This is a genomic window from Alcanivorax sp. 1008 (assembly GCF_020667895.1).
Classification (GTDB): domain Bacteria; phylum Pseudomonadota; class Gammaproteobacteria; order Pseudomonadales; family Alcanivoracaceae; genus PGZG01.
Genome location: NZ_JAFMPS010000015.1, coordinates 1 through 47,375, shown reverse-complemented (window position 1 = coordinate 47,375; position 47,375 = coordinate 1). Strand labels below are relative to the sequence as shown.

Genomic DNA, 47,375 nt, shown 5'->3' with positions numbered 1-47,375 from the left:
ACATCTGCGGTGCACCAGTAGATGTCACCGTCGTGATAATCGAACACATATTTGTGGGTCAGTGTGGCACCAAGCAGATATCCGGCGGTGGTGTGTAGTACGCCCTTTGGTTTGCCTGTAGAGCCTGAGGTATAAAGAATAAAAAGTGGGTCCTCGGCCGCCATGGGCTCCGCTGCACAGTTGCCATCGGCTTGCATCAGCGCCTCGTGATACCAGATGTCCCGGCCGTCCTGCCAGCCGATCTTGGCGGCGGTACGCTGCACCACCAGACAGGTGTGTACGGCGGGACAGTCTGCCAGAGCCTTGTCCGCATTGACTTTTAGCGGCACGGCTTTGCCGCCGCGCACACCTTCATCTGCGGTGATCAGTACGCCAGCCTCAGCGTCCTGCAGGCGGTCCTTAAGTGCCTCCGGAGAGAATCCCCCGAAAACCACTGAGTGGATTGCACCGATGCGGGCGCAGGCCAGCATGGCGTAGGCGGCTTCAGGAATCATAGGCATATAGATGCACACCCGATCGCCTTTTTTTACGCCGCGCGCCCTGAGTACATTGGCAAGCTTACAGACCTGCTCATGTAGCTCCCGGTAGCTGATGTTTTTGCTCTGATCCGGCTCGTCCCCCTCCCAGATGATTGCTGTTTGGTCGGCCCGTTGGGGTAGGTGGCGATCAATACAGTTGACGCTGACGTTGAGGGTAGCGCCATCAAACCAGCGTGCCTCGCCTTTGCCAAAGTCTCCACTGTGAACGGTATGCCAGGGCGTCATCCAGTCGAGCAGTTCGTTGGCTCGGGCGCTCCAGAAGGTGTCCGGACTGTTTATCGATTCGCGATACCAGGCATCGTAGGTTGCACGGTCGATTAAGGCGTCGCGTTTGGCAGTTTCCGGAACCGGATAAAGCTTGCTACCTGACATGGTCGCTCCTGTTATGATTTTTAGCGAAGGAATAACTATTGACCATCATATCCCGTGGGACAAGCGCTACCAGATAAGAGTTTGGCTTGGATGCGGGAGCGTTTGTCAGGGAAATAAAAAGCCGGCCCAAGGCCGGCTTTTCAAAGACTGTACAGGTTAGGCAACCTGTACAGGAATGGCGTTGCTTGCGCCTTTGACGGCGTTGCCCTCAGCCATATAGATCAGACGTGGCTTAAAGTTGATCAGCTCTGCGGCGCTGTAGTTAGCGTAGGCGCAGATGATCACCCTGTGGCCAACACTCGCCTTATGGGCGGCAGCCCCGTTCACGGAGATCATTCTTGAGCCCTCTTCTCCACGAATTGCATAGGTGGTAAAGCGCTCACCATTATCTATGTTGTAAATCTGGATTTGTTCATATTCCAGAATGCCGGCCATATCCAGCAGATTGCCATCAATGGCGCAGGAGCCCTCATACTCAAGCTCCGCATGGGTTACACGGGCCTGGTGCAGTTTGGCTTTCAGCATAGTGCACTGCATGGCTAATACCTCTCTCAGCTACCCCTGGTATACAGCAGGTTTCCTACCAACGTGGAGCATCCTACTACGGCATTGGTACTAAAAATGGGGCGTCAGTATCTATGAATCACTGGTCACACGCAATTGACAAGGTGACATTGTCTATCAATCGCGTGCCCCCCAGCTTGGCCGCTACGGCGATCACTAAATGGCTGTCGGGCGAACTGACCGGGATCAGTGTATCCGCGTTGCTTATATTCAGGTAATCGACGTCAAAGCCAGCTTGCCTCAATTTGTCAGTGCCCAGTTTGACCAGTGCCGGGAAATCCCGTTCCCCGCCTTGTATTCGTGCCTTCAGGTCCTGCAGGGTGGCATAGATTGCCGCGGCCCGATCCTTTTGCTCTGCACTCAGATAGCCGTTGCGCGAGCTAAGGGCAAGGCCATTGGCTTCACGGGCTGTGGCGACGCCAATGATCTCAACCGGGAAAAAAAGGTCCTGTACCATGCGGCGGATGACAGCCAGTTGCTGGAAGTCTTTCTCGCCGAAGCAGGCGATATCCGGCTGCACAATGTTGAGCAGTTTGCTGACTACGGTGCTGACGCCGCGAAAGTGTCCCGGTCGGCTGGCACCACACAGGTGGTCTCCCAGCTCATCAACATCAACCCAGGTGCGGTTTTTTTCCGGGTACATCTCTTCCACAGGAGGGGCAAACAGGAGATCGCAGTGGGCCATGCCCAGCTTTTCGCTGTCTGCCTCGAGCGTGCGTGGGTAGCTGTCGAAGTCTTCGCTGGGGCCAAACTGGGTTGGATTGACGAAAATGCTGGCAACAACTTTGTCAGCATGGCGCCGCGCTTCGTCGATCAGGCTGATATGGCCAGCGTGCAAATTACCCATGGTGGGCACGAAGCCAATTTTCAGACCGCCCTGACGCCAGTCATGGATCTGCTGACGCAGCTCAACTATGTTGTGCACGGTTTTCATTGGCGCTCTCTAGGTCGGCGTGATCAGAAGCAATGCTCGGAGGCAGGGAAGCTGCCGTCCTTAACCGCTTTGTCATAGGCGGCAAAGCTGGCCCGTATATCATGGCCTTCGCTGGCAAAATTACGCACAAAGCGCGCCGGCTTGCCGGGGGTGATACCGAGCATATCGTGCATCACCAGCACTTGGCCGTCGCATTCAGGGCCAGCGCCGATGCCTATTACGGGTACTTGAACGCTCTGGCAGAGTTGGGCGCTGACATCCCGTGGCACGCACTCTAAAAGCAGAATATCAGCGCCGGCCTGCTCAAGCAGTCTGGCATCTTCAATCAGTTGTTCGGCTTCTGTTTTTTCACGGCCTTGGACTCGATAGCCGCCAAGGGTGTTTACCGATTGCGGGGTCAGGCCGAGATGGGCGCAAACCGGTACCCCATTGCGTTTCAGCACACTGATAGTTTCGGCCAGCCAGCCAGCACCTTCCAGTTTGACCAGATTGGCGCCAGCCTGCATTAGGGTGTGGGCTGCCGTCAGTGCTCTGTCAACCGTTGCTCCGCTCATAAAGGGCATGTCCGCCATGATCAGGCTGCCCTGATTGCCGCGGGCCACAGCGGAAGTGTGGTAGGCAAGCTGCTCGGTGGTCACCGGCAGGGTGCTGTCATGACCCTGAAGAACCATGCCGAGGGAGTCGCCGACTAGCATGACATCAACCCCTGCCTCACTGATTAGCCGTGAGAAACAGGCGTCATAGGCCGTCAGTACGGAGAACTTTTCACCGTTCTGTTTGCGCTGTTGCAGGGTGCGAACCGTCACGGCCATGGTCTGGTCTCCGGTGAGTCAGCTGGCTGCTGGCAGGTCAGTCGGCCAGCGGGCGCGGGTTAAAGTAGTGCCGGCCGGAGCGGATGTCCAGCGCCCGGCGCAGTAACTGCGCATAGTCATCATCGCGGTGGATCGGGTCAATATCTGCGGCATTGACGATTAGCAGCGGCGCCTCATCGTAAAAGTGAAAAAAGCGGGCATAGGCTTCGTTAAGACGGTTCAGATAGTCAGCACTGATTGATTTCTCATGGCTGAGGCCGCGACGTTGGATGCGCTGCAGCAGCACCTGGCTGGGAGCCTGCAGGTAAATCACCAGATCAGGCTTGGGTGCCTGTGGGGCAAGATGCCGGTATACATTGTCGTAAAGTGCGAACTCATCCTGATCCAGGTTTAGTTCGGCAAACAACCGATCCTTTTGTAGCAGAAAATCACTCACACGGACCGGGCTGAATAACTCGTTCTGGGCCAATGCCCGTACCTGCTCCGTGCGCTGGAACAGAAAAAACAACTGGGTCTGCAGGGCGTACTGACTGGGGGATTGATAAAAACGTGCCAGAAACGGATTTTCTTCCGCCTGCTCCAGCAGCATTTCCACGTTAAAAGTCATCGCCAGTTTACGGGCCAGCGAGGTCTTGCCGACGCCAATAGGGCCTTCGACAACGATGTATCGAGGTGGCTGCGCATCCGGGGGTATCAGTTCGCTCACGGGGTGATGCTCCAGCGGCTATCGTGATGCAGGCAGATTGGCTGGTCCGCAGTGGCGGTGCAACAGGTTGTCAGCGATTGGCCATCAGGTAATGTTGTTTGGCGGGATATTTCCAGTAGCGGCTTTAGCACGAAGGCTCGCTCTGTCAGGCGCGGGTGGGGTATTTGCAGGTTGGCCTGACTGATGATTTGTTCGCCATACAGCAGAATATCCAGATCAAGTGTGCGCTCGCCCCAGTGCCGTATACGCACTCGCCCAGCCTGTTGCTCAAGATACTGCAAAGCAGTGAGCAGCTCCGATGCACTCAAGGATGTGTCGATGTGTAGCACCGCATTAAAATAGTCAGGCTGATCCTGAGGGCCGATCGGTGCGCTGCGATATAGAGAGGACGATGCAACAATGCGGCAGCCGGCTAGTTGGTCAATGGCGGCGCGCGCATCAATGAGCAACGCCACGCTGTCGCCAAGATTGCTGCCCATGCCAATAAAGGCGTCGGTCATTGGCTTCCGGTGCTGCCGGCGCCGGCCGGCTTGCGCCGCCGGCGCCGCTTTTTCTTTGCCGGGGCTGCAGTTTTGCCCAGCTGACGCACCATTTCCATGCGGCCGTGTTCGTCTTCTTCTTGATAGCGGGTCCACCAGTCACCCAGGCCCGGTTCAATCTCACCGGACTGTTCGCGCAGCAGTAAGAAGTCGTAGCCCGCTCTAAACCGGGTGTCGGCAACCAAAACCTCCGCATGGCGGCCATGCCGCTTGTCGAGGCGTAATTGCATATCCCAGATTTCTCGAATCACTTGAGCAAAGCGTTTGGGGATGGCAGTAATTTCATTCTGACTGTGTATTACCTGACCTGCTGCTTTCTGCCGTGCAGGTGCAAAAGGAACGCCATGTTCAAGATGTTTTTCGGTGCGCGCGACCACTGCAGGCCAGAGTAGCACCGCAAAAAGAAATGCCGGCGTGACCGGGCGATTCTCCGCAATTCGCTTGTCAGTATTGATGCAGGCTTGCTCGATCAGGTTGTTCCACACTGGTCCGATGCCTGTGTCGTGCAGGTGTTTGCCTGACTCCGGTATCAGAATCTCGAGCAGACCAAGCTGTTGCAGGGATTTCATCGATGCCAGAGCATGTCCGGTGAGAAACAGTTTTAACACTTCATCGAACATTCTCGGTGCGGGCACCTGATGCAGGCTCAGGCCAAGCTGATGGATCGGCTTTTCGGTTTCCGGCTCCAGCTCAAACTGCATTTTTGCGGCAAAGCGTGCAGCGCGCAGCATGCGAACCGGATCTTCACGATAGCGTCTCTCCGGATCACCGATGATGCGGATGCGCCTTTCACGAATATCGTCAAGGCTGCCCATGAAGTCGTACAGGGCAAAGTTATCAATATTGTAATACAGCGCGTTGAGGGTGAAGTCGCGCCGCAATGCGTCTTCTTCGATAGTGCCGTAAATGTTGTCGCGCAGGATCATGCCGTGCTCGGATTCTTCGCGCTCGTCAGGCTCTGATAGCGCACGGAAGGTGGCTACTTCGATAACGTCCTGACCAAAGTAGACATGCACGATCTTGAAGCGACGACCAATTACCCGGGCACGACGAAACAGTTTCTGTACTTCTTCGGGCGTCGCATTGGTGACCACGTCGAAGTCCTTAGGTGTAACACCATTGAGGATGTCGCGTAGGCAGCCACCAACCAGATAAGCCTCAAAGCCACCCTTGTTCAGGCCGTACAGTACATTCAAAGCGGCACGACTCATGTCGCGGCGAGATATGTCGTGATGCTCACGGGAGTGGATTTCCGGAACGGGCAGGGCGGCACTGGAACTTCGTCCCAGCAGCCTGGTCACAGAGTCCAGAGGTTGCGTCAGGTAACTGGCAATCTTGCGAAGCATGAAACGAAATGACCTTGCGGGTGTCAGGGGAACGGTGGATGTTAACACTGCCGTGGCACAGGCAGGTAATGACAATGACTCTGGGCTGGCGATTATTCAGGGACGGGGCCCGGAAATTAAAAAGGGACCACAGCTCCGCTGTGATCCCTATTGCGCTGATTCTATTGTTATTGTTTTTCGTTTTCTGGTTTTGCCTTCGGTCTGCCAGTTGGCTGACCATGCTGTATTGGCTCGTAGAACTGTTGTTTTTATTATTTCTGCCGGCTTTTTATTATTTGACCCGGGAGCCACATCGCCGTTTTTTATTGTTAGCCGGCTTGGAAGTTATGTTGCCGCCCTGCGGCTCTCTTTGCAATGAATGCATAAGTCTATAAAAAACAAATAGTTACGTGTTTTTTCTCAAACGGGAGCAATACCTGCCGATACGCACACTTACTTTCTGTGTAGGACGGTAACACTTCGGTTACGTCTGACGCTGGTCAGCTGCCTGCTGAGCTGTTGCGACTGCGCGGAATGCCAAGTCGCTGGCGGCGTTCCCACAGGCACTTGCGGCTGATACCCAGCTTGCGGGCTAGCTCTGTCTCTGTCATGTGGTCCTGATTCTCCATGACGAATCGAGCGAAGTAGTCCTCTAGTGAAAGGTCCTCGGCGGGGTCCTGGAAGGTGCGTGTTGGCACGACCGACAGGTCGATGCCCAGCAGGTCGGCGCCAATGGGCTGGCCATCTGCAAGAATCACCGCTCGCTCGATGGCATTCTCGAGCTCGCGGACATTGCCAGGCCAGGAGTAGTGGTTCATCGCGCGCCGGGCATCGCTGCTGAAACCGCCTGTCTTCAGGTTGAGGCGCAAGCTGATGCGCTCCAGCAGGTTGTCGGCTAGTAGCAGGATATCCTCACCACGCTCGCGCAGTGGTGGTAGCGCTAACTGGATAACCTGCAGGCGGTAGTAGAGGTCCTTGCGAAAGCGCCCTTCTGTTGCCAGGCGGGCCAGGTCGCGGTGGCTGGCACCAATCACCCGGGTATCTATGCGGCGCGCATCCGTTGCGCCGAGGCGCTGAACCATCTGGCTTTCCAGCAGCTGCAGCAGGCGTCCCTGGGCAGACCCGGACAGCTCGTCAATTTCATCAAGAAAAAGCGTGCCACCATCGGCGGTCTCAGCTAGCCCGCGGCGGCTCTGGTTGTTGCTATCATCGCGTTCGGTACCGAATAAATGCTGCTCCAGCTCATCGCTGGCCAGAGCTGCGCAATTAACTGACACCATGGGCCCGCGACTCCGCTCACTACGGTAATGCAGGGTGCGTGCCACCAGTTCCTTGCCAGTGCCTGATTCGCCACAGATCAGTACGCTGCTATCAGTGACAGCAATGCGTTCTACCTGTTGTATCAGCTGTTGCATAACCGGGCTTTCGCCAACCATATCGCTGACCGGGTAGCGCTGTTCCAGATCTGCTCGCAGGACATCGTGGCCCCGTCTAAGGACACGCTCCTTGAGGATGCGGCTAACCGCCATAACCATCTCGTCGTGGTCGAAAGGTTTGGCGATGTAATCTACCGCGCCCAGTTTCATGGCATCGACGGCGGACCGCAGGCTGGCATAACTGGTCATGATTAGCACCGGAGTTGGTTTGGCCTGCTGGATAAGATTGGTGCCGGGAGCGCCGGGCAGGCGCAGATCACTGATGATTAAATCGAAATCGTGGAGGTCATGATCGCTCGCCTGCTCGACAGATTCGGCTTCGACAACGCTGTGATCGTGGCGCTCCAGTAATTTGCGTAGTGCGCCCCGAATTACCGGCTCATCTTCAACAATCAGAACATGACTCATGCGGTGGTCCTGTTACTTGCCGCGCCCGCAGTGATGGCGGGCAGGCTGATAATGAAGCGGGTGCCATGGTCACCCTCAATCGGGCTCTCTGCCCGAATGCTGCCGCTATGATCCTCAATGATGCTGTACACCAGCGCCAATCCCAGCCCAGTACCGCGGCCAGGCGGCTTGCTGGTCACGAAGGGTTCAAACAGGGTATCAAGCAGGGCCGCCGGGATGCCATGGCCGCGGTCTTCAATATTGACGTCCACATGACCTTCCACAGCTCTGGCAGTAATGTGCACAGGCTCATTGTCTGGGCTGGCGTCCGCTGCGTTGGCAAACAGGTTAACAAATACCTGAAGTAATCGCTGCGGATCCCCGGACACCTTCAGGCCCGTGGGGCAGTCGTTGATAAAGCGCTGTTGGCGACGGTCCGGGTCCATGGCTAGCAGGGCGATGGCTTCGGCTGCACTATCATGAATATCCACTGGTAAGTGATGCTGTTGCGGCAGCTGACCGCTGTGGCTGAAGGTTACCAGCGATTCCACGATACGACTGATGCGGCGGGTTTGTTCCAGAATCTGCGCGGTACCTTGCTGTAGTTCCTCATCCGTTGCCCCAAGCGCCATGTTCTGGGTTAGGCAAGCAATAGCAGTTACCGGGTTGCCGATCTCGTGGGCTACCCCTGCCGCCAGTCGGCCAATGGAGGCGAGGCGTTCGTTATGCGCAGCACGTAGTTCCAGTGCGCGGATCTCGGTGATGTCCTCGACAACGATAACCTGGCCGGCGTCCCGTTCGCCGTGAATCGATTCATGCACTCGTGACTTGTGCAGGCTAAGCCAGCGGCTGACACCACGAATGGTAATTTCCTGTTGCGGCATATGCTGTACCGGCCCGGTAGCAAAGCGCAATAAAGGCTCGCGCCAGTTGCTGGGCAAATTTGCCAGGCGCGAGCCAGTCATGCGTTGGCCGGAGATGCCGGTAAGTTTTTCCATGGCCAGATTCCAGCCGATAATCTCGCCGTCGGCACCCAGTGAAACAACTCCCATGGGTAGTTCCAGCAGTGTCTGCCTGTGGAAGCGTCGCAGGCTGTCGAGTTCGGCGGCAAGGCCGGAAAGGCGACTGCGATACTGTTCCAGGCGCGACTCGATAAACTGAATGTCTTCGTTGCTCTCTTCGTCGCCCTGGGCCTTATACGGAAGGTGGTCGTCGACAAGCTGATGAGCAACTGAGGGGCCCAGCAGGCCGGACAGATTGGTCTCCAGTTGATCACGCAGGCGCCGCAGGGCGTAGGGGCGGGTTTCATTGCGGCTCAGGCCAAGATCGCGCAGGGCCAGCTCAATTTCCCGCTCGGCGGTGACAGGGCCGAGAGGGGCCGTCAGAGAGCCAATAAAATCGTCCACATTGCTGGACTCCAGCTTCCAGCGGTAAGGGCGGCGCAGGCTGTCAACCGCGCAGGTCTGGGCAGCATTCTGCTCGGCACTGCTGGCGCTAGTGAGCAGAGAAACAATTGCAAACGCGGCACCGTTGGCCCCCACAGACATCAATGCGATGGTATGCCATTGGTCAACAGGGCTGGCAAAACGCAGGCCAAGAAATTCGGAAAGTGCGGTCCAGTGCCAAACCGGTGATAGTGCTGGTAGCACCAGCATCAGCAGCCAGAGAGAGGAGCCGATCAGCAGACCCGCTAGCATTCCGCGGCGGTTGCCGCCGGGCCAGAACAAGGTGCCTACCAGTCCTGGAACAAACTGCAGGGTGGCGACGAACGACATTACGCCCAGTGTCGTCAGGCTGTGGCGGTGGCCAACCCAGGAGTAAAACAGGTAGGCCAGGCCAATAATTGCGACAATTAAAATGCGTCTGGCCCATAGCAGCCAGCGGTAAAGATCCTCACCAGGCTCTGGCCGCCGCAGCGGCAGAACCAGATGGTGCAGAGTCATTCCTGACAGCGCTAGTGTGGCAACAATGAGCATGCCGGTGGCGCCAGCCAGGCCGGCAATGTAAGCCAGTAGGGCGCCCTGCCCACCAAATCGGCTGCTCAGGCCCAGGGCAAAATAATCCGCCGGTGTGGCAACGTCTTTAGCCATGGCCGCCCACAGAATTACCGGCACACAGATAGCCATTACTAACAGCATGGTAGGCACTGCCCAGCTGGCGGTGACCAAGGCGCGGGGGTTAAGGTTCTCGGCAAACGCCATATGGAACATGTGGGGCATGACTACGGCAGAGACAAAGAATGCCAAAATCAGGCTGTGCCATGTGCCGTCTTGCAGGGGGAAGTACAGCCGGGCAAGCATTTCCGGATGCTGGTCAAGCCACTCGTTCAGGCCGCTGGGTCCGTCAAATACGCCGAACAGACCAATCAGCGCCACGCCAACAAAGGCGACCAGTTTAATCAGTGATTCCGTCGCCATCGCTACTACGAGGCCCTCATGCTTCTCCCGGGCTGTAGCGTGGCGGGCGCCAAACAAAATGGCGAAAAGCGTCAATAGCATGCAAAACCAGATGGCGACATCCAGCGGTTGTGAGTCTCCGCTCATAATCACCACTGACTCGGACACCGCTTTGATCTGCATGGCCAGCAGCGGCAGCATGCTGACCAGCATGATCAGGGTGGTTAGCGCACCGGCTGCGCGACTGCGATAGCGAAATGCAAACAGGTCGGCTAGCGAGCCGAGCTGATAGGTGGTGGTCAGGCGCAGAATGGGGGCCAGCAGGATAGGTGCCAGCAGAAACACGCCAGAGATGCCGAGAAAGTAGGCCAGATAGTTGTAGCCGTATTGATAGGCGTAGCCGACGCTGCCGTAGATCGCCCAGGCACTGCAGTACACCCCCAGAGAAAACACATACACCATGGGGTGACGCACCAGCCTGGCTGGCAGCCAGCCCCGGTCGGTGATCCATGCCACCAGAAACAGGAAAAACAGGTAGCCGGTAGCAAGGGCCAGCAGAAAGTAGAAATTAAAGTCCATCGAAGTCCCGGCTGCGGCCAATCCAGTAGCTCAATCCGATCAACAGCATCCATACCAGAAACGGGCGGAACCAGGCTCGCCCACCGTCACTCCACCACTCAATAATGGCCGGTGACAGCAGGTAGGTGCCGAGAATAAAAATGATCAGCAGGCGATCGGTATACATCGGGGTATCCGTAACAGGGTTCTGGCATGGTAAACGCACCGCTGGAGATTTTGTAGGCGCTGGATTACTCCGCCCATCGCTGAGACTAAAGGGCGGCCAGCAGCATCTGCTCCGGGCTGTCTATTTCCACGTCTATGCCCAGATGTGCGAGCGCTCGTTGCAGGGTCACAGGGGCCTGATCAGCTGTGATTGCTGCTGCACCAGAAGACTTGGAGAGTTTCTCGCCGCTTCTATCAAGTACCACCGGCAGATGGCCATAGCGCGGCTTTGGCCGTTGCAGACAGTTAAGTAGGTGGATCTGCCGCGGGGTGGACTCGATTAGGTCCATGCCGCGGATGACGTCTGTAATGGCCATATCCGCATCGTCTACTGCGCAGGCCAGCTGGTAGGCGAACAGGCCGTCCCGGCGACGAATAACGAAAGCGCCTTCCTGCTGGTCAAGCCGGAAGCACCGTCTGCCCTGAAAGCGGTCATCAAAGCACAGCGCTTCGGCAGGTACGGAGAGTCGCACGGCGGTATCTTCCGGTGAGCTAACCGAAAGATGTTTGCCCGGGTGCACATTGCCTAATGCCGCCAGGTCTTTACGCGACAGCCGACAGTAAAATGCATCGCCCTGCAGTAGTAGTTGCTGGACAGCCGCTTGATAGGCTTCGTGGTGCTGGCTTTGATAGTGCACCTGGCCATCCCAGTGCAGAGCAAAGGCCTCTAGCTGGCGCAAAATAGTATCCGCAGCGCCGGGCGTTTCTCGGGGCGGGTCAATATCGTCAATGCGTACTAGCCACTCACCCTGCTGTTGACGAGCATCCAGCCAGCTGGCCAGCGCCATAACCAGTGAACCAAGGTGCAGTGGGCCAGAGGGAGTGGGGGCAAACCGGCCTCTGTATCGGGGTGAGGTCATTGCTGACTCCGACAACGCAAAACGCCGGAGTTATCCGGCGTTTTGCGGGGCTTGAGGTGCAGCACGCCGGTCAGTTGGCCAGCTGCCGCTCCTTTATCTCGGCTAGTTCTTTGCAGTCAATGCAAAGTTCGGCGGTGGGCCGGGCTTCAAGGCGGCGAATGCCGATCTCAATGCCGCAGGCTTCGCACCAGCCATATTCATCCTTGTCGATCATATCGAGAGCCTTCTCGATCTTCTTCAGAAGCTTGCGTTCACGGTCGCGCGCGCGCAGTTCCAGAGCGAACTCTTCTTCTTGAGTGGCGCGATCATTCGGATCCGGCAGATTGGCAGCCTCATCCTGCAGGTGGTGCATGGTGCGGTCTGCTTCTTCCATCAGTTCCTGGCGCCAGGCCATCAAAATTTTGCGGAAGTGCTGATGTTGAGCCGGATTCATATACTCCTCATTTTTGCTCGGCTGGTACGGTGCCATGCCAAAAATGGGAGTGGTGGAAGCGGGCAAGGTGCTGCTATTGCTCTGGCGTTTCACGGGTGTCGATACCTGTACGGAGGACTGCGTTGCTCTCCCCACACTCGGTTTCGCCGGTAAAGCGGAAGCGGGCCGGGCGGGAATGGCCGACGCTTGGGTCGGCTTCTTCACCGCTGCCTTCCTGGCGGTTTTGGGTTTGGCGGTTTCCTGTTTTACCGGCGGTTTGCTGGCCGCGGGCTTGGCGGCGGCCGGCTTCGGTGCGGGCGCCTTGGGTGTTGCTTTTGCCGGAGTTGCTTTGGCCTTTGCCGGGGCAGCGGCCTTCGCTTTGGCGGGCGCTGCTTTTTTGTTCGAGGTGGCTTTTGCGGCTTTTGCCGGGGCTGCCTTCACCGCGCTGACTTTGGCTTTTGCTGCGGCTTTTGCCGGAGCTTTGGCCTTGCTGGCCGGTTTGGCGGCGGTCGGCTTTGCTGCAGCCTTTTTCGCTACTTTAGCCGCCGGTTTAGTGGCGGGCTTCTTGGTGGCTGGTTTAGCAGCTGCTTTCTTGGCGACGGGTTTGCTGGCTTTACTGCTACTGGTCTTTTTGGCCGCAGCAGGTTTTGCCGCCGCTTTTTTTGCAGGGGTGGCCTTTTTAGCTGCTTTGGCGATAGGTTTGGCCGCCGTCTTCTTGGCTGCTGCTGCCTTCGGGGTGGCTTTGGCTGCCGGTTTTTTGCTGTTGTTCTTGGTGCGGGTAGCCATTCTGATCAACTCCCTTAACATACTCACTGCTCGCTGTTAGTGTGCCACCGGCTCCGCCGGCTTGGGCCCCTCGGCCCAACTAAACGTCCGACAATACCCGTAGCACTGAGTCCTGTCACCTTTGATGCACCAGCCGGTAAAAGCGGGGCGCATTATAGCGGGACATTTGCAAACTGAAAGCCAACCAAAGGACTGATTTATCATGCTTCGTCAGGCCTCTCGTAATGACCGTATTGCACCGTTTCATGTAATGGCTCTGCTGGGCCGTGCTCAGGCGTTGCAGGCCGCCGGCCACGATGTCATTCACCTGGAGGTGGGGGAACCTGACTTTCCGACGCCGGCGCCGATTGTTGAGGCCGGGCAGCGGGCGTTGTCCGAGGCCCTGACCCGCTACACTCCAGCTATCGGGCTGCCAGCGCTGCGCCGTGCCATTGCCAACTATTACCATGAACGTTTTGCCGTTTCGCTGGAGCCTGAGCGGATTATTGTCACCCCCGGGGCTTCGGGTGCATTGCAGTTGGCTCTGGCCCTACTGGTCGATCCTGGTGATGGGGTGCTGCTGAGTGACCCCGGCTACCCGTGTAACCGTCACTTTGTCGAGCTGGTCAATGGCATTCCGCAGATACTGCCACTGGCAGGTGACGCCCGAGTGACGGCAGAGAAGGTTGGTCAGCACTGGCAGTCGAATACCGTGTGTACTTTGCTGGCATCTCCGGATAATCCCACTGGAGCGATTCTGCCGGCAACGGAGTGTGCGGCCATTGCAACCACCGTCGCCGAGCTGGGCGGTTCGCTGATTGTCGATGAAATCTATCAGGGTCTGGTCTATGACCAGCCTGAGCATACGGTGCTGAGCGAGGCGCCGGATGCCCTCGTGCTAAACAGCTTCAGTAAGTATTTTGGCATGACTGGCTGGCGGCTCGGCTGGATGGTGGCGCCGCCACAACATCTGGCCGCACTGGAACGGATGGCACAAAACTTTTTTATCGCTCCGCCAACCATATCCCAGCACGCCGCGCTGGCGGCTTTCTTGCCGGAGACCCGGCTTGAGCTGGATCGTCGTCGGGACGTGCTGAATGCTCGTCGCAAGCTACTGCTGGAAGCATTGCCAGGGTTGGGGTTGCACGTTATCGGTGAGCCGCAGGGTGCGTTCTATATCTATCTGGATGTCAGCTCTGTGACAGATAACAGCTTTGCCTTTTGTGAGCAGTTGCTAGAGCAGGAGTTTGTTGCCCTGACACCCGGCGCGGACTTTGGCAGCGTACACGGGCCTGAAAAGTGTCTGCGTATTGCCTACACCACCGATGAGGCGCGTTTGACCGAGGCGCTGGAAAGATTGCGTCGTTTTATTATCAGGAACGGCAAATGAAATTTGACCCGCCACTGCAACAGGGGAGATTACTTCGTCGCTATAAGCGCTTTATGGCCGATGTGGAGCTGGCTGACGGCAGCGTCATCACGCTGCACTGCCCGAATACAGGTTCAATGAAGAACTGTCAGCCGGTTGGTGCTGCCGTGCTGTACTCCGATAGCGGTAATCCGGCGCGTAAATATCGTCACACGCTGGAGGCTGTGCAGGTGGCCCATGGTCACTGGGCGGGGGTGAACACGGCGCGCACCAATCAGCTGGTAGCTGAAGCGATTCTGGAGAAGCGTGTGCCAGGGTTGAAGCGCTACACCGCGCTGCGTCGTGAAGTGACGTTTACCGATAGTCGGTTCGATATCGTGTTGGACCATGCGCACGGTGCTCACACCTATATTGAAGTCAAGAACGTGACATTGGGGCCGGCTGAAGATGAGCCGGACCATGGCGTGATTGCTTTTCCGGATTCAGTGACAGAGCGCGGTCAAAAGCATCTGTTGACGTTGATGGAGGCGGTGCGACAGGGACACAAAGCTGTACTGTTTTTTTGTGTGCAGCATACGGGTGCCAAAGCGATGCGGCCGGCAGATGAAGTCGACCGAAAATATGGCGAGTTATTGCGAAAGGCTGCCGCTGGCGGCGTTTCTATCGTGGCATGGAAAACTCAAATTTCTCCACGAGAGTTTTCTCTCAAGGAGGCGGTCACAGTGATCCTCTGATCCTGATGGCGAGATAAATCAGTAAATCAGCGCCGGTTCCTGCAATGCGGACATTTGCATGCGCAGGTCCAGAATGAACTCCCCCCAGTAACGTGGGCTATTAAACCAGGGAAATGCTCGCGGGAAGGCTGGATCATCCCAGCGCTGCCCGATCCACGCGGAGAACTGCAGCATCCGCAGGGTGCGTAGTGGTTCGATCAAGCGCAGCTCGGCGGTATCGAAATCACGAAACTCGTTGTAGCCGTCCAGTATCGCGCCAACCTGCTGCTGTTGCTGCTCCCGTTCACCCGACAGCAGCATCCATAGATCCTGGAGTGCTGGTGCCATGCGTGCGTCGTCCAAATCAATAAAGTGGGGGGCTTCATCGCGCCAAAGTACGTTGCCGGGGTGACAGTCGCCATGGGTGCGCAGCATGCCTATGCTGCGGCCACTGGCGAAGCGGTCTTCCACCATGGCCAGTAGGTCGCGACTGATACTTTGCCAAGCAGGTAGCAAGTCCTTTGGCACAAAGTGCTCACTGAGAAAGCTGACCGATTGATGGCCGAAGCTTTCGATGGTTAGTGCCGGTCGGGTACTGAATGAACGTACTGCGCCCACATTGTGAAAGCGGGCCAGCCAGCGCCCCATAGACTCCAGACAGTTGTCATCATCCAGTGGTGGCGCGTGGCCGCCACGACGAGGAAACAGGCTGAAGCGGAAATCACCGTGACGAAAAAGTGTCTGGCCGCTTGCGTCCTGCAATGGCGGCACCACAGGTAGTTCCTGATTGACTAGCTCTGCGGTAAAGGAGTGCTCTTCAAGAATTTGCAGGTCGCTCCAACGACCTGGACGATAAAATTTGGCGATGATCGGCGTGCCCTCTTCAATGCCGATCTGATAAACCCGATTCTCATAGCTGTTCAGAGCAAGAAAGTGGCCGCTTGTTTGCCAGCCTTGTTGTTCAACAGCGTCAAGAATGACATCCGGGGTCAATGCATCAAATGGGTGGCTGGACGGCAAGGATGTCATGCCGGCTCAGGGAGCTCGTCAATCCATAATTCGTCGCTACGTATGCTGTGCTTTACCGCCACCAGTTTGTCGCCGCTGCACGGCCCGGAAAGACAATGGCCACTATCGATTTCAAACAGCGCACCATGATTCGCGCACTGGATAAACTGGCTGTCAGAGTCAAGAAATACGTCCGGCTGGAAGTTCAGTTCAATGCCAAGGTGTGGGCACCAGTTTAGATAGGCATGTATCTGACCATCCCGGCGCACAATGACGATTGATTGATCGCCGGCAGTGAATTCACGGGCGCCATCTTCCGGTAGTTCATTAATATGGCAAAGCATATGCATGATCGAATCCTGTATTGGCAGTTCTATGCTGGCTTAGTGGCCAAGAATATCGCGACGAATGGCCAAGTGTTCCGCCGCAGGCAAGCGCGGCCCAAAATCGCTAACCACCCGTGCGGCTGCAGCGCTGGCCAGGCGGCCGGCAGTGGCAAAGTCGTGGCTCTGGCTCAGGGCGTAGAGAAAGGCACCGGCAAACATGTCGCCGGCACCGTTGCTGTCCACTGCCTTTACCGGGAATGGCTCGACATCAATAATTCTGTCGCCATCCCAAAGTCGTGCACCTTGCGCGCCGCGAGTAATTACCAGTGCGTTGGCGTGAGTCCTGAGGATGTCGATAGCGGCATCAATGTTATCAGTGCCAGAAAATCCCAAAGCTTCGGCTTCATTGCAGAACAAAATGTCTACGCCGTCGCCGATCATTTCCCGCAAACCATCGGCGAAGAACTGCACCATGGCCGGATCGGAGAAGGTCAGAGCCGTGCGCACGCCGGCCTTTTTCGCTGTTTCACGCAGGCGGATAGCCGCAGCGCGGGCGCTTGGTGAGGTAACCAGATAGCCTTCGATATAGGCAAATCGGGATGCTGCTACCTGATCTTCAATAACTGCTTCTTCGCCGACGGTTTCGGAAATGCCCAGAAAAGTGTTCATGGTCCGTTCGGCATCCGGGGTGATCATTACCAGGCACTTGCCACTGACGCCGGCGCTTTTGTCGCCGGCCATATTGGTATCGACGCCAGCGGCATGCAGGTCATCGACGAAAAAGTGACCGGTGTCGTCATCGGCGACCCGACAGGCATAGAAGGCTCGGGCGCCGAAATATTGAGCAGCTACCGCAGTGTTGCACGCGGAGCCACCGCTGGCGCGGCGGTGAACCCGGGTCTCGCTGTTCAGGGCTGACACCAGCTCCCGCTGACGGGCTTCGTCGACCAGCGTCATGATGCCCTTGCCGATGCCCATACGTTCGAGAAAGGCATCGCTAACCTCGACTTCAGTGTCGACGAGGGCGTTACCAATGGCGTAGATATCGTAGCGCTGGGTCATTTGTCGGCTTCCTCAAAGCAAAGAGCGAACATTATGGTGATGCCAGGGTCCATTGCCAAACGTGAAGGTGCTATATACTGCCGGCCCATGAGTAAAGCGAAGAAGTCCCCTTCTGGAAAAAGGTCTCCGGCCCGCAAGGCGCCGGGTCGTGCTGCTGCGTCCTCTGGCATACGCTGGCGCCGGCTTGTCTGGCAGCTGGCACTGGTGAGCCTGGTTATCGGCCTGCTTGGCTTGGCGTGGCTGGATGCCCGTGTGCGTCAGCGTTTCGATAACCATCAGTGGCAGTTGCCAGCGCGGGTCTATGCGCGGCCGGTGGAGCTCTTCAGCGGTCGGGAGATGACCGCCGAGAACCTTGATCAGTTGTTGTCGCTGCTCCGCTATCGCCGTGATGATGCGGCCCGAGAGCCGGGCACCTTTGCTCGCTTTAATGGCGGTGTATCCCTTTATACCCGAGGCTTTCGCGACAGTGACGGGGGAGAGCCGGCGCAGCAGATTCGTTTGCTTATCGACAGTCAGCGGATTGGCAAGTTGACCGATGCCGGTGGTCAACCATTGCCGGTTGCACGTTTGGAGCCGCTACAAATCGGCAGTATTCATCCCGGCCATAGTGAGGATCGGGTGCTGGTAAAGCTCGAGGATGTGCCGCCGCTATTGGTGCATATGCTGATGGCCACCGAGGATCGAAGCTTTCATGAGCACCATGGCATTTCTATTCGTGGCTTGATGCGCGCTGTGTTTGCCAACCTGCGTGCTGGCCAGATGGAGCAGGGAGGCAGCACCCTGACGCAGCAGCTGGTTAAGAATTTTTGGCTGACTCGTGAGCGCACTCTGTCGCGCAAGTTGACCGAGATTCCCATGGCGTTGTTGCTGGAGTTGCATTACAGCAAGGCGCAGATTCTGGAGACCTACCTGAATGAGGTGTATCTCGGGCAGGACGGTGGTCGTGCTATTCATGGTATGGGGCTGGCAGCACAGTTCTATTTTGGACGGCCGTTGGCAGAGCTGCAGCCGCACCAGTTCGCCATGCTGATCGGTCTGCTGAAAGGCCCCAGCTATTATGACCCGCGTCGCCATCCAGAGCGTGCACGGCAGCGCCGCGATACAGTGCTGCAGGCGGCCGCCAGTCAGGGCTTGCTGGATGACAAGCTGCTTGGTTACTTGCGCAACAAGCCGCTGGAAGTGGTGCCCAAGGGTGGTTCAGCGCTATATGCATTTCCTCATTTTATTGATCTGGTGCGGCGTCAGCTGGGGCGCGATTACCCAGCAGAAATCCTTGCCTCCGAAGGTCTGGTGATCCACTCAACCCTGGATGTTTTGGCGCAACTGGTTGCCGAGCAGAAACTGAGTGATTTTCTTGTTCCGCATAAGGAGCTCAATGGCGCGGTGATCATTACCGCGCCGGATCAGGGTGATGTGCTGGCATTGGTGGGTGACAAGTCGCCGCGTAGTGCCGGGTTTAATCGGGCTCTCGATGCGCAGCGTCCGATCGGCTCGCTGGCCAAGCCGGCGGTGGTGCTTGCCGCCCTGCAGCAGCCGACAAAATTTCACCTTGGCACGCGGGTCACGGATGGTCCGTTCGAAGTGCGCATGGAAGACGGACAGGTGTGGCAGCCGAAGAACTATGACAATCAGTCACTCGGCGCCATGTCGCTGACCGATGCGCTGGCCCAGTCACGCAATCAGGCGATTGCGCGTCTTGGTTTGGACGCCGGTTTGGGCGAGGTGATTCGTACCTTGCAAAAGCTTGGTGTGCAGAGCCGTATTCCTCCCTATCCAAGCATTTTTTTGGGCAGCCTGAATCTGAGCCCATTTGAAACAGCTGTGATGTATCAGACCATTGCCACCGGTGGCCAGCGCACCCCTTTGCGCTCAATTACTGATGTGCTGGACCGTCATGGCGCGCCGCTGGCGCGCTACCCGGTGCGCCCGGAACAAGTATTTGATCCACAACAGGGCTACTTGCTGCAATGGGCCTTGCGTCAGGCAATGATTCGCGGAACCGGGCGCTATGCGGTTGCCCAGTTGCCGGCAAATTTGCTGGTGGCCGGCAAGACCGGTACCAGCGATGGCCAGCGTGATGCCTGGTTTGCCGGCTTTAGTGGCAGCCATCTGGCACTGGTGTGGCTTGGCCGTGATGACAATGGGGATACCGGCTTTACCGGCAGCAGCGGCCCATTACGCATCTGGACCAGCATCATGGCTGCGTTGCCTCAGCGCCCCATGCGCCTGGTCCCGCCGGCCGGCGTCGAGATGGTATGGCTGGATGCGGATGGGGTGCGGCGCAGCGGTCAGGGCTGCGAGGGTGCTCGTGAATATCCATTGATGACGTCATCAATACCACAGCAGAGCAGTGCCTGTGGCAAAGTGCAGTCTGTACCCGGAGGCGTAAAAAGATGGTTCAAAGGGTTGTTCGACTGATTGTGATGATTGCTGTGATGTCGCTGGCGGCCTGCACGGTAACGCCGGGCGATATGTCCGTACCAATGGAGATGCCGCCGGGTGATCCATTAAAAGATAGCGCAGCAGAAAGCCTCTGGCAGATGGCAGTTGCCGCTCGGGAGCAGAACAATCTCGCCGCCGCTGGGCGTTACCTGGAGCGGGCTCTTTACATGCAGCCTGAGTCATCCTGGTTGTATCGCGAGTTGGCTGAGTTGCGCCTGCGTGAGGACGACCCGCAAAGCGCAGAGGTTATGATCCAGCGGGCATTGCGTCTGGCTCCTCCTCGCCCAGCCTATCAGGCCGCACTGTGGCAGCTATTGGCCACGGCACGGATGCGACAGGGAGATGAGCAGGGCGCCGAACGGGCCCGTCTTGAGGCTGAAATGCTAGTCCGGCGCCGTTAGTTTCAGAAAGTGTCAGTTCCAGGAATCAGGCCGACCTATCGCTGATACGGTATGCCCTTTCAATCATGCTTGTCATGCCTTGCTCGCGGAAGCCGGGATGGCGGTCAATGACCTGCTGTTCGCTGATTAGCTCAATGGAGCAGCCTTGAAAAAGTTGCTGCACCTCGCTGTCGGGGACGCTGAATGGTGGTCCTGGCCGCTGTTCCTGCGGATACTCGAAGGTCAGTAGCATCAGGCGCCAGCCGGCAGCCAATACGCTTCGCATATGAGCAACATAGAGCTGCCGCATAGCTGCTGGCAGGGCGACCAATGCTGCTCGGTCGTAAACCAGACGAATATCGGCAAGCTGTGCGGCGGTTACCGCAAAGTAGTCGCCGCAGTAGAGCGTGAACCCTGAGCTTTCAGCAACCTCCATGGCTCCGTCCTGATGCCAGTGCAAATCCAGACCTTGCTCTATGCCAAAGGATTGTAGTGCTTGCCTGGATAGCTCCACTCCGGTAACCGGGTGTCCCTGCTGGTGTAGCCAGATCATGTCGAGACTTTTGCCGCACAGTGGCACCCACACGGCATCTCCGTCGCCGGCGCCCAGGGAGGGCCACCAGCGTGTTAACAGCGGGTTGACTCTGGAAAGATGGAAGCCGATCTCGCCCTTTTCCCAGCGCTCGTGCCAAAAACTGATTTCCATCATTACCTCACTCGAATAAAACGATAACCTATTGATATCACAATCAAGCCAATACTGTTGGGAGCCTTATGCCGGCCAACACTGATCTTCGCACTATCCAGATGGTTCATGCTGTTCCTCGCAGTGCCTTTGTGTCTTCGTCAGATATCAGCGAGCTGATGTCTGGCCATAGCATCCCGTCGCAGGCGGCGGTGAGATCAATCCTCTCCCGTATTCCTCCTTTACGCGCTTCTGACAAGGTTCTGCTTATCGGTGCTGGGTCGGGGTACTTTGCCATGATTCTATCAAGGCTGGTGGCTGAGCTGGTGGTTGTTGAGCACAACCAGGTGATTGCCGATATTGCCGGGAAAAACCTGGCCGCCTTCAAGCCGGCCAACCTCACTGTCCGCGTCTCTGAGGGGGAGTCGGGGGCTGCGGACCTTGCCCCATTTGACCGGGTGATCGCGCTATGTGAGCTGACCAAAATAGACACACTGCTTGAGCAGCTGGTTACGGAGGGTTCATTGGTGATGCTTGGTCGCGGAGACGGGCATTGGACTTCTCTGGAGTTATGCGAGCGTGACGCTCAGGGTAATGTGCGTCGTCAGGATCTGGGGCCTGTGGACTTTTCCAGTGATATCGGTGCAGCACTGATGGATATGGGGCTGGTGGATGAGCATCTGATGGCCACTGCCAAGGAGGAAGCCGATCGGCTCAGCTTGCCACTGATGACAGTCGTGCAGCGGCACCTTGGCGCAGAGGATATATCTGTTTATCGGGCGGTGGCCAAACGGCTGGGAATTACTTTCGAAGAGGCGGACAAACTATTTCCTCAGATTGATCGGTCTCTTGTCCGTCAGTTTTCCAGAACTTTTCTTGATCATTATCGAATGATTCCAATTGCTCAAAAGGGCGACTGTCTTCAGGTGGCCTCTGATAATCCGGAAATACAAACCGTGTCACTTGAGGCGATGATGCCGGGCAGGGCGGTGCAGCGGATTTTGGTCACGCCGACGGATTATCGTCGACTCTGGTCTGCGATCAATATTAGCGACAAAGGTGCCCGTGCCATCGCGCAGGCAGCACCATCCGCACAGAGCGCTGCACACGAGGACTTTGCGGAGGAACTGGATAATCATATCAGTCCCTATCTGGTTGCTGTGTATGAGGCAATTTTGCTTGATGCTGTGAGTGAGAAAGCCAGTGACATTCATATAGAGCGCTATCACCAGCGTGTGCGTGTCCGTTTGCGGGTTGATGGTGAGCTCTCGGACCTTAATCACTATCAGCTCACTCCAGCGGAAATGGCAGGCGTTATCAATGTAATCAAGACCCGGGCCGAGCTGAATATTGCCGAGCGCCGTCTGCCTTAGGGAGGTCGCTCACGACTCAAGGTGGGTCAGATCACTTATGACCTGCGTATCCAGACACAGCCTTCACTGCATGGTGAGCATGTGGTTATTCGTCTGCTGCCACAAAGTGGTCGCGCCATGGGGCTTGATGAGCTTGGCCTGTCCCCGCGAATCGCCTCTCAGTACCGTCGGCTACTGGATAATCCAGCTGGTCTGGTATTGATTGTTGGGCCCACCGGATCGGGTAAGTCCACCACCCTGTCGGCAGGGCTGCAGGAGCTGGCTGATGATGGTCGTCGCAAGGTGATTACGGTAGAGGACCCGATCGAATATGCCATCGATAATATCCAGCAGACCAGAGTGAGAACCAAGATTGGCTTCGGTTTTGCTGATGCCATGCGATCTTTTGTTCGGCAGGATCCTGATGTGATTCTGGTAGGTGAGATTCGGGACTCCGAGACAGCCCTTGAAGCGGTGCGCGCTTCTCAAACGGGTCACCTGGTGTTGTCTACGCTGCATTGCAACGATGCTGTTGATGCGATTCAGCGATTGTACGATCTTGGCCTGCATCGCAACTCTATTGCCAGTGAGCTTCTCGCCGTTATTGCCCAGCGTTTGGCAAAACGTATCTGTACTCACTGCCGTGAGCCGGCGGAACCTGATGCGAAAGTCCTGCATGAGCTATTTCCTGATGAGGTGCCGGATAATTTCCGTTGCTTTGTTGGAAAGGGATGCGACCAATGCGGTCAACGTGGCACCCGTGGTCGGGTTTCAGTGGTTGAGTACATGCAGGTTAATGCGGATTTTCGCGACATCATCAGCCGCCAGCCTCCTCTTGGCGAGCTGCGCTGGCGCGCCCTGGATGCAGGCCTGGTAACTATGCGAGACAGTGCAGTGGATCTGGTTGTTCAAGGTGTGATTCCGATGTCTGAATTGCCCCGCATATTGCCGGCGGAAAGGATGGCGCCAGAAGCGCGTGGCGGAGTGAGAGAAGAATGATGAAAAAATCGGAACGAGTGCAGAGACTGCCAGCTGAAGTACGTTTCGCAGCAGAGCTTGAAAAACTTCGTCAACACGATGATTCACCTGTGCCACCCGGTTGGCAGATGTCTCCCATTGCGGTGGAGAAGTTTATCAGTGGAGATGCCGCTCTTGGTGTCGGCAGAAAGTTTGTCGCGGAAGAAGGGGTAGTGCGACGCATCGTTATTTCGCTTTGTACCAACCGGGGCTGCTTTCTGGTTGGCGAGCCAGGTACAGCCAAGTCCTGGGTTTCCGAACTGCTCGCTGCAGCGGTGTCTGGGGATTCCACACTGCTGATTCAGGGCAGTGCTGTCAGCTCGGTAAGTCAGCTTCTATATGACTGGGATCGTGCCGCCTTAGCTCGCTCTGGCCCTCACCGTCAGGCATTGATTCCCGGGCCTCTTTATCGTGGTATGCGAGATGGCAAGCTGGTTCGTTTCGAGGAGCTAAGCCGTTGCCCGCAAAGCCTTCAGGATGCGATTTTGTCAGTTTTGTCAGAGCGAATAATCAGCATTCCCGAGCTCGGAGATGAAGACGGAACTTTGTACGCGGCGCCCGGATTCAATATTGTCGGCACCAGCAATAGCGTTGATGAGGGTGTGAATAAGATGAGCGTGGCATTACGTCGCCGGCTCAACTTTGAAACCATTCGGCCGATCCGCCGCCTGCAGGATGAAATCGACGTGGTTCTGCAGGAGCTGGCCATGCTGAATGAAAACTCCGGCATACATCTGATCCCGGAGCCGACGGTGATTGAAGTGCTGGTAACCATGTTCCATGAGCTGCGTAGCGGCCAGTCGCTGGATGGCCGCAGCACCCACCGGCTGGCAGGCGCAGCACTGTCCACGGCGGAGGCAATCAACGTTGCCCACGCCCTCAGTGTTTACGCGTTTTACTACCATGAAGGAGTGATGCGAGTGGAGGACCTGGTCCACTTCATCATTGGTGCGGCGTTAAAGGATAAACCGGACGATCGCCGCCGGCTGAAATACTACTTTGAAAATGAAATCAGCCAGAAGCCGGGTAAAGCGTGGCAGGCAATCTATCAGCAGCGTGAACTGTTGTGATGGGCCAAAATAGTGCCGTGGGCTTTCTTGTGCGGCGCTGCTGTGGTTCCATCCTTGCACTATCGTACAAACTGCGAGGCCAGTCATGAGTGACAACCGAATCCATGCTTTCAGCGATGATCTGCTGGCGGACTTTGATGCAGTGGCATTGGCGGATATGGTCCGTCGTGGCGAAGTCAGCCCTCTGGAGCTGGCGGAAGCGGCCATCGCCCGGGTTGAAAAGGTCAACGGTGCTCTGAATGCGGTGCAGATTGCCGATTATGATCAGGCAAGACAGCACGCAGCCTCGGTGGAGCGTGGTTCGGGCGTATTTGCCGGCGTACCTACTTTTATTAAGGACAATACCGACATCGCGGGTATGCCGACTCGGCATGGTTCCCGAGCAGTCCCTGCGATCCCTGCGCTGAAGCATGGCGCCTTTGCCAAGCAGTATCTGGCTCAAGGTTTCACGTTGCTTGGCAAAACTACTCTGCCCGAGTTCGGTTTTAACGGCACCACCGAATATGAAGGCAACGCGCCGACCCGTAATCCATGGCACACGGATCACTCCTGTGGCGGAAGCTCTGGTGGCTCCGCGGCGTTAGTGGCGGCTGGAGCTGTGCCGATTGCCCATGCCAATGATGGCGGTGGATCTATTCGCATACCGGCAGCCTGCTGCGGCCTGATCGGGCTTAAGTCCACCCGGGGCCGTTTTGTGACCAATGAGATGTCAAAGACCTTGCCGGTCAACGTGGTCTGCGACGGTGTGGTGACCCGCTCGGTGCGGGATACCGCCCATTTCTTTGCCGGTGCTGAACAGTACTGGCAGAACCGCAAGCTACCGCAAGTGGGTCTGGTGGAAGGAGCGGGCAAGAAGCGCCTGAAAGTGGGTCTGGTCATGGATTCACTTACTGCACAGACCTGCCCGGAAACCCGAGTAACGGTGGAGCAAACCGTGGCTTTGCTCGAGAGTCTGGGCCACCGCGTTGAAATCATGCCGTTGCCGGTGAAGCCTTCATTCGTCGATGATTTCTCCGACTACTGGGGTTTTCTTGCTTTTATGGCTAGTCGCTTTGGCCAGCACAGTTTTGGCAAGGGCTTTGATGCCGAGCAGCTTGATGGTCTCAGCAAAGGTCTGGCGGAGCGTTTCCGTAAGCGCGGTTGGCGACTGCCGTTAGTGTTGGTGCGGTTGCAGCGGACGTGGCAGCAGTATGAAAAGGCCATGCAGAATTATGATGTGGTTTTGTCACCCGTACTCGCTCATGTTACCCCGGAGATTGGTTATATCAGCCCAGAAGTGCCGTTTGATGAGCTATTCGAGAGGCTGATGGGCTACGTAAGTTTTACGCCAATGAACAATGCCAGTGGCAGCCCGGCAATTTCTTTGCCAATGGGGCAGTCTGAGAAAGGTCTGCCGATTGCTGTACAGTTCTCGTCAGCCCATGGCGCAGAGCGTACATTGCTGGAATTGGCGTTTGAAATAGAGCAGGCCAAGCCATGGCAGCGCATCGTGTCAGTGTAAGATGGCGTCTGGCATAAAGTGATAATAAAAGTATCGGGGTGCAGGCATGCAGGGTGGTTTAGTTGATATAGGTCTACCGGCAGCGCTGTTTCTGATCATGATCGGCATGGGTCTGACACTGACGCCGAAAGATTTTCGTGAAGTTCTGATTGCCCCTAAGGCAACTTTTTTCGGTTTGTTGGCGCAGGTGCTTATCGTGCCGCTGGCAGCGTTCGGGTTGGCTTGGGTGATGCAGCTTGACCCGCTGCTGGCCGTGGGCCTGGTCATTATTGCCGCCTGTCCGGGGGGGACCACCTCAAATATCTTTACCTATCTTGGAGGTGGAGATGTGGCCCTGTCGGTGGTGCTTACTGTGCTTGCCAGTCTTGCCGCAATCGTCACCTTGCCGTTGTTTGCCGGCTTGGCCCTGGATCTGTTCCAGGATGCCAGCGTTGCCATCCAGTTACCGGTTGGGCGAACGATCGTCTCACTAATCGTGATCGTGATCGTTCCATTGATTATCGGCATGACATTGCGCAAATGGGCTCCGGTTTTTGCCGCCAGAGCAGAGCGCTTTGTCGGTGCGTTTGGGATGACCGTTCTGGTGCTGGTGATCGTGGCGATTCTGTTGTCACTCGGCGACCGCGTCGTGACGCTGGCGCGTGACGGGACTTATATTGCGGTGGCTCTTAACATTATCGGGATTGCTATTGGCCTTGGTGGTGGTCGCCTAATTGGCCTGGATCTGAAGCAGTCATTTACCATCGCCGTGGAGCTTGGTCTGAAGAACGCTACGCTTGGTCTTATGATTACCCTGACACTGTTGCATTCAAATGAGATGTCGGTGCCCAGTGCGGTATATGGTGTGGTGATGTTTTTTCTCGGCGGGCTGCTGGTTATGTTTAGCCGGAAAATGGGCTTGGTACGCCCCGCCATCGCCGACAGCTGAGTGCAGATAGATATCTGCCCCCTCGATATCTCCATATCGGATGAGATTACTTTGACAGCATTGTCTGAGTAAACGGATTGGTCGTACTCTGATTAACCCATTGTCGTCGAGACCAGCTGATGCGTTGTCCCTACATGGAGCGGTGCCAAAGCCCTAAGGAGCAGGGTACCGGACCAGTCTATCAGCGTCGTTTTTGCCTTCAGGATTGCACTGGCTGCGCCAGGTTCCGGCTTGCTGGCAGTTGGCCAGTGGAAGAGATTCCTCTTTGGCTCCGTCCAACCATGATGGTGCATGCAGACTGGCTTCTTGAGCAGTGGCACAAGGGCGCGCGCAAAATCCCGGCCAGCATGCCAAAGATGATTCCTCTGGTTCTGGTTTAGGTTTCGCCTGAGGTTAGTAGAAAAACGGCAAACAAGTCCTCGGCATCTCGCCAGCAATTTCGTACTTTGAGATCTGCTGCAGCAGCCAGTGCAGTGAAGCTCTCCTGCGAATACTTGCAGGAAATTTCCGTATGGATACGCTCCCCGGTGGAAAAATAAATCGCCTCTCCGGCCGCAGTCACAGTTTGCTCAGTCTGGCTTTCCAGATACATTTCGATGCGATGGCAATCGCTGTTGTAGAAGGCGACATGACTAAACTGCAACGGTTCAAAGTCGGCCGGCAGAATTCGGTTCAGATGGTGGAGTGTGTTGCGGTTAAAGCGCGCTGTCACACCGGCGCTGTCATTGTAAGCGCGATTCAGGGTGGCGCTGTCTTTGTGCAGATCAACGCCGATCAGCAGGGTGCCCCCGTCACCGACAAGCCGTTTAGCATGGCGCAGGAAGCTGGTGGCTTGCAGGGGAGAGAAATTACCCAGTGTAGAGCCCGGGTAAAAAAGCGTTCTTGGTCCAGCGGGCAGCCCCTGGGGCAGCGATGGCATGGCTGCAAAGTCGGCGCGTAGCGCGGCGATGTGCAGCCATGGAAACTGGCGTTGTAGTCCGGCGGCAGAGCGTTGTAGAAAATCGCCGGCGATATCCATTGGCACATAGGCGGTGGGCTTGAGTGCATCCAGTAGCAGCCGTACTTTTTCGCAGCTGCCTGCGCCTGGTTCCATTAGTACCGTGCCGGTACCAATGGCTGCGGCCATGTCCATTGCATGCTCAGTGAGAATGTGTCGTTCTGTGCGGGTCGGGTAATACTCGGGCTGACGCGTAATCTCTTCAAATAGTGTTGAGCCGGTATCGTCATAAAAATACTTTGGGCTAATCCGCTTTCGCTCTTCGCGCAGGCCAGCAAGAATTTCTGCCCGACTATTGCTACTTGCTGGGCCAAGATCCTGATATTGAAAAGTGGCCTGCTTGTGTTGGCTATGGCTCATATGCTGTCTCCATCCCTGGCCAGTCGCAGGCCGCTGAATTGCCAGCGATCCGGCGGGTAGAAAAAGTTGCGGTAGCTTGGTCTAAGCTGCTCGGGGTCACTGACGCAGGAACCGCCACGCAATACCAGCTGGTTACACATAAATTTGCCGTTGTACTCTCCCAGGGCGCCCGCCGCCGCTCGATAGCCCGGGTATGGCGCATAACTGGAGGCGGTCCACTCCCAGACGCTGCCGAACATCTGTGACAGTGGCGTGGCATCTGCCCTTCCCGGCTGCAGCAATCCGGTGCCGGACAGAAAATGACCCTGCACGGGCAATGACTGCGCTGCCAGCTCCCACTCTGCTTCATCAGGCAGGCGGGCCCCAAGCCAACGGGCTATGGCATCTGCCTCATAGGCACTGAGGTGCACGGCTGTGTCAGCCGGATTAAGCGGTGCTAGGCCATGCAGGGTGAACACCTTCCAGTGATCGTCATGTTGCTGCCAGTAAAGTGGGTGTTGCCACTGCTCTTGCTGAACCTTGGCCCAGCCATCAGCTAGCCAAAGTGATGGAGTGCGATAACCGCCGTCATGAATAAAGGCCAGTACTTCGGCGTTACACACTGGCCGTGAGGCGAGCTCAAATGGTGCAAGGAAGCGCTTGTGTACAGGGGTCTCATTATCAAAAACAAAGCCGTTATGAGCGTCGTTGCCCATGCTGATCAGTCCTGCGCTGAAAGTTTCCCAGCGAATGGCGTCAGCAGACTCTACAGAAGGCATCAACCCCTCATGGTGGCGGTATTGCGGTGCCAGTGGGTTGCACGCAAGGTTGTATTTAATGTCGGTAAAAAATAGCTCCTGATGCTGATATTCATGGTGCACGCCGAGCTCGGTGCGGCGAATAATGTCCTGACGTGCAGGGTGATCAACCTGTGACAGTAGCGTTGTCATCGACTGGTCTACATGCAAACGGTAGTGGAGGACTTCATCCAGCGTTGGCCGCGACAGGAGTCCACGCTGGGCGCGCGGATACTGGCTGCCGACGCCGTTGTAGTAGGAGTTAAACAGGTACTCGAAACGGTCATGAAAGGGCTGGTAATTGCGCAGATACGGCTTCAGCAGAAAAGTTTCGAAGAACCAGGCGGTATGAGCAAGATGCCATTTTGCCGGACTGGTCTCCGGCATGGCCTGAAGATTACAGTCTTCAGGATGCAGTGGCGCGCAGTAGTCCACAGAACGCTGCCGCACCGAGTTGAATCGCTGCAGCAGACTTTGACTGATATCAGGGGGCAGAGAGGTGGTCACGGCCGCGCTCTTTCCTTCCGTGGTGGAGGGTGCCGCCTCAGTGCTTCAGCGGCTGCCTTGTTATAGCGTCACCGTGCCGTTAATTAATGGTCAGGTCAACGTTGCTGGCGCCTCTTCTTCACAGGGCGCGAAATGCTTCCCGTGCTCGCTCCAGCGTATCATCAATTACCGCATCGGTATGGGTGATTGAGACAAAGCCGGCCTCAAATGCACTGGGTGCCAGATAGACACCACGATCAAGCATGGCATGGAAAAATTTCTTGAAACGTTCCTGATCACAGCCCATGACATCGTTGAGAGAGGCAATTCGGGTCTGGTCGGTAAAGAACAGTCCGAACATTCCGCCGACCTGATTGGTGGTCATGGCAATGCCTTTTTCCCGCGCCATGGTTTCCAGTCCTTGAGTCAGACGTGCGGTGAGGCGGCCAAGCTCGTCGAAGAAGCCCGGCGCACTGATCTGCTTCAGGGTAGCCATACCAGCGGCCATCGCTACCGGGTTGCCGGACAGGGTGCCGGCCTGATACACCGGGCCGAGCGGGGCAAGATGTTCCATAATCTCGCGCTTGCCGCCGAAAGCGCCAACCGGCATGCCGCCGCCAATGACCTTGCCAAGCGTGGTCAGATCGGGAGTGATGTTGTAGACCGACTGGGCTCCGCCCAGAGCGACACGGAATCCAGTCATAACTTCGTCAAAGATCAGCACCGCGCCATGCTCATCGCAGCATTTTCGCAGCGTGTGCAGAAAGTTATTCATAGGCGGCACGCAGTTCATGTTGCCAGCCACTGGCTCGACGATCACGCAGGCAATCTGGTCGCCCATCTTGGCAAAGGTTTCTTCCACCTGAGCCGCATTGTTGTATTCCAGTGTCAGGGTGTGTTCCGCCAGTGCCGCCGGCACCCCGGGGGAGCTCGGCACGCCGAGGGTCAGAGCGCCGGAGCCGGCTTTAACCAGTAGTGAGTCGGCGTGGCCATGGTAGCAGCCCTCGAACTTGATCAAGGTGTCGCGGCCGGTGTAACCGCGGGCCAGACGGATGGCGCTCATGGTCGCTTCGGTGCCTGAGCTGACCATGCGCACCATGTCCATTGACGGCAGTAGCTCGCAGACCAGATCGGCCATTTCCACCTCTGCAGCGGTGGGCGCGCCGAAGCTAAGGCCATTACGCGCGGCGTCAATCACAGCGGCCAATACCTGAGCATTGCCGTGGCCGAGAATCATGGGCCCCCATGAGCCGATATAGTCGATGTAGCGGTTATCGTCTTCATCAAACAGGTAAGGGCCTTCAGCGCGATGGAAAAATACCGGCTGACCGCCGACGCCGCGAAAGGCTCGCACTGGTGAGTTGACGCCGCCGGGGATGTGCAGCTGCGCCTTGCGAAACAGGTCTTCGGAATGAATGCGACTCATGGCTACTCCTTCACAGAAAACAGATTGGCGAACAGGCGGGCCTGGCCCTCGATGTCCGCCGCAGAAAACAGGCTGTGTATTACCGCCACGGCATCGGCGCCGGCAGCAATCAGGGCGGACGCATTATCCGGGGTGATGCCGCCAATGGCCACCTTGGGCAGGGGCAGGGGAGTGGAGAGTACAGCCGGATTTGCTGCCGGCGCTCCCGGTTTGCTGTGCGACGGATAGAAGCGGCCGAAGGCAACGTAGTCGGCGCCCGCTCGTGCTGCAGCTATGGCCAGATCAGGATCGTTATGGCAGGTAACGCCGATAATAGCATCCGGCCCCAGCAGTTGGCGGGCACGTTGGACGGCACCATCGGACTGGCCGATATGCACGCCGCTGGCGCCGATGTCAGCAGCCAGTTGAGGGTCATCATTGATCAACAGCAGGGCGTCATGGTCGCGGCACAGCTCGCGCAGGCTGATGGCTCGCTTTCGGCGCTCTGCATTGGTGGCCGGTTTGTCGCGGTATTGCAGCAGCCGGACGCCTCCATTCAGGGCGGCTTGGCAAGCCACCAGCAGACGCTCAGGTGGAATCAGCGCCGGGTCGGTAATGGCGTAAAGGCCGCGGATTTTAGCCACGACGGTCCGGGATCAGTTGCCCTCTGCCTGCTTGCCAGGCGTTCTGTAGGGCCCGGTATACGTAGCCTTGGGAGTCAGTGAGTGCTTGCTCTAATGGCAGGCCTCTGGCTATAAGCGCAGCGCAGGCGGACGCCAGAGTACAGCCAGAGCCGTGGAAGCTGCCGGCCAGTCTTGGCCAGGACCAGTCGCGCACCTGATTCTCGCTGAACAGATGATTAAGCACAGCGTCGGTATCGTCATGGGTGCCGGTAATCAGCACGTTCGGACAGCCGTGCCGAAGCAAAGTCTCGCCGGCGCCAACAACGCCGCTGGCCCCTGCCAGTCGCTCCGCTTCCGGCAGGTTGGGGGTGGCCAGCATGGCTCGAGGGAATAGCTCGCCGAGTAACGCTTCTGGTACCGACTGCTCGCCGAGACTGCCCCCTGCTTCCGCTGCCAGCACTGGATCGAGTATCACCGGCACGCCAGGCAGTTGGTCGAGTAGCCGGGCGATAAAGCGAATGATGGCTGGACTGCCAGTCATACCGATTTTGACGGCGCTGAACTGCATGTCCTCCAGCAGCGTTTCCGCCTGACGCTCAAGCAGGTTCAGGTCGACCAGCTCAAAGCCCCGCACATTCTGGCTGTTCTGTATGGTCAGCCCGGTAATTAGAGTGGCGGCCAGACCGCCAAGGCTATGGATCGCTTCAATATCTGCATGGATGCCAGCGCCTCCGGAAGGATCGTGCCCGGCAATGACGAGAATGTTCGGTTTCATGGTGTGATCCTGTAGCAGTGCCCTTAGAAGGGTTTCACCACGGCGAGGCAGACCACGGCAATCAGGATGACCACCGGAGCCTCATTGAACCAGCGGTAGAAAACATGACTCTTGGTGTTAGCATCTCGCTCGAACTTCTTCATATATGCCAGACACACGTGGTGATAACCGATTAGCAGGAACACCAGTGTCAGCTTGGCATGCATCCAGCCGCTCTTCATCAGGCCCGGATTTAAGTAGAGCAGCCAGAAGCCAAACACCAGTACCGCGATCATCGACGGTGTCATGATGCCGCGATAGAGCTTTCTCTCCATTATCTTGAAGCGGTCGCGGCTGATCTGATCCTCTGACAGCGCGTGGTACACAAACAGGCGCGGCAGGTAAAACAGGGCGGCAAACCAGGTCACCACAGAGATCAGGTGCAGGGCTTGGATCCACAGGTACATAAGATCTCTCCGTAAAAGGGGCGCCATCATAGCAAAGGCGCTGGGGCGCGGCGTGATCGCGCTGAAAAAAGGTCTATACCGGGCAACAGACATCACATCTGCGCTACTGCGCGGTTGCCCGGCAGGCGGCAGCTTCCTATTATGCCTGCCTTCATAATGTTTTCTGGAGAGCAGTAAATGACTTCGGCGTCGTCCCGGTTGCGGATCGGTATTGTAGGTGGCACTGGATATACCGGCGTTGAGTTGCTGCGTCTGCTTGCCGCACACCCTCAGGCGGAGGTGGTGGCAATTACTTCTCGCTCTGAAGACGGCGTGGCCGTAGCGGATATGTTCCCAAGCCTGCGTGGACACTACGACCTGCGCTTTTCCGTGCCGGATGTGAAGTTGCTGGCCAGCTGTGACGTGGTGTTCTTTGCTACCCCGCACAACGTGGCCATGCGCATGATGCCGGAACTGCTGGCTGAAAATGTCCGGGTGGTTGATCTGTCTGCGGATTTCCGCATTCGCGATGCGGCGCTGTGGAGTGACTGGTATGGCGAGCCACATACCTGCCCCGAGCTGCTGGCAGAGGCAGTCTATGGTCTACCAGAGATACACCGGGAGAAAATTCGCACGGCCCGGCTGGTTGCTTGTGCCGGTTGCTATCCGACCTCGGTACAGCTTGGTTTGCTGCCGCTATTGGAAAACGGCTGGACTGACAACACTCGGCTGATCTCGAATAGTGCTTCCGGAATCAGTGGCGCAGGGCGTCAGGCCAAGATCCCCATGCTCATGGCCGAGGCCAGCGACAACTTCAAGGCCTATGGTGTTGCTGGGCATCGTCATCTGCCAGAGATAGAGCAGGGCCTTGGTGATATCGCCGGTTCACCAGTGAATATTACTTTTGTGCCGCATCTGCTGCCGATGATTCGTGGGATTCATTCCACCCTATACGCTCCGGTGACGGATACAACGCCTTCGCTTGACGAGATACAGGCGGCCTATGAGTCCCGCTATGTGAACGAGCGCTTTGTAGATGTTATGCCAGCTGGCAGCCATCCGGAGACTCGTTTTGTTAAAGGGGCAAACCACTGCCGGATTGCCATACACCGGCCGCAAGGGCGCGATATGCTGGTGATTCTGTCGGTGATCGATAACCTGACCAAGGGCGCCGCAGGTCAGGCGGTGCAGAACATGAATATCATGTTCAACCTGCCGGAGACCGCCGGTCTCGACGGCGCTGCGTTGTTGCCCTGATCATGGCCAGAAAGCGCTCGGCAAGCCTGATGGAAGACATGGTGCTGGTACCGTTGGACCGCCGGCGTCGCCGTCGGGTGCGTGTCTACGGTTCCCTGTTCGTTATTCTGGTGATCATCGCTGCCTTTATTGCAGGTCAGATTACCGCCCGGGAAAACACCAGCCGTCTGGAGCGCGACCGCAGTCGTCTAACTGATCAGGTTCGCGTGCTGGACAGTGCTTTGCAGTCCGCTCGTAACGAGTTGGCGCTGCATCGTACCGGTACCGAGGTGTCGCAGCAGGCGCAGGAACAGGTGCGTAGCGAAATCCGCGATCTGCGTGGTCAATTGGCTGAACTTGAGGAGGCCGTGGCCTTCTATAAGAACGTTATGGCACCCGGCTCCGTTGAACAGGGGTTGCGCATCGAGAAATTTGACCTTGCTCCCGCTGCTACGGCGGGGGAGTTTGCCTTCAGGCTGGTGCTTACGCAGGTCGGGGATAACCGCAACAATGTGGCCGGTGATGTGTTGTTGAAGCTATCCGGCATGCAGGCTGAAGAGCAGGTGCAGCTCAGTGGTAGTGACATTCTTGTCGAAGGCAGTGAAACAAGGTTCCGTTTCCGCTACTTTCAAGAGCTGACTGGTAGATTGCGCTTGCCTGAGGGCTTGCAGCCGGAGCAGATTACCGTTGAGGCAATCAATGGTGCCCGACGTAACCAGAAAACCGAAAAAACCTATATGTGGCAGTTACAGGAGAGAAGCGGTGCTTGGGCGGGATAAAAAACAGTCAAAAGAGAATTACAGCAACCATACCCTGATTGCGCCAAGCGCCCGCATCTGCGGTGATGTGGAGTTTACCGGGGGCCTGCATGTGCTGGGTACTATTACCGGCAATATCAGCGTCGGAGCCGAAGGGGGCCGACTGGTAATTGGCGAAAGTGGCCGGGTGCAGGGTGAGATTCGAGTTCCCAAAATTGTCGTCAATGGTAAGGTCGAGGGAGATATACACGCTTCCGAGCACCTGGAGCTTGCCGAAAAGGCCGTGATTGAAGGCAATGTCTACTACAACATGATTGAAATGGTCATGGGTGCTCAGGTTGACGGCAAGTTGGTCAGGCAGAATGAGCGCAAGCATCTGCCTCACCCGGATCAGGTGGGTAATGGCGACAAGGGCAAAGAGGGTAAATAGGGCTAATACTTGACTGTTTTTGTCGGGTATTACACCATGTGCAGCCTGCCTCCAACTTGATTGTTGCCATGAGTGACTCTGCCGCCATTGCATTTACCGACCGTGCTGCCGCCAAGGTGCGCGAATTACGTGAAGAAGAGGGTAATCAAGCCCTCAAGCTTAGGGTGTATATAACCGGCGGCGGCTGCTCCGGCTTTTCCTACGGATTCACCTTCGACGAACGCGTTAACGAAGACGACACCATTGTAGATAATGGTGACGTCACGTTGTTGGTTGATGCCATGAGCATTCAATATCTGTCGGGCTCTGAAGTGGATTATGAGCAGGGCCTTATGGGCAGTCGTTTTGTGGTTCAGAACCCGAACGCTACATCCACCTGCGGCTGCGGCTCTTCCTTCTCTATCTGATTGATTTGTCAGTTGCACGGGCGCGTTGTGCCGGCCGTGCCATCGTGCTATCCATAGCGCTCCTTTTTTCCTGCGGAGCCAGCGGTGTCTGATAACAAAAAAATCCCTCGTCACGCTGATAATGATTACAGCGTTGAAATGGCTGCCAGTCGGCGCGTATTTATTACCGGCAAGACCGGTGCAAAACTCGATCATGTTGGCAGCTTTTCCTTTGACCCTGCATTACTGCCGGGGAATATTGAAAATTTTTCTGGCGTCGCCCAAGTCCCTCTCGGTTTTGCAGGGCCATTAAAAGTCTGCGGAGAGCACGCTAATGGGGAGTTCTATATTCCCATGGCAACCACCGAGGGCACCTTGCTGGCCAGCTACAATCGCGGCATGCGCATCGCCAGCGCTGCAGGTGGAATTACAGCCACAGTGATAGACGATTGCATGCAGCGAGCGCCGCTCTTTGTTTTTGATAATGCCCGCTCGGCGCGAGATTTCGGCCTATGGGTGGAGAGCGAATTCCCGGCCATTGCCGCGGTGGCGGAACAGACTACTAGTAGTGGAAAGCTGCGCGATATCCAGCAGTTCTCACAGAGTAAAATGCGCTGGTTGCGTTTTAATTTTACCACTGGAGATGCGGCCGGTCAGAACATGGTTAGTAAGGCGACTCACCACGCCTGTCAGTGGATATTGCAGCAGAAGCCCGCCGGGCTTGAGCATTTCACTTTGGCAGCCAACTTTGATACGGACAAGAAGCACTCTGCCGTCAACGCAATGCATAGTCGCGGCAAGCGTGTTGTGGCAGAGGTAACCCTTCCCGCTGAAATGGTAACAAGCGTGCTGCACACAAGCAGTCAGGCAATGCACTATCAGCGCCAGCTTTCGAATATGGGAGCGATGTTGGCGGGTTCGGTAAATAACGGTTCCCATTTCGCCAATGGCATTACTGCCATGTTTATCGCTTGCGGACAGGATGTGGCTAACGTGGCAGAGGCTTCTGCCGGGATGGTGTACAGCGAGTTGAAGGACAACGGAGATTATTACTTTTCCATCACCATTCCTGCGTTGATAGTAGCAACATATGGTGGTGGTACCGGGTTGCCGACTCAGCGTGAGAGCCTTGAAGTGCTTGGCTGTTATGGTTCCGGAAAGGTTAACAAATTGGCAGAAATTATCGCTGCAGTAGTGCTCTGCGGTGAGCTGTCGCTGGGTGCGGCGATTGTTGCCGATGAGTGGGTGTCAAGTCATGACAAGTATGGTCGCAACCGGCCATAAAGGAATGATCATCAGGGAGGGTGGCTATGAGTCAGGAGACACTGAATACAAATACCAGCCAGTGGTCGCTGGCAATCCATCGAGTCACACAAAGCACGGCGGAAATATGGGTGGGGACCCTGTTCCCGTTTATGAAGATGCCGGAGCACGCAAGAGTGGTGATCCGCGACACAGATGGTCAGGAGACCGAGTATTTTCTGAACCGTGGTGATTGGCAGCGGCCGTTTCGGCAAATGAATCAGCGTTTTTTTGCGCTAGTCACCGTGACTGACCTATTACCGGGAGTGCAGTATCAGGTGCGTTTTGAGAGGCGTATCGAAGCGCTTGCCGATATTCGGCCAGAACCCCTTTGGCAATGCCTGCGCGATGGCGAGTTCGGCACCTTGCCGGACTCACTTCCTGATAAGGAGGATGCGCCCTTCATTATCGGCCTTGGAAGCTGCTTCTATAATCACCGCGATGGAGGTCACGCAGCAGCGGCATACAAGGCCATTTATGAGGCTGGCGGCAATGCCAGCCCGGACATTACTTTCCTCAGCGGTGATCAGGTGTATCTGGATATCGGCTTTGACTCGCTGTCCCTGATTGCGAAGGAAATTCGAGAGCGTATCGCTATGGATTATGCCGTCCATTGGCAAGCACTAGGCAGCATCCTGACCCGTGGTGGCACCTGGATGCTGCCGGATGATCATGAGTACTGGAACGATTATCCATTTTACGATTCTCTGCTGCCCACCCTGCTGCCACTGAAGTTGTCGCCGGTGCGCCGAGCATGGTCTCGTGGCTCCCGTGATGGTGTCAGTAATATCCAGCGCAGCGCTATCGTTGAAACTTTTTCCATTGGCAATGAGCTATCATTCTGCGTTGCCGATCTGCGTTCATATCGGCGTGGCAAGCGGTTTCTGCCGGATCAGCCATTTGCTCGGCTATGCGACTGGGCACGAAACCTTCGGTGCCCGGGTGTACTGCTGGTTTCCCAGCCGTTGATTGTCGGTGACCAGTCGCTGGAACGTAATTTGCGTAGCTTTCCAGAGCAGTATGCAGCCTTGCTGGCGGCACTGGGCAGCAGTGGTCATGATGTGGTGCTGCTGAGTGGTGATGTGCACTTCGGCCGGATTGCTTCGGTGTCATTGGGTGCTCAAGGGGGTAAGCTGGTTGAGATTATCTCATCACCATTATCAAACCTGACCGGTTTAAATGGTGTTGCCACCGCCACCCCGGAGCTCAAACCGAAAGCCTTTCCCGACAAAGCCACTGCAGCACAGCTGGGGTGGCCGGTCACTGAGGTGGACTACCGGAATGGTGGCTGGACGGTGTCGACTCGTCCGGGGTTTCTGCTATCTGCCTATCCAAAGGCTCGTACGCGAGAGCATTTTATGACCGTTGGTTTTCGCCGCGATGGTCTGGGCGGTGTCAGTCTTGAGGCGAACGCCTGGAGGGTGCGCGAGCGGTCAGGGCCCAACAATATGCCGGTGGCAGATTTTCCTCAGCCGTTTATTACCGGTTTGCACTGAGCCGGTCTGGAATGCAGCCATGAGACTTGATTTCTATATTGCCCATGCTACGGGCCTGTCACGCCGCGAGGTAAAGGTACTAATCGGCCGTGGCGAGGTCAGCGTCGATGGTGATCTTAGACCGAGAGCAAGTCTGCAGCTTCACAGTGGTCAACAGGTGCGTTGTCGTGGTGAGCTGCTGAGCTTGCCGGGGCACCGTTACCTGATGCTGCACAAGCCGGCCGGTATGGTTAGTTCAACTTCCGACCGAGATGGGGCATCGGTACTACAATTGCTGCCTGCCGAGTTGCGTCGGGATCTGCATATTGTCGGCCGCCTTGATGTCGACACAACCGGCTTGCTATTGCTGAGCTCGGACGGTCAGTGGTCGCATCGAATCACTGCTCCCAAATCCTCATGCAGCAAGGTTTATCATGTCCGCACAGCACGGCCGCTCACCGGGCAGATGATTGAGCAGTTATGCAATGGCGTTGTGCTGCGAGGAGAGGCTCGGCCGACGCTGCCGGCACAGGTGGAAAGGCTTGATGCCTGCTCCCTGCGGCTAACCATTGATGAAGGTCGTTACCACCAGATTAAGCGGATGCTGGCCGCAGTGGGTAATCATGTCGAGGCTCTTCATCGTGAAAGAATCGGGCCATTGCCGCTTGATCCAGCGCTGCTGGCGGGTGATTACCGGGCTCTCACGGACCAGGAGGTAGCGCTGTTTTGACCGGCCCGTAACAAATCCCCTTGTCAGGCATCAACTAGACAGTAGGTCAGGCTTGATGGGTTCCTCACAGCCTGTGCGGTTCACTGCAATGCATGTTAAGGAGACAAGCCATGCAGCGACGTCGTTTTCTTCAAAGTGCCCTGTTGCTAGGCGTAACCAGTGGCCTTCCTGCCATGCTAGCCCATGGTGCCTCGCCAGTACGAAAGCTTGATGCTCCTGCCGACAGCTGGCGCGGCAAGGTTTCTGATGAAGCCTGGCAGGTACTGTTTCGTGAGGCTACAGAACGCGCTGGCAGCAGTCCCCTGAATGATGAAAAGCGGGAGGGCACTTTTGTATGTGCGGCCTGTTATTTGCCGTTGTTCTCTAGCGAGCACAAGTATGAAAGCGGTACCGGCTGGCCAAGCTTCACTCGACCGATTGAGGATGGAAACATCGGCACCAAGCGTGATTTCAAGTTGATTATTCCGCGCACCGAATATCACTGCGCCCGCTGCGGCGGCCATCAGGGGCACGTGTTTAACGATGGTCCGCCGCCGCGGGGCGAGCGATGGTGTAACAATGGTGTGGCACTGCGCTTTGTTTTCAAGGGTGAGGCTTTGCCCGCGCTGAGAGGATAAATCGATGAAATATTTCCTTGCTGTGCTGATGTTGCTACCAACATGGCTGGTGGCTGCGGAGCCCGCTGTCAAGGAGGGCGTGGCTATATTCGCTGGTGGCTGCTTCTGGTGCACGGAGGCTGATTTCGACAAGGTTTCGGGCGTCATTTCAACGACGTCGGGCTATATCGGCGGAGATATTGAGCGCCCGACCTATGAGCAAGTGTCTCGCGGTGGAACAGGCCATCTGGAAGCGGTTAAGGTCGTTTTTGATCCCGATAAAATCGACTATTCCGGGTTGCTGGACGCGTACTGGCCAACCGTAGACCCGGTCGATGCCGGGGGGCAATTTTGCGATCGAGGCTATCATTATCGCAGCGCAATTTTTTATGTGGATGATAATCAGCGTCAGCTGGCCGAGGAGTCCAAAAAGGCGCTGGCTTCGTCGGGTAGGTTGGCGGGAGAGATAGCGACGCTTATTCTCCCGGGTGCGAGTTTCTGGCCAGCGGAGGAGTATCATCAGAATTACGCCAAACGTAATCCGTTGCGCTACAACTACTATCGCTCCCGGTGTGGGCGTGATCAGCGTCTGGAGGAGGTCTGGAATCAACAGGCTCCCTGAGCACTGTAATCATATTGTCGTGTTGCCGTCATATTTCTTTCCCTCTGTGGGGCCAGTATGTCGGTATGAATACACAACGAGAGAAAGCATTCGATCGACTGACGGGCTATGACTTACGCGCCATGCGGTGGCTTCTGGGCCGCCCTTCCGCCGCCCGAATAGCCCGTATTGCGAGGCAGGTTTCAAGGCTTGGTGATGGTCCTTTTTATGCTGTTGTGGCCGCAATGCTATGGTACCTGGCGGTGCCCGGTGTGGCTGCATTCACGCAGTTGCTATTGTCAGCGTTCCTGATTGAGCTGCCGCTGTATCTGCTGCTGAAGAACCTGATCCGGCGGTCACGCCCGGCGGATGCGGTAGAAAGCCTGTCGGCATTTATACGCCCCTCTGATCGTTTCAGCTTTCCTTCCGGGCATACTGCTGCGGCGTTCGTTTTTGCGGTGGCAGTGACCGCATTTTTCCCAGTATGGGCGTCCTTGGTTTTTGCTCTGGCCATTGCCATCGGTCTTTCGCGAGTTCTTCTCGGGGTGCACTTCCCCAGCGACATTCTGGCCGGCGCTGTTCTTGGTAGTGGCAGCGCACTATTGGCCTTTGTGCTGATATAAAAAAGGCAGCGAAAGCTGCCTTTTAATTTATTTTCCACGGGCGTTAGGCAGGCACGGTCTGCGCTTTAGCTGCCGTGGTTGTTTGCTTGCAGCGTACGACGTTGTAGGCGCCAGGTTGCAGGCTGCGTGTTTCTACCCAGAAGCGCCAGGTAGAAGCAGGCCAGATGGTAAAGTTCTTACCGTCGGCCTGTTGGTACCAGCTCTGGCAGCCTGAAGACCAAACCGTGCCCTTGAGCTTTTCTTGTATTCTCGCGTTGAACTTTTTCTGCACTTCCGGGCGTACATCAATGTAATCGCCGCCTTTTTCCTTGAGCAGGTTGATGCAGTTAAGAATGTGTTGAACCTGACATTCAATCATAAAAATAATCGAGTTATGTCCCAGCGCGGTATTCGGGCCAACCAGTTGGTACATGTTCGGGTAGCCACTGACGGTGGTGCCGTAGTAGGCCTCTGCGCCATCCTTCCAGTCCTGACTAAGTGAGCGACCACCAAGGCCAGTGAGCTCGAAGTCCTTCATATAGATTCGTGGGTCAACGATAAACCCGGTGCCAAGAATGATGCAGTCTGCAGGACGCTCAACGCCATCACTTGTGACAATGCTATTTTCACGCACCTCCAGGATGCCATCGGTTACCAGTTCAACGTTGTCCCGATTAAAGGCCGGGTAGTATTTATTGGAAATCAGGATGCGCTTGCAGCCCAGAGTATAGTCTGGTGTTAACTTTCGGGCGGTCTCCTTGTCTTTGACCTGGAAACGAATAAAGGCCTCTGCCAGTTTTTGCAAAGTCCGTGCAATGGCAGGGTTGAAAATTGGCCAAACGCGAGACTCATTGCTCCAGTAAAGGCGTGCCCGGTGTAATTTGCGCAGTGCGGGGAATGAGGAAAAGAGCTTCTTGCTTAGTGACGAGTAAAGTCGTTCATCACGTGGAATCACCCAAGCTGGCGAGCGCTGGAAGACATACAGGTTGTTAACGTCCGGAGCGATCTCGGGGATGTACTGAACGGCGGAACCTCCGGTGCCGATGGAAACTACGTTCTTGCCTTTCAGGTTGTAATCATGATCCCAGCGAGCGGAATGAAATACTTTGCCCTGAAATTTTTCCAGCCCCCTGATCTTCGGGTACTGCGGTTCATGCAGTGGGCCTGAAGCTAATACCCAGTGGCGGGCAATTAGTGTGTCGCCAGTGGCAGTGCGGATTGTCCACTGGCCCGTACTTTCATCAAAGTTGGCGCCTACCACCTCTTGGCCAAAGCGGATATGCGGGCGCAGGCCGTATTTGTCTGTTGTGTCCAGAATGTACTTCTGGATCTCGTTCCACGGCGCATATCGCTTCGTCCAGTCCGGTTTGCCAGCGAAAGAAAACGAATACATATGTGACTGCACGTCACAGGCACAGCCCGGGTAGCTATTGTCCCGCCAAGTACCGCCGACCTCGTTGTCTTTCTCCAGAATAACGAAATTGTGGTTGCCAGACTCTTTCAGTTTTATAGCCATGCCGAGGCCGCCAAAGCCGCTGCCGACAATAACGATATCGACGATTTCGGTGGTTGTTTCCGGGATGCGGGCTTTGCTGGTCATATTCTTCTCCAATGGCATTGTTCTTGTCGGACCACTTGTTGATGGGGCCATTTTGCGGGCTTTACTGAGACGACGTATATGCTACGCTTGCGTTGGAAATTGATATTTTCGGCCACAATAGCCGGGCTATGCAGGTGGTGCCATAAGGTGAGTAAGCACTCGATTCTGGGAATGGTCTATATGCTTCAGGGCTTTCGAGCGCTAGGCGAGGATATGGACTCAGTGTTGGCCCGGTTTGGCATGGATCTCGACAGTATCGATCCAGCGGCGGAGATCGATCGCGGTCTGGAGATGCGTATTCTCACTGAGGCTGCTTTACGGATTCGTGACCCGCTGGCGGGCCTCAAAGTGGGTCAGCATTTTGCTTTGGCCGGCTATGGGCCCTTCATTATGCTGTTGATGACCTGTGACAATGCCTATCAGGCAGTCCAGGTTGGCATTCGTTATCAGGATCTGACCTTCCTTTTTGGCCGCCTCAGCTTTGAGCCTGGCGAGCACTGCAGTGCCTTGGTGCTGACTCCGCCAGCCCTGCCGGCTGCGGTGCGCCGGGTGAGAATTGATGGAGAGGTGTCGGGGACCGTTAAGTTACTGCGCGACATGCAGGCCGGGCTTGGCACCAATATCGGGCCTGAGCGGTTGGAGATGCCATATCCGATGCCGCTGGAGGCCGCAGCCTATGAGGAGCACTTTGCGTGTCCGGTGAGCTTTGCAGCGGATCAGGCGCGTATCTGGATAGCCAACGAATATCTTGCTATTCGCATGCCCACCGCTGACCCGGTTGCTCATCGTATGTATCTGGCGCAGTGCGATGCGCTGTTACAGAGCCGTAGTCAAAACGGTGATGGTTTGGCTGAGCGAGTGCGCGCTCACCTTTCGCTGTTCAGTGATTACTTCCCCGTGGCACACGAAGTGGCCGCAACATTGGGCATCTCTGAGCGTACGCTACGTCGCCAGTTGAGTGTGGATCAGACTTCCTTCCGTCAGTTATTAGACGAAGTGCTGGCAGAAAAAGCGAAGAAGCTTCTTGGCGGCGGGTCGCTGTCTGTGGACGCCGTGGCGCGCCGGCTTGGCTATGCAGAGCCGGCATCGTTTATTCGTGCCTTTCAACGCTGGACTGGCACCACGCCGGCTGCCTATAGACGCGCAACCGGCGCTGATCAGGGTAGGTAAACTGCGCCGAGAATCGCCGGGCGGCTGGCGCCGGTGACTTCTATAGCGTTGCCGGTAACGCCGTTTAATCTGGCCCAGGCCAACCAGGCAAAAGCGGCCGCTTCAACCCAATCTGCGGGCATTCCTGCGTCATCTGTCGTTGTGACCGGAACGCTCTCCATCAGGGCCTGCAGCCTGTGCATGAGTGCGCTGTTATGTGCGCCGCCCCCACACACCAGTACCTGTGCAGGACTGAAGGCGGCCAGTGCTCTGGCAATAGAAGTTGCAGTCAGTTCAAGTAGCGTGGCCTGAATATCATTATCGCGTTGCCCGTCAAGATGTTGTTCCAGCCAGGCTCCATTAAACAGCTCTCTGCCGGTACTTTTCGGAGGAGGTGCGGAGAAATAAGGCTCATCCAGCAAGCGCGCAAGTAGTTCATGCTGCACTTGCCCGCTGGTGGCCCAGGCGCCGTCACGGTCGAAAGGCATGTGTTGCCGCTTCTGTGCCCAGTAATCCATCAGCACATTGCCGGGCCCTGTGTCGAAACCATTGACGATACCGCCCATATCCAAGCAGGTGATATTTGCCATGCCACCGATATTGACGATTGCGCAGCGAGGATGTTGTCCCCACATGGCCTTATGAAAGGCTGGAACCAGAGGTGCGCCTTGACCTCCGAGAGCCATATCACGATTGCGGAAGTCGCTCACTACCGATATGCCGGTACGCACTGCTAACACGTCTGCGCTACCAATCTGTACGGTAAAACCAGCTTTTCCCGGTCGGTGGCGAATGGTCTGGCCATGGCAGCCAATGGCATGGATGTCTGCGGCGGCGACGTCTGCACCCTCAAGCAGGGCAAGAGTGGCATCTGCAAATAGACTGCCAAGAGCGATGTGAGCAGGGCCGGCCCGGTCAACTTCATTTTCGCCGGGCTGGCACAGCGCGAGAATCTCAGCGCGCAAATCTGATGGTATCGAATGGCTGTGGCTTGCCAGGAGCCGAATATCTTTTCCGCAGCGAACTAGCACGGCATCAATAGCGTCCAGACTCGTGCCGGACATCAGTCCGACATAGAGTCCATTAGCGGCTTTCGTTTGCGGCGAGAGTGTTGGCATCAGAATAGAGTGCAAGTTGGTTGCGCAGTCGGTTGGCGTGAACCAGAAAGGCCTTCCGCTCTCCTTCCGGAATGCCCTGTGCTTTGGGTAGCTTTACGGTGAGGGGGTCGCGGTGAACGCCGTTGACGAGAAACTCGTAATGCAAATGCGGTCCGCTGGCGAGCCCGGTCATCCCGACGTAGCCGATGGTTTGCCCCTGTTTGACGCGGGTTCCATTGCGCATGCCCCGGGTGAAACTGCGCATATGTGCATACAGAGTGCTGTAGGCTTGGCCGTGACGAATAATGATCACGTTGCCATATCCGCCTTTTTTGCCCACGAACTCTACCCTGCCGTCGCCTGCTGCACGGATGGGAGTGCCGCTTGGAGCTGCATAATCAACTCCGCGATGTGCGCGAATGGTATTCAGTACCGGGTGCCGCCGGTTGGGGTTGAAGCGCGAGCTGATACGTGCAAACTCCACCGGAGTGCGGATGAATTCGCGGCGCATGGAGTTGCCCAGAGCATCAAGATACTCGGTTTGGCCGTCTGCTGTTTCAAAGCGAAATGCAGTTACTTTCCGATCGCGGTTCCAGAACTCTGCCATTAGAATGTCGCCATCAGCGACTTTTTCCCCGTCCAGCAGTAGCTCTTCGTAAAGCACTCGAAAATGATCGCCGCGACGGATGTCTAGAATGAAGTCGATATCCCACGCAAAGATGTTGGCAAGCTGCATGATCAGGTTGTCGGTCATGCCGGCTTGTTGTCCGGCAAGAAACAGCGAGTCCTCAATCACTGCTTCGGCGTAACTCATTTGCCGCTGGTAATCTCGCTTGATGTGTTCTGCCTGCCACTCGCCGTTCTGCAGGACTCCTCGACGGGTTTCTACTCGGCTAATCTCTTGCTCAATGGCTTGGAGTGTACCGTATTGGTCAATATCGATACGTAAGGTCTGGCCGACGCGCAGGTTGGCAAGCTCCTTGAGGGTGGGGTCGGTAGACACCAGGGTGTGAACTTGTGCCGCTGATACGCCATTATTGCGCAGCAGATTGCCAAGGGTATCACCGCTGCGGATGGTGATTTCACGCCACTGTCGCTCGGCTGCCGTGCTGATATTGGTGTCGGAGTCCATTTCCGAGCCACCTCTTTCGGGAAGTGCCAGTTCAAAGGACTCCATCTGACTGGGTACCGAGGAGCCCGTTTCTGGTACGAGCATGGCTGCGCCCAGCAGAGCGGCAAGGGCTAGCGTCGCAGCCACATGGGCGCGAGGAAAACGGCCTAGCAAAAATATGAATGATGACAGTCGCTTAGTCATGATCCTGCAGGTTCTATTGAATTTTTCCGGATAACTGACCGAAATATATAGGAAGAACACCCGATTGGGCTAATCTTGCAGCCTTCTGTGAGCCGATGCAGATGTTACAATCGGCAACCTTTCGACCTAACCTAACAGCTGACGGGAGTATACATGTCCACGCTGGAAGATGCGCTCGCCTTGATTCGGCGTGGCACCTCAGAAATCATTCAGGAGGAAGATCTGGTCCGCAAAATGGAGAGTGGCCGGCCGCTACGTATAAAGGCAGGCTTTGATCCTACTGCGCCGGATCTCCATCTTGGCCACACGGTGTTGATCAACAAGCTGCGTCAGTTTCAGGAGCTTGGCCATGAGGTGATGTTCCTGATCGGGGACTTCACCGGCATGATCGGCGACCCTACCGGCAAGAGCGTGACGCGGCCGCCGCTCACGCGGGAAGACGTACTGGCCAACGCGGCCTCTTATCAGGAGCAGGTCTTTAAGATTCTGGATCCGTCCCGGACCCGGGTGGTGTTCAATTCTGAGTGGATGGACAAGCTGGGCGCCTCCGACATGATACGACTGGCTGGCCAGTACACCGTTGCCCGGATGTTGGAGCGAGACGACTTCAGCAAGCGCTTCCGGGGTGAGCAGCCGATTGCGATCCATGAGTTTCTCTATCCACTAGTGCAGGGCTATGACTCGGTGGCCCTGCAAGCGGATGTCGAGCTGGGCGGTACTGACCAGAAGTTCAACCTGCTCATGGGACGAACTCTGCAGAAGCATTACGGGCAGGACCCTCAGGTTTGTATAACCATGCCGATCCTTGAGGGCTTGGACGGTGTGCAGAAGATGTCAAAGTCACTGGGTAACTATATAGGTGTCAGTGATCAGCCTGGGGAAATGTACAGGAAGCTGGTTTCAATGCCGGACCAGCTGGTTTGGCGCTACTTTGAGTTGCTCAGCGCCCTTCCCATGACCGAAATCAATGAGTGGCGCCAGCGAGCGGAGCAAACTGGCGATCCCCGTGAGGCCAAGCGTCTGTTGGCGGTGGAGATGGTGACCCGCTTCCATGGGGCTGCTGCCGCAGCCCAGGCGCCAAATGCAGCGGGCAACCAGATTGCCCTTGGCGAAATTCCGGACCAGATGCCTGAGCTAGAGGTGGTGCTGGAGTCCGGGGTGGATGACCTTCCAGTGGCAGCGGTTTTGCGCATGGCCGGACTGGTAAAGAATAGCGCAGCCGCTCGGGATCTGCTGGAGCGCGGTGCTGTCTATTTGGACGGTCAGCAATGCGCCAGCGATCGGCGTCTGGCCAGAGGGCAGAGCGCAGTGCTCCAGGCGGGCAAGAAGCAGATCGCCCGAGTGCGACTGGCGTAGTGCTGACTAACTAAAAGTTTTTTAAAAAACGTTTGACAGGGAGAGTCGTCTGAGTAGAATGGCGCCTCTCTCGACGGGGGTGACCCCGCAGCTCTTTAACAATCAGGCAGACAAACGTGTGAGCTCTGATGGGGCGATATCTTCAAAAAAGATATCAGCACTATCGAGTCATTCATTGAGTGATATTGGTTTTGCTGAGCATGATTTAAGCG

The 47,375-nt window shown here is 56.5% G+C and carries 46 protein-coding genes and 1 pseudogene; 22 read left to right on the top strand and 25 right to left on the bottom strand.

Annotated features, from left to right (window positions below):
• The 7 genes from J1C54_RS13765 to pcnB all read right to left on the bottom strand — a co-directional run.
• Positions 1-911 (bottom strand): AMP-binding protein (locus tag J1C54_RS13765; RefSeq protein WP_229148914.1); only part of this gene is annotated, 911 nt, incomplete at its 3' end.
• Positions 912-1,067: 156 nt separating this feature from the next.
• Positions 1,068-1,448: an aspartate 1-decarboxylase gene (gene panD, locus J1C54_RS13760; protein ID WP_229148912.1), complete on the bottom strand. Its 381-nt coding sequence runs from the start codon at positions 1,446-1,448 to the stop codon at positions 1,068-1,070.
• Positions 1,449-1,554: 106 nt separating this feature from the next.
• On the bottom strand, positions 1,555-2,409 hold the full coding sequence (gene panC, locus J1C54_RS13755) for a pantoate--beta-alanine ligase (protein ID WP_229148910.1): 855 nt from the start codon (positions 2,407-2,409) through the stop codon (positions 1,555-1,557).
• 23 nt (positions 2,410-2,432) lie between these two features.
• The gene (gene panB / locus J1C54_RS13750) at positions 2,433-3,221 is read right to left on the bottom strand and encodes a 3-methyl-2-oxobutanoate hydroxymethyltransferase (protein ID WP_229148908.1); all 789 of its coding nucleotides are present in this window, start codon (positions 3,219-3,221) and stop codon (positions 2,433-2,435) included.
• A gap of 37 nt (positions 3,222-3,258) precedes the next feature.
• Positions 3,259-3,927, bottom strand: coding sequence for a deoxynucleoside kinase (locus tag J1C54_RS13745; protein WP_229148904.1), 669 nt, complete (start codon positions 3,925-3,927; stop codon positions 3,259-3,261).
• Entirely contained in the window at positions 3,924-4,427 is a 504-nt protein-coding gene (gene folK / locus J1C54_RS13740; protein ID WP_229148902.1) for a 2-amino-4-hydroxy-6-hydroxymethyldihydropteridine diphosphokinase, read from the bottom strand. Before folK ends, J1C54_RS13745 begins: the two co-directional genes overlap by 4 nt.
• A complete protein-coding gene (pcnB, locus tag J1C54_RS13735; RefSeq protein WP_229148899.1) occupies positions 4,424-5,812 on the bottom strand; it encodes a polynucleotide adenylyltransferase PcnB in 1,389 nt (462 codons plus the stop codon). The genes folK and pcnB overlap by 4 nt, the downstream gene beginning before the upstream one ends.
• Here pcnB and J1C54_RS13730 point away from each other — a divergent pair.
• The gene (locus J1C54_RS13730) at positions 5,811-6,170 is read left to right on the top strand and encodes a hypothetical protein (protein ID WP_229148898.1); all 360 of its coding nucleotides are present in this window, start codon (positions 5,811-5,813) and stop codon (positions 6,168-6,170) included. The two genes, pcnB and J1C54_RS13730, sit on opposite strands and share 2 nt — an antisense overlap.
• A 121-nt stretch (positions 6,171-6,291) precedes the next feature.
• Here the strand turns inward: J1C54_RS13730 and J1C54_RS13725 are convergent, their stop codons facing one another.
• The 5 genes from J1C54_RS13725 to dksA all read right to left on the bottom strand — a co-directional run bounded on the left by J1C54_RS13725 (position 6,292) and on the right by dksA (position 12,122).
• Positions 6,292-7,635 carry a sigma-54 dependent transcriptional regulator gene (locus J1C54_RS13725; protein ID WP_229148897.1) on the bottom strand — a complete coding sequence of 448 codons (1,344 nt, stop codon included), beginning with the start codon at positions 7,633-7,635 and terminating at the stop codon, positions 6,292-6,294.
• The gene (locus tag J1C54_RS13720; protein ID WP_229148896.1) at positions 7,632-10,589 is read right to left on the bottom strand and encodes a sensor histidine kinase; all 2,958 of its coding nucleotides are present in this window, start codon (positions 10,587-10,589) and stop codon (positions 7,632-7,634) included. The genes J1C54_RS13725 and J1C54_RS13720 overlap by 4 nt, the downstream gene beginning before the upstream one ends.
• Positions 10,579-10,755 carry a hypothetical protein gene (locus tag J1C54_RS13715; RefSeq protein ID WP_229148895.1) on the bottom strand — a complete coding sequence of 59 codons (177 nt, stop codon included), beginning with the start codon at positions 10,753-10,755 and terminating at the stop codon, positions 10,579-10,581. The genes J1C54_RS13720 and J1C54_RS13715 overlap by 11 nt, the downstream gene beginning before the upstream one ends.
• A gap of 85 nt (positions 10,756-10,840) precedes the next feature.
• On the bottom strand, positions 10,841-11,653 hold the full coding sequence (gene gluQRS / locus J1C54_RS13710) for a tRNA glutamyl-Q(34) synthetase GluQRS (RefSeq protein ID WP_229148894.1): 813 nt from the start codon (positions 11,651-11,653) through the stop codon (positions 10,841-10,843).
• Positions 11,654-11,723: 70 nt separating this feature from the next.
• Positions 11,724-12,122 (bottom strand): RNA polymerase-binding protein DksA, encoded by a 399-nt coding sequence (gene dksA, locus J1C54_RS13705; RefSeq protein WP_229148916.1) that lies wholly within the window; start codon positions 12,120-12,122, stop codon positions 11,724-11,726.
• Positions 12,123-13,053: 931 nt separating this feature from the next.
• Here dksA and J1C54_RS13700 point away from each other — a divergent pair.
• Together J1C54_RS13700 and sfsA are read left to right on the top strand one after the other, a co-directional pair.
• On the top strand, positions 13,054-14,220 hold the full coding sequence (locus J1C54_RS13700; protein ID WP_229148893.1) for an aminotransferase class I/II-fold pyridoxal phosphate-dependent enzyme: 1,167 nt from the start codon (positions 13,054-13,056) through the stop codon (positions 14,218-14,220).
• Positions 14,217-14,933 (top strand): DNA/RNA nuclease SfsA, encoded by a 717-nt coding sequence (gene sfsA, locus J1C54_RS13695; RefSeq protein WP_229148890.1) that lies wholly within the window; start codon positions 14,217-14,219, stop codon positions 14,931-14,933. Before J1C54_RS13700 ends, sfsA begins: the two co-directional genes overlap by 4 nt.
• A gap of 18 nt (positions 14,934-14,951) precedes the next feature.
• Here sfsA and J1C54_RS13690 read toward each other — a convergent pair whose 3' ends face one another.
• Genes J1C54_RS13690 through J1C54_RS13680 form a run of 3 tightly spaced genes read right to left on the bottom strand, consistent with a single transcriptional unit; the run spans position 14,952 to position 17,308 of the window.
• Entirely contained in the window at positions 14,952-15,941 is a 990-nt protein-coding gene (locus J1C54_RS13690) for a serine/threonine protein kinase (protein ID WP_229148887.1), read from the bottom strand.
• The gene (locus J1C54_RS13685; protein ID WP_229148885.1) at positions 15,938-16,270 is read right to left on the bottom strand and encodes a Rieske (2Fe-2S) protein; all 333 of its coding nucleotides are present in this window, start codon (positions 16,268-16,270) and stop codon (positions 15,938-15,940) included. The genes J1C54_RS13690 and J1C54_RS13685 overlap by 4 nt, the downstream gene beginning before the upstream one ends.
• A gap of 33 nt (positions 16,271-16,303) precedes the next feature.
• Positions 16,304-17,308 (bottom strand): adenosine kinase, encoded by a 1,005-nt coding sequence (locus J1C54_RS13680; protein WP_229148882.1) that lies wholly within the window; start codon positions 17,306-17,308, stop codon positions 16,304-16,306.
• 87 nt (positions 17,309-17,395) lie between these two features.
• On the opposite strand from J1C54_RS13680, the gene mrcB reads away from it, so the two are divergent.
• Together mrcB and J1C54_RS13670 are read left to right on the top strand one after the other, a co-directional pair.
• Positions 17,396-19,726, top strand: coding sequence for a penicillin-binding protein 1B (gene mrcB, locus J1C54_RS13675; protein WP_229148881.1), 2,331 nt, complete (start codon positions 17,396-17,398; stop codon positions 19,724-19,726).
• Positions 19,702-20,151 carry a tetratricopeptide repeat protein gene (locus J1C54_RS13670; RefSeq protein ID WP_229148880.1) on the top strand — a complete coding sequence of 150 codons (450 nt, stop codon included), beginning with the start codon at positions 19,702-19,704 and terminating at the stop codon, positions 20,149-20,151. Before mrcB ends, J1C54_RS13670 begins: the two co-directional genes overlap by 25 nt.
• 25 nt (positions 20,152-20,176) lie before the next feature.
• Here the strand turns inward: J1C54_RS13670 and J1C54_RS13665 are convergent, their stop codons facing one another.
• Positions 20,177-20,836: a thiopurine S-methyltransferase gene (locus tag J1C54_RS13665; RefSeq protein WP_229148879.1), complete on the bottom strand. Its 660-nt coding sequence runs from the start codon at positions 20,834-20,836 to the stop codon at positions 20,177-20,179.
• Positions 20,837-20,904: 68 nt separating this feature from the next.
• Between J1C54_RS13665 and J1C54_RS13660 the strand changes: the two are divergent.
• From J1C54_RS13660 to J1C54_RS13640, 5 genes and pseudogenes are all read left to right on the top strand, one after another.
• Positions 20,905-23,166: pseudogene (locus J1C54_RS13660) on the top strand (ATPase, T2SS/T4P/T4SS family).
• Complete coding sequence (locus J1C54_RS13655) at positions 23,163-24,254, top strand: AAA family ATPase (RefSeq protein ID WP_229148878.1); 1,092 nt, start codon at positions 23,163-23,165, stop codon at positions 24,252-24,254. The pseudogene J1C54_RS13660 and the gene J1C54_RS13655 overlap by 4 nt, the downstream one beginning before the upstream one ends.
• An 85-nt stretch (positions 24,255-24,339) precedes the next feature.
• On the top strand, positions 24,340-25,755 hold the full coding sequence (locus J1C54_RS13650; RefSeq protein WP_229148876.1) for an amidase: 1,416 nt from the start codon (positions 24,340-24,342) through the stop codon (positions 25,753-25,755).
• A gap of 46 nt (positions 25,756-25,801) precedes the next feature.
• Complete coding sequence (locus J1C54_RS13645) at positions 25,802-26,683, top strand: bile acid:sodium symporter family protein (RefSeq protein WP_229148874.1); 882 nt, start codon at positions 25,802-25,804, stop codon at positions 26,681-26,683.
• A gap of 119 nt (positions 26,684-26,802) precedes the next feature.
• The gene (locus tag J1C54_RS13640; protein ID WP_229148872.1) at positions 26,803-27,063 is read left to right on the top strand and encodes a hypothetical protein; all 261 of its coding nucleotides are present in this window, start codon (positions 26,803-26,805) and stop codon (positions 27,061-27,063) included.
• Here the strand turns inward: J1C54_RS13640 and egtD are convergent.
• The 6 genes from egtD to hemJ all read right to left on the bottom strand — a co-directional run bounded on the left by egtD (position 27,060) and on the right by hemJ (position 32,551).
• On the bottom strand, positions 27,060-28,040 hold the full coding sequence (gene egtD, locus J1C54_RS13635; RefSeq protein WP_229148869.1) for an L-histidine N(alpha)-methyltransferase: 981 nt from the start codon (positions 28,038-28,040) through the stop codon (positions 27,060-27,062). The genes J1C54_RS13640 and egtD overlap by 4 nt on opposite strands.
• Positions 28,037-29,323, bottom strand: coding sequence for an ergothioneine biosynthesis protein EgtB (egtB, locus tag J1C54_RS13630; protein ID WP_229148867.1), 1,287 nt, complete (start codon positions 29,321-29,323; stop codon positions 28,037-28,039). The genes egtD and egtB overlap by 4 nt, the downstream gene beginning before the upstream one ends.
• A gap of 118 nt (positions 29,324-29,441) precedes the next feature.
• Positions 29,442-30,728 carry a glutamate-1-semialdehyde 2,1-aminomutase gene (gene hemL / locus J1C54_RS13625; RefSeq protein ID WP_229148864.1) on the bottom strand — a complete coding sequence of 429 codons (1,287 nt, stop codon included), beginning with the start codon at positions 30,726-30,728 and terminating at the stop codon, positions 29,442-29,444.
• Between the two features lie 2 nt (positions 30,729-30,730).
• Positions 30,731-31,351, bottom strand: coding sequence for a thiamine phosphate synthase (gene thiE / locus J1C54_RS13620; RefSeq protein ID WP_229148861.1), 621 nt, complete (start codon positions 31,349-31,351; stop codon positions 30,731-30,733).
• Entirely contained in the window at positions 31,344-32,105 is a 762-nt protein-coding gene (locus tag J1C54_RS13615) for a hydroxymethylpyrimidine/phosphomethylpyrimidine kinase (protein WP_229148859.1), read from the bottom strand. Before J1C54_RS13615 ends, thiE begins: the two co-directional genes overlap by 8 nt.
• A 23-nt stretch (positions 32,106-32,128) precedes the next feature.
• Positions 32,129-32,551, bottom strand: coding sequence for a protoporphyrinogen oxidase HemJ (hemJ, locus tag J1C54_RS13610; RefSeq protein ID WP_229148856.1), 423 nt, complete (start codon positions 32,549-32,551; stop codon positions 32,129-32,131).
• Positions 32,552-32,728: 177 nt separating this feature from the next.
• On the opposite strand from hemJ, the gene argC reads away from it, so the two are divergent.
• The 10 genes from argC to J1C54_RS13560 all read left to right on the top strand — a co-directional run bounded on the left by argC (position 32,729) and on the right by J1C54_RS13560 (position 40,667).
• Positions 32,729-33,787, top strand: a complete 1,059-nt coding sequence (gene argC / locus J1C54_RS13605) for an N-acetyl-gamma-glutamyl-phosphate reductase (protein ID WP_229148853.1) — start codon at positions 32,729-32,731, stop codon at positions 33,785-33,787.
• Positions 33,788-33,789: 2 nt separating this feature from the next.
• The gene (locus J1C54_RS13600) at positions 33,790-34,545 is read left to right on the top strand and encodes a DUF6776 family protein (protein WP_229148850.1); all 756 of its coding nucleotides are present in this window, start codon (positions 33,790-33,792) and stop codon (positions 34,543-34,545) included.
• Positions 34,529-34,954 carry a polymer-forming cytoskeletal protein gene (locus tag J1C54_RS13595; RefSeq protein WP_229148848.1) on the top strand — a complete coding sequence of 142 codons (426 nt, stop codon included), beginning with the start codon at positions 34,529-34,531 and terminating at the stop codon, positions 34,952-34,954. The genes J1C54_RS13600 and J1C54_RS13595 overlap by 17 nt, the downstream gene beginning before the upstream one ends.
• 68 nt (positions 34,955-35,022) lie before the next feature.
• Entirely contained in the window at positions 35,023-35,361 is a 339-nt protein-coding gene (gene erpA, locus J1C54_RS13590; protein ID WP_229148846.1) for an iron-sulfur cluster insertion protein ErpA, read from the top strand.
• An 84-nt stretch (positions 35,362-35,445) separates the two neighbouring features.
• Complete coding sequence (locus J1C54_RS13585) at positions 35,446-36,624, top strand: hydroxymethylglutaryl-CoA reductase (RefSeq protein ID WP_229148843.1); 1,179 nt, start codon at positions 35,446-35,448, stop codon at positions 36,622-36,624.
• A gap of 26 nt (positions 36,625-36,650) precedes the next feature.
• A complete protein-coding gene (locus J1C54_RS13580; RefSeq protein WP_229148841.1) occupies positions 36,651-38,138 on the top strand; it encodes a hypothetical protein in 1,488 nt (495 codons plus the stop codon).
• 19 nt (positions 38,139-38,157) lie between these two features.
• On the top strand, positions 38,158-38,847 hold the full coding sequence (locus J1C54_RS13575) for a pseudouridine synthase (RefSeq protein WP_229148839.1): 690 nt from the start codon (positions 38,158-38,160) through the stop codon (positions 38,845-38,847).
• Between the two features lie 110 nt (positions 38,848-38,957).
• Positions 38,958-39,464 carry a peptide-methionine (R)-S-oxide reductase MsrB gene (msrB, locus tag J1C54_RS13570; RefSeq protein WP_370635666.1) on the top strand — a complete coding sequence of 169 codons (507 nt, stop codon included), beginning with the start codon at positions 38,958-38,960 and terminating at the stop codon, positions 39,462-39,464.
• A 4-nt stretch (positions 39,465-39,468) separates the two neighbouring features.
• Positions 39,469-40,065 carry a peptide-methionine (S)-S-oxide reductase MsrA gene (msrA, locus tag J1C54_RS13565; RefSeq protein ID WP_229148836.1) on the top strand — a complete coding sequence of 199 codons (597 nt, stop codon included), beginning with the start codon at positions 39,469-39,471 and terminating at the stop codon, positions 40,063-40,065.
• Between the two features lie 65 nt (positions 40,066-40,130).
• The gene (locus J1C54_RS13560; protein WP_229148834.1) at positions 40,131-40,667 is read left to right on the top strand and encodes a phosphatase PAP2 family protein; all 537 of its coding nucleotides are present in this window, start codon (positions 40,131-40,133) and stop codon (positions 40,665-40,667) included.
• Between the two features lie 43 nt (positions 40,668-40,710).
• On the opposite strand, the gene J1C54_RS13555 is transcribed toward J1C54_RS13560, so the two are convergent.
• The gene (locus J1C54_RS13555) at positions 40,711-42,246 is read right to left on the bottom strand and encodes an NAD(P)/FAD-dependent oxidoreductase (RefSeq protein WP_229148833.1); all 1,536 of its coding nucleotides are present in this window, start codon (positions 42,244-42,246) and stop codon (positions 40,711-40,713) included.
• A gap of 147 nt (positions 42,247-42,393) precedes the next feature.
• On the opposite strand from J1C54_RS13555, the gene J1C54_RS13550 reads away from it, so the two are divergent.
• Positions 42,394-43,416 (top strand): AraC family transcriptional regulator, encoded by a 1,023-nt coding sequence (locus tag J1C54_RS13550; protein ID WP_229148832.1) that lies wholly within the window; start codon positions 42,394-42,396, stop codon positions 43,414-43,416.
• Here J1C54_RS13550 and J1C54_RS13545 read toward each other — a convergent pair.
• Positions 43,404-44,459, bottom strand: a complete 1,056-nt coding sequence (locus J1C54_RS13545) for an anhydro-N-acetylmuramic acid kinase (protein ID WP_229148831.1) — start codon at positions 44,457-44,459, stop codon at positions 43,404-43,406. The two genes, J1C54_RS13550 and J1C54_RS13545, sit on opposite strands and share 13 nt — an antisense overlap.
• A gap of 19 nt (positions 44,460-44,478) precedes the next feature.
• On the bottom strand, positions 44,479-45,807 hold the full coding sequence (locus J1C54_RS13540) for a peptidoglycan DD-metalloendopeptidase family protein (RefSeq protein WP_229148829.1): 1,329 nt from the start codon (positions 45,805-45,807) through the stop codon (positions 44,479-44,481).
• Between the two features lie 153 nt (positions 45,808-45,960).
• Between J1C54_RS13540 and tyrS the strand changes: the two genes are divergently transcribed.
• Positions 45,961-47,163, top strand: coding sequence for a tyrosine--tRNA ligase (gene tyrS / locus J1C54_RS13535; RefSeq protein WP_229148826.1), 1,203 nt, complete (start codon positions 45,961-45,963; stop codon positions 47,161-47,163).
• The last annotated feature ends 212 nt before the right edge of the window (positions 47,164-47,375 follow it).

Coding starts and splice junctions, on each gene's coding strand:
- panD (WP_229148912.1), bottom strand. CDS start 1,448: ATGCAGTGCACTATGCTGAAAGCCAAACTGCACCAGGCCCGTGTAACC.
- panC (WP_229148910.1), bottom strand. CDS start 2,409: ATGAAAACCGTGCACAACATAGTTGAGCTGCGTCAGCAGATCCATGAC.
- panB (WP_229148908.1), bottom strand. CDS start 3,221: ATGGCCGTGACGGTTCGCACCCTGCAACAGCGCAAACAGAACGGTGAA.
- folK (WP_229148902.1), bottom strand. CDS start 4,427: ATGACCGACGCCTTTATTGGCATGGGCAGCAATCTTGGCGACAGCGTG.
- J1C54_RS13730 (WP_229148898.1), top strand. CDS start 5,811: ATGAAACGAAATGACCTTGCGGGTGTCAGGGGAACGGTGGATGTTAAC.
- pcnB (WP_229148899.1), bottom strand. CDS start 5,812: ATGCTTCGCAAGATTGCCAGTTACCTGACGCAACCTCTGGACTCTGTG.
- J1C54_RS13725 (WP_229148897.1), bottom strand. CDS start 7,635: ATGAGTCATGTTCTGATTGTTGAAGATGAGCCGGTAATTCGGGGCGCA.
- J1C54_RS13720 (WP_229148896.1), bottom strand. CDS start 10,589: ATGGACTTTAATTTCTACTTTCTGCTGGCCCTTGCTACCGGCTACCTG.
- J1C54_RS13715 (WP_229148895.1), bottom strand. CDS start 10,755: ATGTATACCGATCGCCTGCTGATCATTTTTATTCTCGGCACCTACCTG.
- gluQRS (WP_229148894.1), bottom strand. CDS start 11,653: ATGACCTCACCCCGATACAGAGGCCGGTTTGCCCCCACTCCCTCTGGC.
- dksA (WP_229148916.1), bottom strand. CDS start 12,122: ATGGCACCGTACCAGCCGAGCAAAAATGAGGAGTATATGAATCCGGCT.
- J1C54_RS13700 (WP_229148893.1), top strand. CDS start 13,054: ATGCTTCGTCAGGCCTCTCGTAATGACCGTATTGCACCGTTTCATGTA.
- sfsA (WP_229148890.1), top strand. CDS start 14,217: ATGAAATTTGACCCGCCACTGCAACAGGGGAGATTACTTCGTCGCTAT.
- J1C54_RS13690 (WP_229148887.1), bottom strand. CDS start 15,941: ATGACATCCTTGCCGTCCAGCCACCCATTTGATGCATTGACCCCGGAT.
- J1C54_RS13685 (WP_229148885.1), bottom strand. CDS start 16,270: ATGCATATGCTTTGCCATATTAATGAACTACCGGAAGATGGCGCCCGT.
- J1C54_RS13680 (WP_229148882.1), bottom strand. CDS start 17,308: ATGACCCAGCGCTACGATATCTACGCCATTGGTAACGCCCTCGTCGAC.
- mrcB (WP_229148881.1), top strand. CDS start 17,396: ATGAGTAAAGCGAAGAAGTCCCCTTCTGGAAAAAGGTCTCCGGCCCGC.
- J1C54_RS13670 (WP_229148880.1), top strand. CDS start 19,702: ATGGTTCAAAGGGTTGTTCGACTGATTGTGATGATTGCTGTGATGTCG.
- J1C54_RS13665 (WP_229148879.1), bottom strand. CDS start 20,836: ATGGAAATCAGTTTTTGGCACGAGCGCTGGGAAAAGGGCGAGATCGGC.
- J1C54_RS13655 (WP_229148878.1), top strand. CDS start 23,163: ATGATGAAAAAATCGGAACGAGTGCAGAGACTGCCAGCTGAAGTACGT.
- J1C54_RS13650 (WP_229148876.1), top strand. CDS start 24,340: ATGAGTGACAACCGAATCCATGCTTTCAGCGATGATCTGCTGGCGGAC.
- J1C54_RS13645 (WP_229148874.1), top strand. CDS start 25,802: ATGCAGGGTGGTTTAGTTGATATAGGTCTACCGGCAGCGCTGTTTCTG.
- J1C54_RS13640 (WP_229148872.1), top strand. CDS start 26,803: ATGCGTTGTCCCTACATGGAGCGGTGCCAAAGCCCTAAGGAGCAGGGT.
- egtD (WP_229148869.1), bottom strand. CDS start 28,040: ATGAGCCATAGCCAACACAAGCAGGCCACTTTTCAATATCAGGATCTT.
- hemL (WP_229148864.1), bottom strand. CDS start 30,728: ATGAGTCGCATTCATTCCGAAGACCTGTTTCGCAAGGCGCAGCTGCAC.
- J1C54_RS13615 (WP_229148859.1), bottom strand. CDS start 32,105: ATGAAACCGAACATTCTCGTCATTGCCGGGCACGATCCTTCCGGAGGC.
- hemJ (WP_229148856.1), bottom strand. CDS start 32,551: ATGTACCTGTGGATCCAAGCCCTGCACCTGATCTCTGTGGTGACCTGG.
- argC (WP_229148853.1), top strand. CDS start 32,729: ATGACTTCGGCGTCGTCCCGGTTGCGGATCGGTATTGTAGGTGGCACT.
- J1C54_RS13600 (WP_229148850.1), top strand. CDS start 33,790: ATGGCCAGAAAGCGCTCGGCAAGCCTGATGGAAGACATGGTGCTGGTA.
- erpA (WP_229148846.1), top strand. CDS start 35,023: ATGAGTGACTCTGCCGCCATTGCATTTACCGACCGTGCTGCCGCCAAG.
- J1C54_RS13580 (WP_229148841.1), top strand. CDS start 36,651: ATGAGTCAGGAGACACTGAATACAAATACCAGCCAGTGGTCGCTGGCA.
- J1C54_RS13575 (WP_229148839.1), top strand. CDS start 38,158: ATGAGACTTGATTTCTATATTGCCCATGCTACGGGCCTGTCACGCCGC.
- msrB (WP_370635666.1), top strand. CDS start 38,958: ATGCAGCGACGTCGTTTTCTTCAAAGTGCCCTGTTGCTAGGCGTAACC.
- msrA (WP_229148836.1), top strand. CDS start 39,469: ATGAAATATTTCCTTGCTGTGCTGATGTTGCTACCAACATGGCTGGTG.
- J1C54_RS13560 (WP_229148834.1), top strand. CDS start 40,131: ATGAATACACAACGAGAGAAAGCATTCGATCGACTGACGGGCTATGAC.
- J1C54_RS13555 (WP_229148833.1), bottom strand. CDS start 42,246: ATGACCAGCAAAGCCCGCATCCCGGAAACAACCACCGAAATCGTCGAT.
- J1C54_RS13545 (WP_229148831.1), bottom strand. CDS start 44,459: ATGTCCGGCACGAGTCTGGACGCTATTGATGCCGTGCTAGTTCGCTGC.
- J1C54_RS13540 (WP_229148829.1), bottom strand. CDS start 45,807: ATGACTAAGCGACTGTCATCATTCATATTTTTGCTAGGCCGTTTTCCT.
- tyrS (WP_229148826.1), top strand. CDS start 45,961: ATGTCCACGCTGGAAGATGCGCTCGCCTTGATTCGGCGTGGCACCTCA.